This is a genomic window from Pseudomonas putida (assembly GCF_028682475.1).
Lineage (GTDB): Bacteria > Pseudomonadota > Gammaproteobacteria > Pseudomonadales > Pseudomonadaceae > Aquipseudomonas > Aquipseudomonas putida_AG.
In genome coordinates, this window is the sequence record NZ_JANHLE010000008.1 from 57,672 (window position 1) to 115,342 (window position 57,671).

Sequence of the window (57,671 nt, forward strand, 5' to 3'; positions counted from 1 at the left end):
AGCCCTTGGTGTCGCCCGCTGTAGCGTTGGGGCCATCAAAAGGATTACAGGAGGTTTGACAAGAAACATGGCATTGGATGTTGCGTTTAGCATTGAGGCTGGAGACTTTGTCGATCCCGATCGAGCCTATGACCTGTTTTGGGCAGGTGTAATTACCAATAAACGAGCCTTCGTTTGCCCTGGAGCGGACTGTGCAGCCCAGGTGACCTGTGCGAATTTGGACAAGGACGTGCAGAGCATGCGGGTCGTGCCGCACTTCAAGGTTTATGGAGAGCATAGTGAGGCATGCGGGATCATCAACGGGAAGGCGATCGACCTTGAGGTTGAGCCGAGCGGCCCCGACGGGCAGGAGCGCAAAACCGTCGATGAGTCCATTGTTGACGTGTTCAAGCTTGATCGACCCGACTCGTACTATGACGAACCGACTCAGGATCCCAGCGCTGATGTGCATGTGGCGAAACAACGCGCTAGAAACACAAGGCCTTACACGACCAAGCTGGGTGAATCCGGGATCGTAGGCCCCATTTACTCCGTGCGCTCTGTAGTAAGCCGGTATATCCGATATCGATCCGACAGCACCTTGGCGTTTCGCCGGCTCAATATTGCCGGCCAGGACGTGGCCTACGACAGCATTTTTAAATGCATCTGGGAGCAGGATCTGAATGACCTCCCCGACCACCCCGTCATCTACTATGGGTGGGCCTACATCGATCGCACTAGAAAAAATGACGCGTACCGGATCAAGTTCAAGAAATGCTTGATGCGCGGAACCGAAAGCCTGACGACCTCAAGCTTCGTTTCGGACACGCTCGTCGAGCGCTACAAACTCAAAAACCTCATGGCTACCAGGCTTTCAAAGATCTCCCAGCAGCCCAAACCCACTGCGTTTGTGTTTCTGTACGGACAACCCACAGTACGAACGTCACAGGGGACGAGCTACGCCAATTTCGAGCTGAAGAACTTGGACATGGTTGACGTTAACTACGACTGCCCATTGTCTTCCAAGTACGACAAGTAGCTAGTGAAGCCTGAACCACCCCGAAGCATATGCCGATGGTGGTTCGGGCCTGCCATGGATGCTAAGCGAGCGCTAACGGGCTCAGACTATACCGAGAGAATCAGTCCTAGGGCGTCAGGGCTGAGTGGCCTGTCGAATTGGTTTGTATCCACGTTACAGCTCCAGCATCGCCCACCTGCTGGCACAAGAACAGCCCCATGCTTCACGTCAGCACTCCCCTCGCCCATGCTGCTTTTACGAGTAGCTAGAGAAGTCATGTGCGAGGGTCAGGTTACTCCCATGCAGCTCAGCATCAGGCCCTATCTGGCGCTCTACGGTGGTCGCTAAGCTGCTACCTTCAACGCTCAGACTAGAGCCATCCGTCCTCAGATGTCATTGACGAGGGCCTGGTGGTTGCGATGATGACGTCGTCCTCAGTGGTCACCGTTGCCAAGTACCCTTCAGATTTCATCGCGTTGACCAAGCTCCGGTTTGACTCGCTGTTTCTTACCTTGATCTTCTTGACCTTCGCGCTCACAGTTTTGAAGTCCTCATCGTCGAGCAACCCTAGAGCTGCAGCAATGTCCGGCCACTTCATCCCGGGAAGACATTGTGTCAGCATTTCAGAGCGCTGCTCCGGGGTGAGGCTCGCGTTGCGAACCAGATGTCGCAGCACAGGCATCAGCGAATCAGCAAACCTTGCGCCGGCTTGATTGGCCAGCATAGATACACGGCCGAGCTCTGGAACCGCTTCCGGTTTGCTTTCAATCGTCTCCAGGCTAAGCCCTGACCACATCTGAATTTTCTGTGTGAGTGACAGCGCTTTGCTTTTGCTCAGCGTGAGCATCGTGTCGAGCTGGAGCGAGCTGATATCGATCTCTGCCTTTGCTAGATCCCACCGTTCAACTAGGTACTTGCCTTCGAGGTGTGGGCAAGTATTCAGTACGATCTCCCTGACTTCCGAGCTGTATGGCAAAAATGATGAGGCTACCAGCATGCCCCAGCGACCCTCAGGTAGCGCTGCTTTTATCATTGCTAGGTCTTGAAGCACGACGCCATCGAGCAATACCTGGAGCACGTCATTACTGATACTGGTGGAGCTCAGAAGATACTGTTGCAGCGAGCAGTCTGCGCTCGTTGACTGCCACAGCGTGCCCTTGAGAGACGATGCATTCCGAGCGATGAAGCCGGTGAATACCGTTGTGGGTTCCGATCCAATTTCTTCGTCCGAGACGTTGCCGTCTGGCCCAACGACTTTCTCAAAAAAAATCCACACTGCGTCAGCTTTGGCCACCAGGCGATCACTCTCAAGTGCCTTTGCCCAAAGATATCTCGGGGCGTCAGTGAGTGCGTGTAGGACACAGGTCGTGTGATCGAAGAGTCTATTTGTCAGATCGTGATCTGCGTCCACTTCTGCTAGTAAGCTGGCCAAGGAGTCGCTTGATTCATCCAAGACAGCAGACTGATCTAGCAATGCCCTACCGAGCTCATCGGCGTGAGAGAGCAGATAATTACCTAGCCCATTGATGCCCAAAGCCTGCAGCCTACGCAAGGACACGATGCCCACATCTTCAGGTTCGGATTTGGCGTCTTTAGAATCCTGTCCAGCTTCCGACTTCGCGCATATCAGCGATAGCATTGGCAGGTTGATCTTGATGCAGCCCCAGTCGATCAGCCTTTCGAGGTCTGCGAGACTCATCGTATGGCCCAGTGAGGCAAACTGGACTGGGTACGCCCTGAGCCACGCCCAGGCTCCCACATTGCTCTCTAATCCTGGCATCAGTCGTGAAGCATCTTCCAGCCCCTCGATTGTAGGCACCAGATCCGTCGAGGCATCACCGGCCAGGGTCTTGACGTCGGATTCCGGCAGGTTGTCGACGATTGCTTTGACGAGGGACTGACGGACCTCGCTTCCTTCAAAAACTCCACCAGCGTCCCCCGTGTCCCTAGCGTTGAAAAGGCTATTAAACAGTTTGGGTTCGAGGCGGTACACGGCGCGAATAAATCCAGCCGCGTCTGTTCGACTCAAAAGCTCGCGCACTGCGATGGCCATTCGTTCGGCGTGCTCGTCCAGGCCGCTCCTCAGTATATGGCTTAGCTGTGTGTCTGCTGAGCCAGCCGCGAGCGAGGTTGGTCGGGCGCTGAGACAGGCTATCAAATCGACGATGATCCCCCTGCCCTCGTCGAGCTCGTCGCTCTTAAGCTTTTCCAGCACGGTACTCGGGCTGTCGACAGGCGTGGAGACTTCTGGCAGCACGCCACGTCTCAATGAAAGGATCAGATCTTTGTCACCAGGCGTCAGCGATCCCTGATAGAAATAACCTAGGTAGTCGGTGTAATCGGCATCGAGAAAGCCATGCTGCATCAGATAGCTCACGACATCCAAGCCTGGAAGATTGCTCCTTACGACCTCTCCATACCCTTTCTTGACGGCGGTCTTGAACGACATCCTGATGACCTGATCCGATTGTCTCTGCACCGCTGCGATTTCGTCCGCGATTGTACTAAGTCGCCGCCCAAGCAAAGCATGGCGCCGCTCATAGGATGTAGCGGTGAGCAGCTCAGCCTTAGAGATGTTTCGAGGTGAGTTTCTGACCCGTCCATATTGATCCACGACAGCCATTGAGAGGAGCGCGGCTTGATTCATTAATACGTCGAACACCTCGTCGGTCACGAATTGCTGCGGCGCATACTGGGTACCATTGATTAGGGCATGGGTTGCCGTGTCGATTTCGGTCAATCGAAGAAGCGTGAACCAAACGTAGGCCCTCAGCTCAGCGACATTGTTGGCCAGTTCGGAGACTCGCTCATCACGCTCACGCCGCAAGTCATCAAGTCGCTTGGCATTGGCGCTGTTCTGCTGGATTTTCCAGGTATCGAGGCCCTTGATGACCCCATAGATCGCCCCCCGCCGTTTGACCAGGTCGGCGTACGCGCCGGGATGTAGATTGCGAATGGCGACTATCGCAAACAGCTTGTCTGGCTCCAGGCGTAGGCCGCTGGCAAGGATATTTGAAAACATATCGAATTCATTGACGATATTTTTGACCAGCCGGAGGTCATCGATGTAGTAGCAGACCGTCTCCACCAGTCGACGGTCGAGGTGTTCGCCCAAGGGTTTCGATTTGAAGGTTCGAAGGTTCAGAAGCTCCATCATCTTTTCCTGGGAGTTTTCCGAGTTGATGACGGGGATCACTGGGACGATGAGGTCAAAAAACTTGGTTTTCTCGCCGACGACGAACATTTCATCGCGCAGCGCGTAGACGAAATAGACGGGTCGTTTCACTTGAGGTGATTGCTTGATGATGAAATTGATTTCCCGCAATCGGGTGAACACATCATGAATGCCGAATCGGTCGAGATCCTCAATGATCACCACGTCAATGCTGCTTCGCTCAAAGCAGTAAATGATCTCATCGATATTTTTGTGCAGGACGGAGCCGTGGTGGGTGGTCTCCAGCTTGCCACCTTTGAGTGTCAAACCATCAATACTGAACAGCGAACTCAGGCGCAGACACGTGTGTAGCAGGTGTATGCACCCTAACGCGGCGATTCCGACAGCGAGCGGGCTCGGGATCCACAGCAGCCATTCCAGGAGCCAGGCCGGTTCAATCTTGGGCAGCTTCTCTGCCACAGGAACGTACAGCCTCAGCGCCGCCAGAATGAGGAGGCCATAGCAGAGGGTTTTCCACCAGATTTTCAGGCCAGATGCCTGGTCGATCCTCTTAAGGCGAGTCTTGGGGAGTGTCTTTGCAGGAACGGCGTACAGGAGCTGCTGGACGATCGTCTCCTCGATCCGGGCAACGAGATCAGATTCAGCCTTGTTTTCCTCGGATTTAGAATCCTGCCCAGCCTTTGCAGAGGGCTCGGATGAGCGCGGTGATTCCGAGGCCGCGTCGGTATCGGTAACAAGCTCATACGCCCCAGAGATCTCGGTGTCCTTGCCGAATGTGGCTAGCGAAACAAATGCGTAGACTAATTCAGGGTGGCGATGGACGAAGGTTCGAAGCACGCTGCTCTTCCCTGCCCCGTACTCCCCCGTGATCGCGATGTTCCTGACTTGATCGTTCCTCAGCCCATTCAGTAACTCACGCTCATACCGCTGGATCTTCCCAGGCTCGATGAGTACTGGGGTTAGCGGCTGGAACAGATTCTCATGAGAGGGCGCGGCCAAGAACGCACGTGCGGCCTGATAGGCGCTGACGGCCGCACATGGGTACCGCTTCAAAGCGGCTAGCTTGCTGCGAGTCTTATTAGTCCAGGCGTTAGAGGCATCTAATGCCCGGTTATAGAAGGCGCGCAAGCGAATGAACATCCGTGTCTCCAAGCAGGCTAGCGGCTACCAGGCATTCATTTGCCGAAGATTGAATGATCGATCTTGGGTCTGAGCGGGAAGGTGAGCTTCCGGTGAGCCTGATACGAGGGTTGGGATGATAGCTCACGGCCATCTTCGCCTGCGAACCCTTTGTTCACCTGGCAAGAGCTTGGCGCTGGCTTACCTCTGCACGATCCGCATGCATGGGCGACTGAACAATCGCTGGAGATGAGCCTCGCGCTGGTGGAGGCGTTGCTGGATGAAGTGGAGGCTCGTGCTGAGAAGGCAGCGGTGCTCAAACGTACCGTGCAAGCAGGTCAAGCGCCAGTGGAGTGACCTGTGTACCTGGTTAAGGCCGCAGATGCGGCCATTCACGCGGGGCCAGTCGAAGTGTCACGCAGCAACTGCTGCCTACCCCCTACTACTTACTCGCAATCGCTTGATTACCCAACGGACAGCTCTGCGCATTAAGGAAGCGCGATTTTTTCAGCCAGTCTTGCTGCGGGTAATAGGCGAACACATAGCTACCGCGTCGCAGCGTATCGATCAGCTTGCCGGCAATTGCCGGCCGAACGGCAGGACAACCCTGGCTGCGACCCAGTCGACCGAGACCGGCAACAACCTTGGGATCGGCATACGCGGCGGCATGCATGACAATCGCCCGGGACATGCTGTTGTCGTTGAACCCCGGCTCCAGCCCCTGCAGGCGCAGCGAGCGGCCATGCTTGCCGCTGTAGGTCTGACCGGTCTCATACAGGCCGATGGAAGATTGGTAGCTGTTCGGGGTGTTGGAGAACGTCGTCGGTACATCGGCGCCGCTGTTTTTGCCATGGGCAACCCACTCTTCGAATAACAGCTTCCTCGAGCGCAGGTCGAACACCCACAGACGCTTGTCACGCGATGCCTTCGAGTAGTCAATCACGGTGAGCAATTTATCCGCGTCGCGGTGACTGGCGCACTCGTAGGCGGTAAGTGCCAGCGTCAGGGTCGAAAGATTGGCGTTCGGCGCCAATTGCTGCAGATCGGCAGCGCTAGGCAGCGTTTCGGCCTGGGCGGTGTTCCAGGCGCTCAGGAAAAACAGGCCAATACTGGCCACTGAAAGCCGGATGGCTCCCCGCAATGGTTCAAACAGCGACATGGATTATCCTGTTAAAAACCTGTCTGCGCTGGCGAAGCCGTTAACAGGTGTTAAGTCCTAGTGGTCGGTGTTGCCTGGTGTTGTTATGGCTCGCTTTGCGAGCGAAAAAATCAGCTGGATCGAAGTCAAAGCCCACTACTCTGCTTGATTTTTACAGGATTTCCGATCATTTCTTGACCAATGGTTTAAGTTCTTCACTGTCTTCGGTGCTGACCACCGTGAATTTTCCATTGCTGCGGGTATCCCGGGTTGACGCCCAGTCGGTGATCACCAGCGTCGTACCGATGTCCATCGCCGAGCGTAAATGACGACGGAATTCCGGATTCATGTTCAATTGGCCCAATTGTTCATAAGGTGTATCCCCGTACTCTGGGTTGCTCAGACCCACCACTGACCAGCGTAATGGCAGCGCGGCGTCGAGTGCCAAAGCGGATGGCTTTTGCAACAGGGAATACACCGCCATTCCACTGCGATGCTGGCTGCTTTCAATCGACGATGCTGGCGCCGAGCCGATCAACTGGCCACCACGATACACATAGGCACGCAGGTCAGCGCGACTGATCAGGATCGACAACGGCCCCGCCGTCGGGTCTGGATCGCTCCAGAACTGTTGGTTGCTCAATACCAGCGGGCCTTGGGCCTTGCCCTCGTTGACCGTAGGTGCAAGCACACCGGGGTGATAGACCTCCACCGGTGCACTATGGGTGTCGGAAACGATGACGGTGGTCGAGCTGAAACCGGTGATTTCATAGAGATTCTTAGCGAATGCCAGCGGTAGGCGCACGCAACCATGTGAGGCGGGGTAGCCCGGTAGATGGCCAGCGTGCAGGGCAATGCCGTCCCACGTCAGGCGCTCCATGTAGGGCATCGGGGCGCTGTTGTAGAGACTGGATTTATGCTCGACCTTTTTCTGCAGAATGCTGAATACCCCGGTGGGGGTTTCCCGCCCTGCCTTGCCGCTGCTCACGGTACTGACGCCGATGGCGATGCCGTTGCGATAGACGTAGGCACGTTGCTCGGTGAGGCTGACTACCACGGTTACCGGTCCCACCGGCGAGACCTGCGGGTACCAGAGAAACTGGCCAGCCTTGAGACTGTCGAGCCTGGCCCTGAGTTCGGTCGGAGTGGGCACCTGCAGCGGAGCCGCTTCGACCAAGGCAGCGGCAAGTAACAGACCCAGAGCGAGCGGTAGATGCATCATCGAATCCATTCTCGGAGAACCATGTCCCCAGCTTAGCTGGAAGCGCTTGGCGCGACTATGCCCCTAACAAACGGGCATCAATGAACTCCCTGCAGTGCGACATCGACCGCCTCGATAAGCATCTCCGCGTGCTCTTGCGTAAACGCCAATAACGGTCGTATCTTCAGCACGTTTTCCAGCGGACCGGCGGCACTGATCAGCACGCCATGTTCACGCATTGCGTTGACGACCTTGCGCGCCTGCTCGGCTGCCGGTCTCTTCGTCGCACGGTCAGTGACCAGCTCAACCCCCAGGAACATGCCAGCGCCCCTGACGTCACCGATCATTTCATGGCGCTGCGCAAGCTTTGTCAGACCATCCAGCAGATAACCACCAATGTCATGCGATCGCTGCTGCAGATGTTCTTCCTTTATGACGTCCAGGACAGCTTGGCCTGCTGCGCACGAGACAGGGTTGCCTCCAAACGTATTGAAGTAGCGCATGTTCTTTCCGAATTCATCGACTACCTCAGAGCGCCCAACAATACCGGCAATGGGCTGGCCATTACCCATGGGCTTACCGAGCGTGACAATGTCCGGATGCACGTTATGCCGCGAAAAACCCCACATGTTCAGACCGGTACGGGCAAAGCCTGATTGTACCTCGTCTGCGATGTACAGCATTCCTTCTGCCTGGGCCAACGCCACACCATCAGCGAGAAAGCCCGCTGGCCCGGGCAGGACGCCGTCGCTGGAGAAGATGCCATCCAGCAAAATAGCGGCGGGACGGATGCCGTGCGCTTTCAAGTCATCGATCGCGGCACGTACGTCTGCGGCGAAAGTCGACGCCAGGTTCTCGGCCCCCAGACGGTAAGCGTCAGGTGCGCGAACGGTACGGACATGCGCCGGGAGCACCATGGCGCGACCGAGCGACGGCGAAAGCTCGGCGATGTCTCCCGTTACACCGTGGTAGGCAAATTGGGTGATGATCACACCGGTACCGCCGGTGTACTGCTTGGCGATCCGCAGCGCGAGGTCGTTCGCTTCACTGCCGGTACAGGTGAACATGACGCGATTCAGGTCAGCAGAGAATGTGCCCAGCAACTGCTCGGCATAGTCGAGAATGCCCTCCTGCAGGTAGCGGGTGTGCGTGTTCAGCACAAGCGACTGCCGATACATCGCCTCCACCACTCGGGGATGGCAGTGACCGATGGAAGCGACGTTGTTGTAGGCATCCAGGTAACGACGGCCCTGCTCATCGTAGAGCCACACGCCCTCCCCTCGAACAGTATGCAGCGGTCGTTCGTAGAAAAGACGGTACGCCGGGCCCAACAGGCGCTCGCGGCGTTCAATCAAGCGTCGTTCCGTTTCCGAAAGCCGGCTTGCGTCCTCTGAAGTGAAACCGTTGGTCATGCTCATGCTTTGACCTCTCGCAGGCACGCTGAAGAAATTCGATCTTCAATTTCAGATCGAGACACAGACGACATTGCCTTCAAATTCGCCCACGCGCGCTGGGCGTTCCGAAGGATGTACTGACGATTCTCAGGATGCAGGTCGGCGCGCCATGAGTTGATGCACAGGGCTAATGCCAACCGCGTGGCCAGCAGCTCCGGCAGCAGTGCCAACTCGTCTTGGGTAAGCGGATTGTGTTGGTGGTACGCGCCAATGACATCCAGTGCCGGCGCCAGGACATCGCCGTCTTGCCCAAGGTGGTATGAAGCGGCAACCGCTACTTCGTTGACCAAGGGTGCGTACACCATGTCACCGAAATCAAGGATGCTGCGCAGGACATTCGGGCGCTTGTCATCGACGATAATGTTGTGCGGGTTGGTGTCATTGTGAATCACTTGTTTTCGCAGCAGAGGGATCCGCGGCAAGACGACGGCTTCGTACAGGTCAAGACTTTGCTCGACCATGCTTCGCCCCTGACCTGGTTCGATGTGAATCAGCAGCGGTCGAAGGTGCGCGGCATGCTGCATGTCCCAGAGCAGCGCATGCCCGGCGGCAGGATGAGTGAAGCCTTGCAACGCTACGTCAAGCCGGGCAATGGACTGCCCAATGACTCGGCGAAACGCGGTTGTGGTGCGGCTCACGCGGTGAAGGGGCATACCGTCTGCAAAAGACAGGAGCCGGGCCAGCATGTGCTGCCCATCAATCTCGATAAAGGTGGCGTACTGGCCTTCAAGCGACGGATGCACACGTTGAACCGGAAGATCGGGGTCTCGAAGTTCGATCCTGCGCATCGCCTGGTTGTGGAAGTCGACCACATCGGGGTTCTCAAGCGGGTGGGAGAGCTTGAACAAACGAGATGAGCCGTCTTCAAGGAGCACGCGGAAATTCAGGTCTCGCTCTCCACCCAATTTTTCCAGCTTGCCGCTCAAACCAAATTGCTGCTGGAGCACCGCGCCCGCTTGCGCATCGGTGACCAGCGCTGGAGCAGCTTCCAGTAAGCTGTCATCAACCGCTAAATTTTCAAGTGGCATGACTCACGTCCTCATCCGGCTTGCTGATGGCGCCCTCGTTGCCAAGGGCGCCATGCATCACTTATTGACCCAAGCGTTGAATCGTTCCTCCAGGTCCTCACCATGATCGATCCAGAACTCGGCGTCGGTAGCCCGGGCGTTTTGTAGATTTTCCGGTGCAGTCGGGAGTTTTTCGCCTACACGCTTATCAACCAAGCCCATCGCGTTCGTGTTGCTGGGGCCATAGGGAATGGCTTCGACGAAATTCTTCTGTTGAACAGGCTCGCTGGCGAAAGCGATGAAACGCTCTGCCAATTCCTTTTTCGCAGACCCTTTAACGATCGCCCAGTGGTCGAGGTCGTAAAGGCTGCCATTCCATTGCATTGCAAATGACTGGCCCTCCTCCTGGGCTGAGGTGACGCGACCGTTGTAGGCGGAGGTCATGACCACGTCACCGGCCATCAGCCATTGCAGAGGCTGCGCGCCGGAATCCCACCACTGGATGTTGGGCTTGATTTCGTCGAGCTTTTTGAACGCGCGTTGAATACCCGCTTCCGTGCCGAGAAGCGTGTAGACATCCTGCTTGCTCACTCCGTCCGCAAGCAGCGCGAACTCCAGGGTGAATTTCGCTCCGCGACGAAGGCCGCGCTTACCGGGGTATTTCTTCATGTCCCAAAAGTCGGCCCAACCTTGCGGGCTTTCGGCGAGCTTCTTGGGATCATAGGTAAGCACAGTCGACCAGATGAAAATGCCGACGCCACAGTCGCTGACTGCGGCAGGAAGGAAATCTTCCTTCTTGCCTATCCGGCTCCAGTCCAAGGGCTCGAACAACCCTTCACTGCAACCACGGATGAGCTCGGGAGATTCCACCTCCACAACATCCCAACTGGTTTTACCGGTGTCGGCCATCACCTTGATCTTGGCCATTTCGCCATTGTAGTCATCGGCCGTGATGACCGTGGCGCTCTTGGCTGTGAAGGGTTTGTAGAACGCCTTTTCTTGCGCCTGGCGATTGTTCCCGCCGAACGACACCACGGTCAGCTTTTCAGCGGCATTCAGCGGGCCGGCTATTGCTCCAAGCAAAAGTACAGCTGCGATTTTCTTATTCATGCGTCTCTCCAGGTCAGCTACGGGTCATGGGCAGCTTTAAAGGGATGGCAGTTTTCTTGTAGTGGCAGCAAGCGATCGAATGTGAGGCTTCCCCCGGTGGGGACAGCATTCATTAAAACACATTAAAAACATGATGCATCATATTTTAATCTACACTCATCCTTACCAATGAAAGGAATCCCGTTATGACCGATCAACGTACTTTGCTTCTCACCGGTGCGAGCCGGGGCATTGGCCACGCAACCGTGAAACATTTCAGCGCTGCGGGTTGGCGAGTCTTCACAGCGTCGAGGCAGGATCTGGGCGAAGGCTGCCCATGGGCCGAGGGGCTGGCCAACCACATTCACCTCGACCTCGGGAATGTGGAGGATGTACAGCGCAGACTTCCAGACATCCGGGAAAAGCTCGGTGGCCGACTGGATGCTCTGGTCAACAACGCCGGCATGTCACCAAAAGGCCCGGATGGAGAGCGACTAGGGGTGCTGGAGTCCGACTATTCGACTTGGCTGAACGTGTTCAATGTCAACATCTTCTCGACGGCACTGCTGGCTCGGGGGCTTTTCGAGGAGCTCAAGACGGCGAGAGGCTCGGTTATTAACGTCACCTCTATTGCCGGTTCGCGCGTCCACCCGTTTGCAGGTGTCGCTTACGCCTGCTCGAAAGCGGCGCTTTCCGCTCTGACTCGCGAGATGGCGCATGACTTCGGGCCTCACGGTGTTCGCGTAAACGCGATCGCTCCCGGGGAAATCGATACCTCCATCCTGTCCGCCGGCACCGAGCTGATAGTCGAGCGATCGATCCCGATGAAACGCATGGGCAAGCCCGAGGAAGTCGCCGCACTGGTGCATTTCCTCTGCACCCACGGCGCTTCGTATATCAATGGCGCAGAAATCCACGTAAACGGTGGGCAACATGTTTGAGTTACTCGATAATCGCTAGCGGTAGCCTCCCCTCTCCAGCCGGGCATGTGCCGCACACGAGTAAGCGATGAATTACCCTATTGAGAACCTGAAACACTCCTATCTTGGCAGCGGTATCTATGGCCTGCTCCGAGAAGCGTTGATCACAGGCCGCTTCCAGCCCAATGACCGGTTGCGCATACGCGACCTTGCTGAACAATTGGGTACAAGTGTCACGCCTGTACGGGACGCCATTCTGCAATTGGCGAAGGAGCAGGCGCTGGTTCTCAAGACACCGAGAGACATTCGTGTCCCGGTACTGACCTCCAAGCAGTACCTGGAGATCAGAAGCATCCGGCTCTCGCTCGAAGGATTGGCAGCCGAGACTGCCGCATCGTTAGCGACCCCGCAGCAATTGATGCGGCTGGAAACCTGCATAGAAAACAACCTCGCTGCGATTAAAGACAATGACCTGGCGGCAGCATTGACCTTCAATCACGAGTTTCACTTCAGCTTGACGGAAATCGCTGACATGCCGGTCCTTGCCAACCTGCTGGACGGCTTGTGGATGCGCACCGGGCCGCTCATTGCTCGCGCCTATGGAAGCTTCAATGAGCGCATGGCGATTGACCATCACTGGGATGTACTCGACGCGCTGAAGAAACGCGATGGCGCCGGAGCTCGCCAGGCAATCTGTAGTGACATTCTTGATGGCAGTCAGAAAATGCTGGAGTACGTTCAACTTGAGCATGACTGAATACCCTGCGTCCGTTTCTGCTGCACACTTCAGATGCCCCGTGAAGCCGTCCCTGGCTTCGCTGCCTTTTACCACTGATGCGTATAAGTCGCCGTTAACACAGCCCCAGGTGCCGGCAAATGGCTGGTGTTGTTACTGTTGCGCATCAACTGACTGTAAAGCGGGTAATAACTCCGGTTAAACAGGTTCTGAACACCCACGCTAACCTGGTCGTCTTCACTCAGCTGGTACTGACTGATCAGGTCTACGGTGGTGTAGCCATCGACCTTGCGCCGACCGAAGCTGGCAACGCCATTCAGACGATAATCTTCTCCGTCAAAATAGGTGGCTTGCACACGATTGCTCCATACATCAGTGGGTTTGAACTGTACGTAAGCGGTCAGTTTGAGTGGCGGGATGCGATACCCGGTCATGTCCTGCCAGTCTCCACCGTCCGGTTGTTCCCGGCCCTTCATCCAGGTAAAGGTGCCACCGGCGCCCCAGCGCTCATCGTTGGTCAGCCAGTCGGCGCTGCCTTCGACACCGTAGATCCGCTCTTTGGTGCGGGTCAGGATCAGGCCGTTGTTGAAACTCTGCACATCGCCCAGTTTCGAGGTGGTGTAGAACACCGCCAGCGACGCCAGCGTCTGCTCACCTAGCGCGCCACGCCAGCCCAGCTCGTAATTGTTGGTTTTCACCGGTTCCAGGTTCGACGAGTCGATATCGAACCCGCGGCGGGCATTGCGTAGCTGCACGCCAATATCGGGTAGCTGGAAGCCCTGGCTGAACGCCGCATAAATTTCCTGGCCCGCCACCGGTGAGTAGGTCACGCTAAGGTTGGACAACACCGAATCGTAATGCACCTCGCCGCCCTGGACGGTGGCCGGTTGGGCGGCGGTCGACTCCGACAGCGGGATGAAGTCATCGTATTCGGCGGTGGCGTACTCGTAACGCACACCGCCTTCCATCGACCAGTGATCGTTGAACTTGTGCTGAAGCTGGGCAAAGCCACCGACACTGCGCGAGGTCAGGTCGGGCATGTAGGTCAACTTGCCGATCTTGTCGAACACCCTGCCCCCGCTCGCGTCGTAGACCTGCGGATCGAAGATGTCGATCGGCATGTCGCTGCGCTCCTGGTTGAAGTCAGCGCCCCACAGCAGCTCGGTAGTGCCCTCGTTGCCGAGCGGAGTACGCAAGGTGATCCGGCTGCCGTACACCTCGCTGTTTTGCATTACCTGATCGACATTGCGTCCACGGGTAGCCACCGCACGCGCATCAAAAGGCGTGAAACGGGTGAAGTAGTCCCGGTAGTAGAGCTGCGCATTCAGCGTGCCGCCGAGGATGTCGGTGTGCGCGTATTCAAGGTTGAGCAGCGTGTTCTTGATCTGGTTCTGCTCGTCCAGCGACAGGCCGGACAGCGGCCTTGCCGGTACCGTGCCTGGCGGCAGCTTGGCGACAGACGGATCGGAGGTATAGTCGGAGTTCTGCTCGGCGTTGTAGTGGCTGGCCGACAGCTGGATACGCTGGACATCATCGATGCGCAAACCCAGTTTGCCGCCGATGTTGTAGGTGTTGGCGTCAAACAGATCGCCCTGGCTGGGCTCTGGCGCGATGCGCTGTCCTTTGGCGTCATAGGAGGCACCAATGTGTCGCGCGCCGAAGTCCAGGGCGTAATCGACCTGCCCCTGAGATCCGGACAGGTGATGCTGCAATTGGCCGCCAAGACCGTCACTGTCCAGTTGGCTCAGGGGGGATACGGCGGTCAAGGTCGTCTGCGCACGCGGTTCGCCACCGGCCGGGCGCGTGGAGATGGAAATGATGCCACCGGTTGCGCCAGCACCATAGATAGCGCTGCTGCCACGGATCACTTCAATGCGCTCGATCAGCGCCGGGTCGATGTTCGCCAGGTTGCGTGAGGAATCGCGATTGGTATTCAGCGGAACGCCATCGACCAGCACCAGCATTGTGCGCCCGCGCAGGGTCTGGCCGTAGTCGGTGATGGTGCGGCTGGAGTCGGCCATGCCGGGAATGCTTTTGGCCAGCAAGGTAGCCAGCCCATCGGACCCCTGGCGCAACTGCTCCAGTTGCTCGCGCTCGATGACATTGACCTGCCGGGCTTGCGGCACCAGGTCGCTGTTCAGGCGCGACGAGCTGATCTCCAGGCTGGCCAGTTCCACTGCTGCAGATCCGTCCGCGGCAACTTCGGTGGCTTGCGCAGACGTACCCGGTACCACCAGATAAGTGTGTTCGTCACGTTCCTGGGCAGTCAGCCCGCTCTTGCCCAGCAACCGTTCCAGCGCTTCCTGCACGGTATAGCGGCCCCGCAGCGCGGGTGCAGTCTTGTTGGCAGTGATGTCACTGGCGAACAGGATCTGTGCCGACGCTTGGCGCGCGACGGCATTGAGGGACTTCTCCAGCGAGGTGGCTGGAACATCGAAATCGACCGGTGCGGATTGCGCCAACGACCATTGGCTGAGCAGCAGGCTGCTGGTCAGCAAGGACAGGCGCAGGAAGGGCTGACTCACGTTCTTATTCTCCACAAAGTAAGGTTGCATGGAGATAGCCGTCAGCACAGCCGCGTAACCCTACCTCGGTCGACGATTATTTTTTCGTGTTGCGCGATTTGATCAGCACCGTACCATCGGCCGCGGTGGAAACGCTCACCGGCAGGATGCCAGGCAACAGCGCCAGCAGGCGCTCGACATGGTCGCTGTCAAACACACCGGATACCGGCAAGCGGGCAATACTCGGGTCGATGAGCGTGATCGGCTGGCGGTGATAGCGCTGAAGCGTGCCGATGACCTCGCCCAGCGGGGTGCTTTCAAACACCAAGCGGCTGTCTTTCCAGGCGCTGACATCCTCGGCATTGACCCGCGTCACCTGACCCGGGACGCCCTGTCGCACGCGCAGTTGCTGGCCAGCTTCGAGCAGCGCCAACGTGTCGGTGGCGTCCCCGCGGACGGCTACCTTGCCTTCGGCCACGGTGACCTGCACATCCTGCTCATACCGATTGACGTTGAAGCGGGTGCCGACCACGCGCACCCCTGCCCCCCCGGCATCGACGAGGAACGGGCGATAGACCATCGGCGAGACCTGGAACAATGCCTGGCCCCGCTTCAGCTCAACCTGGCGAGTGCGCAGGTGCCAGCTGATAGTCATTTCACTGTCGCTGTCGAGCAGCACTTCACTGCCATCGACCAGCTGCAACGCCTGACGCTGGCCGACCTCGCTGACCAGGTGTTGACTGCGGTAGGCGGGGTCTGACCAGACCACACCAGCAGCGACTGCCAAGAGTAGCGCCCCAAGCGCTTTTCCTGCGCCACGCTTGTTCTTGGCCGGCGTTGAAGGCGGAAGCGGAAAACGCTGCTTGAGGTCCTCGCGAAACCGGGCAATGGCCTCGTCTTCCTGGCTGTAATCCTTGGATCTGTTCGAATTGCGACTCATGGCAGTAGCTCCGTACCCAGGTGTGCGCGGCAAGCGCTCATGCCCAGGCGCAGGTGCTTTTCTACGGTTTTGAGGGAAATTCCCAGGCGTTCGGCCACTTCAGCTTGTGGCAGTTCATGCAGTTTGTGCATGACGAAGACCCTCTGACAGCGTGGCGGCAGATTGGCAATCGCCTCAGTCAGCAGCGCCAAGGTGCGTTCACCGTCGATATGACGCGCCTGGCTCGGAGCGCCACTGACGATGTCTGGCAATGTCGGTACATCGATAACCCAAGCCTGGCGTCGATGCTCACTACGGTAGCGGGTGATCGCGATATCGTGGGCGATCTTGCGCAGCAAGGCTACCGGCGTGCGCACACCTTGCTTTTCATCTTGTTCAAGCAACTGCACACACAAGTCGTGCACGACCTCACGGGCGAAAACCCGCTCGCCGAAGCGTCGGCGAACATGATCCACCAGCTCGTCATAATGCCGAATCAAAGCTGCCAGGAGTGTGGGTTTGGGAGGTTCAGCCTGCACGATGACCTGCGCGTAGGGGCAACGGGTGCCACGGTGGGTGGCGTTGCCGCGCAGTATAAATGCGAATGTTTTACATTTAAAGTAAATACGACAGCCGCTGCTCTGCTGGAAGGACGTTGTAGATTTCAGAAACCACCTGCATCGTGGCCTCTTCGACCGTCCCTTCATTACGGCATAGGACCCAGCGGGGAATACTGCAGCCCCGATCTTGAGCAATGAGCAATTTTTTCCAATAACCGATGATGGCCAGCTGCTTTGATGGGCTCCTTTCCAAGGAGTACCACAATGAACAGGATTTTCTGGCCCCCTCGTCGGCAGCACGTTATTCGCACGGTTGAATTGCCCGTGCCTGGCACCCTGCCCCCCGCCGTGATTGAACAGATCGGCAACATCTTGATGCAGGTAGATGCATTGCGCAGCGTACAAAGCTGCAGCGTTGCCGAACAGCGCCTGGAGAATGAACTGAAAAAGTCCATCGCTAGCCGTTTGGCCTCGGTTTCCGCACACTTGCAAGACGCCGATTCAGCCCAGGCGGTTGGTTTCATTGCCGAAGGGCTGATGGGGGGTGATTCGTTCGCGGCCATGAGCCAGGCACTGGCAGGACTGGATGAACAGCAACTGGTCTGTCATGTGGGACCGCTGTCAACCTGGCTGGGCAAGTCGCGGGCGATGTTTTACTCGGCATTTTTCGGCACGCCGAACAGGTCCCTGCAGCGCGTGTCGGACTGTGTCGACGAGCATTTCAGCGAAGCCTTGGAGCGCCTGGCCAGCACGCTGGGCGCACCTTTGCAGGCACTGCCGCACTGCGCCTACAAAATCGTCGACCTGTTCGGGATTGCCGGTGAAGCGAACTACTTTCCCAAGCATTTCGCCTACTTCATGCCCGAAGACCAAGGGGTCAAGTACTCCCCCGTCAAGCGCACCATCGTGTTCAGTAATACCTACCGCAATCTCTACGACAAGATCGCCGTGGAGCAAGCCCCGCTGTTCAACTGGCAAGCCGCGGATCTGCCCGCGTCCGATGAGGTTGAGCGCTACCTGATCACCTGGTTCCGGGGTCACGATCTTGGCCACTCCGTCGTCTTGGCGCAAACCCGCTTCGGCCAGTTGAGCAAACATGACCGCTGGGGCTCGATGGTGATTCAGGAAGCGCTGGCCGACGTTTTCGGTTTCCTGCTCTGTGTCGATGAGCGTATCGCCAGCAGCCTGGCGCTGGAACCGGCGAAATTGATCCGCATGTACGTGCTGGAGTTGCTCCGTTACCTGCGCCGCGGGCCGCGGCAGTTCCCCGATGCCGGGTCGGCCTACATCCAGTTACGCCTTCTGCAGGACGCCGGGGTGATCGGTGGTACGCCAAACAGCGGTCTGACGGTCGACACTGACGGTTTTGTTGTGGCCATGCGCGCCCTCGCCCAGGACCTGATCAGCGCCGCTTTGACCGATGATCTGGAACAGTTCGAGCGGTTCATCGGGCAGTATTGTCCGCATCGCATCGAAGGCGATCTGCTGTTCGGCCTGAGCGGTTGCGACAGCACGCTCGGCTACACACAACACATTCTCGAAGGATCCTGCAATGCAGTTCACTAGCGGTTTTCTGCTGAGCCTTTCACTGTGCCTGGAGATCGGCCTGGCCAATATGGCGATGATCACCCTGGCGATGCACCGCGGTGTGGCGCAGGGTGTCTGGTTGGGGCTCGGGACCTGCGTCGGGGATCTGATCTATGCCATTCTGGCCATGGCCGGTATGGCCATCCTGCTACAGATCGAGTGGGTACGCTGGGTGCTGTGGATAGGCGGGTCGGCGGTGCTCTGTTATCTCACGCTGAAGATGCTGCTCAGTGCCCTCAAAGCCAGAGCGAGCGATGCTGACGCCGCCGGTAAACAATGGGGAGACAGCAATCTTGCGCTGTTTTCCCGCGGCATCATGCTGGCGATGTCCTCCCCCACGGCCATCCTCTGGTTCGCGGCGGTGGGCGGCGCGATCATTGCCCGGCAAGGTTCGGACATCGCCAGCGCCGGGCTATTTCTCAGCGGTTTTTTCGCCGCCGGGGTGTTCTGGGCTTTTGTCCTGTGCCTGCTGGCCTCCCAGGGCGGAAGGCTGTTGGGGCAGAATCTGATCAGGTACACCTACATCGCTTCGGCGTTGATCTTCGCTTACTTCGCGGTCTATGTGGTGGTGACCGGCTATGCCGAGTTTGTCGGCAATCCGACTGCGCCAAGCATTGAGCTGTAGCTTGACGGCGAGGCGCCCATCACTTTGCGAAACGCATTGCTCAGGTGGGCCTGGTCAAAGAACCCCAGGTCGACGGCGATACGTGCCGGCGCGTCGCCAAGGCGCAGACGCCGGCGCGCTTCGATCAGGCGCAACTGCTTGAAATATTGCATCGGGGGAAGGTTTTTCAGGGTCTTGAAGCTTCGCACCAGATGGAACCTGGACAGATTGGCTTCGACGCACAAGTCTTCAAGCTCGATCGTTTCGTACAGATTGGCCTTCATGAAACGGATCAAGTGTGCCACCCGCAATGGCTCGTCGGCAGTGTCTGGCGTGGTGCGAAAACGCGCCAGCTCACTGAACAGCACCAGCAACGCCTCGTCACGGCCGCTGGCGTCCAGCTGCTCATGCAGGTCGAGGATAGAACCGAACAGCGCACTGTCATGGATCACGCCCTCTTGAAACGTGGGCAATCCATTGGCGCTGGTGGTCTGGTCGAGAATGCTGCGCACCTGCTGTCCATCCAGATGCACGCTGATGAATTGCGCGCCCTCGCCGCAGAACTCCGATGCTTGCACGGTCATCGGGTTATACAGCGTCACTTGGCCCGCTGACACAGCTTGCTGCCTGCCGTTGAACCAGATCCGCTCCATCCCGCTGAGGTTCGCGCTGATCACATATTCTTCATGGGTATGCTTAGGGTAGCGGGCACCACTGGCATTGACCCTCGAGCATTCAATACGCTCAAAACGGGTCAGATTTTCCATTACCAACGTCATCGGCCTGCCTCCTTGCAGGAAAAAGGATGTGCCTGTCACATCCTCGAACAGCGGTCGATGTAGAGTGAAATGACATCGAACAGGTGGACCGTGAGGCAGGATGCATGCCAAGGAGGCTGTTCAGCTGCGTGGCAGATGCTCTAGAAGAACGCGGGACCCTGTTCCTGCGCGATGTGATGATGAGTGGCGGCGTTGATATGCCAGCTGCGATCTCGAGGTAGGCCTCGCATTGGACGGGCGACAATTGTGCAGTGGTCGGCGCGGGCGCCCCAAAGCGGGGCAAAATGCCTTGATGTGGCACTGTAGTCCCTCAACCGTTTGCAACGCCAATTCGCGCCTGTATATGCAAAAGAAAATTCTCGGGGAGCAAAACATTGCTCAGTGTATATCGCTGGCCCTGTTCTTTCAGGTCAATTATAAGCGTTTGAAAAAAAGGATTTCGGCGAACGCGGACCGAACGTATCCAGTCAAACTGGATCAGCTCTTGGCGATTATAATCATCGGCCTCATCACGAAACATCAACCCTTCTGGGATAATTGAGATGCTGACCTTATGATCGCGCTTCGCGAAAGAGTAAGTGACAAAAAGTATCACAGTTACCAATACCGACAGCCCTATCGGCCACAGGCCAAGATAATCCTGAAACTGAAGAGCCGGAAATAAAAGAAGAATCAACGTCACGACGGAGCTTCCACATGCCCAACTCATGACCCCCAAGGCAGTTTTCAAATTAAATGTGGCTTGCATGTCTTTTCCTTTTTAACGCCGGGATACCTTGGAGGCTACCGCCTTATAAAAACATTTCGGCGAGGTGCCATAAACCGAATAAGCACAGCCACCACTAAAAACGGACAACTTAGCAAAAATAATAATATGGGGAGAAAGATGCTATCCCAAATGCTATCGAGCATGGCGTGCCGAGGATTAACCGGGTCGTAGCGCACAGGTACCCGGTCACCAAGGTCATAGCCACTACTACAGACCGAGGCGCTGACCGTATATGACTGCTGATCCGCGGCCTGAAATTCGATTAACGCACAGAGAGACGTGCTGTTTCGTCCACTACCGCCATGGCCCGCGACAATCACCGTGCCTGTCGTTATTTCTGTCATCCGCGCCTGTCTCGCCAGCTGATCCTGTAGCACCCAGAAACTTACACCGCATAAAACCAAGGCGATGCCGCCGAGCGAGAGGGTTAAATACCATCTGTCCATGAAGGTCTCGTTAAACCCAGTTCTAGCTCTAGGCGTATGAGTGCAACACGCAAAAACCCACATCATCACCCCGAACCCACACGACAACACAACGTAAAACCATTCTTCAGCAGTAACAACCAGAAGCGCTTGCTCAGGATGCTCCGGCAAATAAAAAACTGTGACAGGATCACCTACCTTGTACCTCGATGAGGTGGTACATTGGCGCCCCTCCACGGTTACCGGGACTTGAGCAAGGGTATGAAAACGAACTCGCGGACACATACCGGCCTTTTTAAAACCCTCGCCCCTGTCCTTTTTAGAGAACGAGATTAAAGTCCCAACAGTTTCCTGCATTCCTTGTTTTTCTATTTCTCGTTGAACATGCAGTATGATGCCCAAGAAAATTAGCAGAGCCCCGAAAACCGCTAAAAACACTGTCAGTCGCGAATACCGAGGCTGGGGAAGTGATCTAGGTAACATAATCGCCTTTAAAGCTTCGCCCATGCTTTGCGCGAGGACGGCCGATGCCTGCCGGTACAACCCAAGAGGCCATAAGTTACATGGCCTGAAAGAAGATACCTATCAGACCAATCCGAAAGACTGCCAGGAAACATCTGAGGGCGTGTCTGACAGACTCTGCTCCTCTGCCCCTTCCCAGTATCTCAGCTGCCCGCCGGCAAAGCTTTTCGTGGGCGCCGTGTGCTCTTGGTCGGTGCCGCGCTACTGCCTGAGGCTAGCTGCTGACTTAGTGTGTCCGCCCGCGCCTGTGCTGCGGCTGCGTGCTCACGAGCCTTGACCAGTTCAGCCTGAGTGGTATGCAGCTGCTGCTGTAGGTCGTGCGTGTGCTGGCGTTTCTCGGCGTCAGCTTCACGCAACTGTTCTAACTGCATCACTAGTGCCTGAGCCTGCAGTTGCGCAGTTGCTTGCTGCTCATGTGCCTGCGCTAGGGCTGCTTGACTGGCCTGCGCGGCCTGCTGCATCGCGTAGAAGCGTCCGTTCGCTTCCTTGAGCTGCAAAGCCAGACTTTTACTTTCTTCTCGCGCGCGATCAATTTCGCGGAACCCCCGGTCTTCCACATCACGGGTATAACGCTCCTGAGCGAGACGCGCCTGCTCTGCTCCCGCCTGAGTCTCAGCCAGTTGCTGAGTTAAATCGATTGATTGCTGGCGCGCCTCGTCGCGTTGCTGCATCAGTTCCTCACGTTGCACACGTAGATCATCAATCTGCGCCAGGCGCTGGATCAACAGCTGCTCCAGGTCGGTCAGCCGGGTTTGCGCCGTCTGCCGCGCGGTATTGGCCTCAGCAGTCTGCTGGCGGGCACGCGCCACGTCTTGGCGCATCTGCTCTTGCGCTGTCGCCAGCTGTTCGCGCTCGTCGGCAAGCACCTGGCGTTGAGCCGCCAGCGATTGCTCCACTACACCTTGGGCCAAGGTGGTCGCCTGCTGCCACACCGCGACAAAGGCTTGCGCCACTTCTGCCGGCAGTCCCGGCAAGCGGGTCTCACCGCGCAAGCGCCCGGCCAATTGTTCCCACCACTGATCGAGCAACGCACCGACCCGCGCCGGACTGCCTCGGCCCAGCTCCAGGCGCACCCGTTCCACGGTAGGCCGTTCGCCACGGGCCAGCACCGCGTCCGCCGCGGCAAACACCTCATTTTCCGGTACGCCTACCGCCATGCCCTGCCCTCCGCTATATTAGGTCTGATAAATAAATGTTATCCGACCTTATAAATTCAAATATCGAAATATCATACGTTGAACGTAATAATTAATACACTTCCGCTAAACTGGTCCCCGAATGCTCCGCTGGCGTTGCACGGCCTGGCCGACAGCACCCGCGCTGCCGCGGAGGCCTTTATCGCTGCCGGCACTGCGGCCAACACCGTGCGCAGCTACCGCAGCGCCCTCGCCTACTGGGCCGGCTGGCTGCAGCTGCGCTACGGCCGGGCGCTCGGTGAAGGTGCCCTGCCCCCGGAAGTCGCGGTGCAGTTCGTCGTCGACCACCTGGCGCGCCCGGACGGGATTGGCGGCTGGAGCCAGTTATTGCCGACCGAGCTGGATGCCGCACTGGTCGGCGCCGGGGTCAAGGGCAAACCTGGGCCATTGGCGTTCAACACCGTCAGTCATCGCCTGGCGGTGCTGGCCAAGTGGCACCGCCTCAACGAGTGGGAGAATCCGTGCGAGGCCTCAGCGGTGAAAACCCTCTTGCGCGAGGCGCGCAAAGTGCAAACCCGCCAGGGCGTCACGCTACGCAAGAGAACCGCGGTCGTGCTGGAGCCGCTGCAGGCCATGCTCGCCACCTGCACTGACGGCATGCGCGGGATACGCGATCGCGCCCTGCTCCTGCTGGCCTGGAGTGGCGGTGGCCGGCGGCGCTCGGAAGTGATTGGCCTGCAGGTCGAAGACTTGCGTCGCCTGGATACCGATACCTGGCTGTATGCCCTCGGTGCGACCAAGACCGACACCGGCGGCGTACGCCGTGAGAAACCATTGCGCGGGCCTGCGGCGCAGGCACTAAACGCATGGCTGGCGGCGGCCCCGGCGAGCAGCGGCCCGCTGTTCCGTCGCTTGTACAAGGGCGGCCGGGTGGGCACGGTGGGCCTCTCCGGCGACCAGGTCGCGCGTATCGTCAAACGCCGTGCCCAACTGGCCGGGCTCGAGGGCGACTGGGCCGCGCACAGCCTGCGCTCAGGTTTTGTCACCGAAGCCGGGCGTCAGGGCGTGCCGCTGGGCGAGGTAATGGCAATGACTGAGCATCGCAGCGTGACCACGGTGATGGGCTATTTCCAGGCTGGGGCCTTGTTGGAGAGCCGCGCCAGTCAGCTGTTGGGGGAGTCGCCTTCTGCTGAAACGGTGCCTGAGGCCAGTTCCCAACCCGCGGAGTGAGCGGGCAGGCCTTTGCTACCTGACCCGCTGGGTGACGTCCTCGGGGTAGTAAGCGATATTCAGCACCCGCCGCTGCCCCATTAACTGTCCTTCTCCGTACCAGGTGATGTTGTCCTGACGTAGCACCATGCCGTCGGTGCTGTATTGGTATTCGGCACCATTGGCGGAGCTGAAGGCGAACCGTTGTTTATCCAGGCGTTTGAGCTCGAAATGGGTACCCGGCAGCGGCATTTGCTGCTTCACGCGTTTCAGAAAGGCTGGCGCCAGTTCGGCGAACAAGGCGCGGGTGCGCGCATGGTATTGCGCGTCGGTCAGCCCCGGGGACTGCTGCAGTTTTTGCGCGATCAGGGTGAAGTACTCGGCGTCGGTACGGGCCAGGGCCAAGCGCACCGCCATGACTTCGCTCAGGCGCGCCGTGTCAACCTGCAGCTTGCCATCGGCATCTTTTTTTCCAGTCATGAACTCACTGCCATCGAGCTGGATGAGCGGCGCAGTCGCCAGGTACGCGGCGCAGGCGATCTCCCGTCCCTTCTGGTTGTCATTGACCAGCAAGGCTGTAACGCCGCCTTTTCTGCTCAGATTTTCGATGGTTTCCCCGCTGTCGGTGACGAAGCGTTCAACTTCGGCGCGATCCACCTCGTTACGTGCCAGCCCGCAGATCTGCTGCATGACTGCGGGGTTGCGCTTGCCGTCGACCAGGGGTGTCATGCTGAATACCGCATTGCGAATGACTGGGAGTGCCGGGTAGTCGAGGTTGCCGAGGCTTTGCGCTTTCGGCGTGGCGCCCGCCTGTGCGGGCAGGTGGTCGACGCCATTGCAGCCGGCCAGCAGGCAGATCGGCAAAAGCAGGGTGGCCAGCCAGTTACGCTGGGTAATCATGGTGCGTTCCTCTCTGTAATCGGATGTCGCCACGTCGGCGGGTCGGGTATTGATCGGGTTCAGCATTCTCATTTTGAGCACCTCGCAACGGCCCGGCCGAAGCCGGGCCGGGGCAGCGACATTCACCACTGGTAACCGATGCCGACGGCCACGCCGGTATCGCCTTGGCTGGTGGTGCTGCCTTGCAGCTTGGTCACCCACTTGCCGTTGTCGGAAATCTTCGACACGCCGATCGCCAACGCACTTTGCCCGCGGTAGTTGCCAAGCCCTGCGGCAGCCATGCTGGCCCCCGCCGAGTAAGGCTGTGGCAGGGTGGCCATGGCCATGGCGCCGGCAATGCCCGAACTGAGGATGTCGTCCTGTTTCTTCAGGTCGTGGCGCAATGCGTTGTAGCGGGCGTCGGTGTAGTCATAGAACTGGTTGGAGATGTCGCCCATGCTCTGCTGCAGCTGCCTGACGTTCACGGCATCGGTCGGCGCCGTGCCGGCGGCCACATGGGTGATCTGCCGCTCGTTACCGGCGCTGCCGACGGAAACACTGTTGGCGCGCTCGGCCACCGAGTTGGCGCCCAGCGCGACCGAGTTGTCGGCCTGGGCCTGGGCATCGCTACCTACCGCCGTGGCATTGCGGCCACTGGCCCGCGTACGGGTGCCGATTGCCGCGCTGTTGGCGCCGGACGCCTGCGCCCCTGCTCCGCCGGCAACCGCGTCAGCACCTGTGGCGCGCGGCTTGGGTTGCTTGCTGGTGTTGTTCACCTGGAACATGCCGTCGGTGCCGTTCTGCACATTGCTCACATCGCCCTCGACCTGGACCACCCGGTTGTCCAGGTTGCTGACATTGGTGGTGACGTTGGCGATTTCGCTATTGACGTTGTGGATGGAATCGTCGGTGTACTGCTTGGATTCGGTTACCGCGCCGTCGAGCTGGCGCAGGTTGACCGCATCGGTGGCTTCCTTGCCATCGGCGACGTTGCTCAAGGTGCGTGTTTCACCGGTCGCGGCATTGCCCACCGAGACCGTCCCGACGCTGGCGTTGGCCGCGTTGGAGTACTTGCCGGTGTAGTTCTGCGCACCACGGCCGTTGTCGCTGGCGCCCTGCCCAAGGGCCACGCTGCCATCAGCCGTGGCACTGGCGCCCTCGCCCATGGCGATCGAACCGCTGCCGCTGGCCTGAGCGTTCGGACCGACGGCAACCGCGTCAACACCGCTGGCGACAGCATCGGGCCTGGTCGAGTTGGCGTGGAAGTACTTGATCCCGCCACCGTTGTTGATGGTGGTGATCGTACCGTCAATAGCGGTAACGCGGCCGTCGATGTTGGTGACCCGGGTGTTGGTCTCGTTGAGCTGAGACAGGTTCACCGCATCACTGTCGTCCTCGCCGCGAGCGACGTTGGTAATTTTGCTGCCGCCGCTTTTGCTCACGCTGTTATAGGTCGTACCGCCCAGCGTGATCCGGTTATGGGTGCTGTTGTCGTACATCACCGCATCCGCTACTGCACCGCTGGTGATGGCCTTGAGCTGGGCGACGTTGACCCCGTCGGTGTCGTCCGAGCCAGCCGACAGCCCGGTAAGGCGACGGTTGCCGATGTTGACTTCGCCGGTGGCCGTGCCGCCTACCAGGTAGGCCTGGTGACCCAGCGTGCTGCCATCGGCAACGGCGCCGGCACCCAGGGCGATGCTGCCATCATGGCTGGCGGTTGCGCCCGTGCCGATGGCGACAGCGTCCACGCCGCTGGCGGAAGAATCGGTGCCGGTGGAGTTGGCGTGGAAGTACTTGGTGCCCTGGTTGTAGATATTCTCGACATGATCGCCCAGATCGGTGACATCGCCCTGCAGGGTGGTGACGCTGCCTTCTACGTTGGTCACACGGCCGTCGAGCTGGGTGACGTTGGTAACCGTGGCGTCCAGCTGCTGGTTGGTGGCGTGCAGTTGCGATCCATTGATCGCGTCAGTGGAGATATCACTGATTTCACCGGCAGCGACATTAGTGATCTTCTGCGCATCACCCGTGCTGTGGCTGGCATCGTAAGCGCCCAGCATACCGTTCCACTGCAGCGCATCCTGCTGCAGGGCGAAGATGTTGGTGGTGTTCTGCACCACACGGCCATCAAGGTTGGTGATGGCATCGCCGACATTATTCACCGTCATGCCGTCAAGGCTGTAGCTTGGCGCCGAGATCGAACCGTCCGGGTTGACCGCTGAACCGCCGCCCATCACGTTGGCGGTGGAGTTGGCCAGGGTAAACAGCTGCGAACCGTTTATCGCATCGGTGGAGGTCTGGTTGACCGCTCCGCTGGCCACGTTATTGAGTACCTGCGCAGCACCCGGCGAGTACGCGTCGCCACCCGCTGCAATCAACGACAGTTGATCCGTGCCGGTGCGCTGCACCGGACCGATAGTGCCGTTGCTGATGTTGTTGGTGACGTTGTTGATCTGGGTGCTGTTCTGGTCCACTTGCTGGTTGGTCGCAGCCAGTTGCGAACCATTCACCGCGTCAAGGGAGCCTGGATTGATATCGCCTGCGGCGACATTGATGATCTTCTGGTTGCCCGCATCAATGCCACTGGTGGTCACGCTCGGGCCGCCGGCGATGGTCAGGCCGTTGCTGGCGATCCAGGTATCGCCGGTGGTCACCGAGTCGAGCACCAGGTTGTCGGCCATCTGCAACTGCAGTCTGCCACCGCCGTCCACTTCGGTCCTCAGGTTGTTGCCCGAGTAGCTCCCCGCTGTGAGCGCGGCACCTTCGATAGCGAAGGCATCGCCCAATTTCTTGTCCACCGAACCGGTGTTGCCAAGGAACGTAATCGGCGTGTTGCCCACGCTGCTCAGCTGCGCCACGTTCACCGCGTCGCTGTCCTGGCTGCCGGCAGCCAGGCCGGTGATCTGCCGGAACTGACCGCTGGCGGCATCACCGACGGCGATGGCACCCAGGGTGCTCTGGGTGGCGTTAATGGCATTGGCCTGCTGCGCAGTGGCGCCGCCGGGGACAAAACCGCCAGCGCCTGCGGCGGTAGCCGCCACCGAGCCTGCGCCCAAGGCCACGCTGTCCGGGGCCACGGCCTGCGCGCGGGTGCCCAGGGCCAGAGCATTCTGCTCGCTGGCCAGCGCATCGTTGCCAATCGCTACCGAATCCTGGCCAAGGGCCCGGGTGCCCATTTGAGTGCCTTGCGCATCAGTCGCAACATTACCGATGGCCAGTGAGTTGCTGCCATCGATCCGGTTGTTCAAGCCGATACGGCCGCCGTTGACGTACAGCTCGTTGCCCAGGGTCAGCGAATCGCTGCCTTGCGCCTGCGCGCCGCTGCCATAGAAAAGCGCGCGTCCGGTCTGGCCCGCCTTGTCACTGGCGTCGCAATTGCTGTTGTTGCCATCGTACTTCCAGCCCATGTCGCCGCTGACATCGGTGTCGTGGACGAAAACGCACGCCGAGTCGTTGCTGTCGTTGACGTACAAGCCTGCATTTCCTGAAACGGCGCGCTCCGTATCGGAACCCGCTGCGGCCTGCGCATCCATCCCGCTGAGCCCACTCAAGGCGCAGAGGCCAAGCACGGCCAGTGTGCGGCCGCGCTTGCCGGCGCTGCGGGCGTATTCAGAGGCTACACACCAGCACTGCTGGGTTCTGGACCACACAACACGATAAATCCTGTTCATGAGGGGCTCCCGCCAGGGCTGAACCCTGGGCTGAGTAGTAAAAAATAGGGGGTATGAATCAGCGTGCAGACAGCTGCAGGGCGCGGCTGGTCTGGATCAGCAGCGGGCGTTCGATTGCGGTGGGCCGCGACTGCTGGAGGGCGCGCTGGTAGGTGCGCAGCGCTCCACTGTGGTCTTGGCGGACGTAGTCGAGGTAACCACCGGCAAAGAGTCCGGCTTCGGTGCGCAGATCACGCTTCACTGCGTCGGGCGCTTGCAGTTCGTCAATGTCGGCAAACACAGCGGAGATGTCGGACTTGCCTTGATACAGCGCCAGCAACGCGCGCTGTGGCGCGGTGGCCGGCTGGATGGCCCGGGCTTGCTTCTGCAACCGGGCCCGGATGACCTCGGGCTTGACCCCGGCGTCGCTGGCAGTACGTGCCGCCAGCCACAGGCTCCAGAGGCCTGCGTAGCCTTTCACCTGGGCATTGGCAGCCTGCTGACGCAGCTGCTCGAAGGCTTTGCGCGACGCGTCGAAACGACCGAGTTCGGCCAGGTTCACCGCCGCCGGAACAGCGATCACCTGCGCCTGATCGCTACCTTTGAGGGCGTCATAGAACTGCCGAGCGCGCATGTGACGACCGTTGGCGTCTTCGATGAAAGCCTGTTCGGCTAGCGCACGGTTACCGCCCTGCCCTTGAGCACCCGCCTGCTGAAGCAGCGTCTGAGCGCCGATCAGATCACCTGCCAGCAGTCGCGCATGGGCCTGCAGCACCAGCGGCTGGGCCGCCACGCTGGAAGGCTGCGATGGTTGCACTGCACTGGAGGGACCGGCCAGGGTCACGTCAGCACTGAGGAGCAGGGCCAGGGCCAGCGCGCAAAGAGCGCCGGGGTGGCAGCGGGAGGAGCGGTGCGAGCAGCGGATCATGGTGGCAACTCCTGAAAGGATACGAGTTGCTCACATGCTATTGGGGCCCCTGCGCGAATGAACTCAGAGTCCTCCTGAAGCCGCCATCAGAGTTATTCCTCAATCGCTGACGGCGAACCTGCCTGGGGCAGGTTCAGTTCCAGCTCGATTGCCAGGCGTTGCTCATGGCTGCCGTGGACAAACTTTCCCTGCAGGTACTGCGCTACACGCTGGCAGTGGTTCAGGTCAATGATGCTCTGCGGCCCGGCCTGCCCAGACAGTTCCAGCCTCGCCTGCACCTGCCCCTGCCCGCGCACGCACATTTGCAGATTGATCCAGACCGGGTTGTCGGAGTCGACCTGAAACAGGCCGATGGCTGTCGTCATCCAGTCGCTGAAAGCCTCGGTGCCCAGCCATACCCACCGGGTATCGATGCGATGGATGCCGAACAGCGACTGCGGGTGGCCGATGAGGCAGCGACCAATGAAAGCGGGCAGGTCGCAGACCTGTACAGGCGGCGCGCCCGAGCCTTCCTGCAATAGGTACAGGCGCTGCAGCCGCTTCAGGCGATTGCTCAGGCTGGACAGTCCAGGGGTGGCGGGATGCAACGCCAGTGCAGTGACACACCCGGCCAGTTCGTTCAATGATGCTTCGTAGAAGTCTGCCTGTTGCTGTGCCTGAGCCTGGGCCGCGAGCCATCGATCGCGCAAGTTCACCAGCTGCCCTTCACTGTCGGTAATGTCCTGCAACCCGCCCAGCACACCACACGCATGCCCTTGGCTATCACGGTAGGGCACCATCCAGAAATGCATGACCCTTGCTTCGCCAAAAATTTCCACCCGAGTGGTGACTGCCATCGGGACGCCTTCAAGTGCAATGCGGGCAAAGCCTTCGGGAAGCATTTTGCGCACGGCCGGGGAAAACCAGCGGGCTTCGGCAAAACCCGAACCCAGGGCTTCCTCGGCCGTGATGCGGTAGTAATCGAGGAATTTCTGATTGCAAAACAGCAGGCGCCCTTCTGTCGTGCGCACGAACATGGGGTTGGGTGCGGCATCCACCAGATTGCGCAGCAGGCCCAGCTCCGCCGGAATCGCATCGGCGGTCAGCGCCCCCGCTGCAGGTTCCTGGCCCGCCACCAGGCCGTTGCGGCGAGCAATGTCGGCCAATTCCACGTTCGAGCTGACATGCAGCTTTTCCAGCAAGTGCGCCTTGTAGGTACTGACGGTTTTGAAACTGATGCTCAGCTCATCGGCAATGCGCAGGTTCGAGCGCCCTTCGGCGATCAATTGCAGCACGGCCGCCTCGCGTGGCGTCAGGTTATCCAGTTCGCTGCCACCGCCCGGTTGCATGTACTCACGGGCGAAATGCCCACGCCCCGCCAGTACATCAGCGATCGCCTTGCGCAGGCTGGTCATGTCCTCGAGTTTGCCGACAAAGCCACTGGCGCCCGCCTGGAAGCACAGCGGGGCAAAGTGCGCGGGGTTCTGGTGGCTATAGACCAGCACTTTCTGGCTGCCATCGCGGGCGCGCAGGCGGCGCAACAGGTCCAGCCCACCCGGCCCGGGCAAGGCCAGCTCCAGGATCACCAGTTGCGGATTGCTCTGGCGGGTCAAGGTCAGCGCTGTGGGTACGTCCGCCGCCTCCTCGACATCCGGGTGTCCCATGTCCGCCAACAGGTTGCGCAGCGCGCTACGCACGATCGGCATGGCGTCGGCAATGAGCACTGTAGCCATCAGATGTATTCCTGGCTCGTCCATTCAGTGCTCAAAGCATAGGTGATAGTCCTCCTGACATCCCCCGCCGATGCTAAGCGTGAATTTCGTCAGCCGAACCTTGAAGAACGCTATAGATCTCAGCAACCACCTGCATCGTAGCCTCTTCGACCGTTCCTTCATTACGGCATAGCACCCAGCCCTGATCCGCAACCGCTCGCTCGAACGCCTTGGTACTCGCGACATGTTCTTCAAGCCTATGCATCACCGTACTGCTCAACCCGCGCGTACGTGTCGCTGCCCTCGCCCATGAAATTTCAGGGTCGGTGACAACCCCGACATGCAGATCTGGCACTTGCACGTTTCGATCAATGTTCAGCTGAAGGATTTCCGCAAACGGGACCATTCGGCGAAACGCGGCGTCAGACGGATACCAGCGATCGATCAGAATGATGCAGTCAGATGGCTGTTTGGCCAGCACGTGTCGGGAAATCCAGGTACGGCTATCGGCAAAGCGCTCACAAACCCCCAACTCCAGATCCCGGTCGGGCGTTCTGGCGAGTTTGTTCACCAGGGCCATTGTTTCACCCCGGTAGGGATCGCTTTTTCTCTCGCAAAGCCGGATCACCTTTTTGTTGTCGGCCCTCAGTGCTTTGGTAACGGCCTCCAGCAGTGTGGTTTTGCCGGTGCCCTTGGGCCCATCCAGAGAAACAAACAGCGGACGATTCATTCTTCAAATGACGATTGATATGACATGGATGAGCACTCTAACCTAGTTTCTGGCTGACGGCTCTCAAAGTAACCCGACTGCGCCAGGCATCGAGTTGTAGCTCGACGGCGACGCGTGCTGGCGCGTCGCCAAGGCGCAGACAAGGTATGCAACCTTCCCGGCATTGCCCCTATCGCAAGTGCTTACCTTTGGTTTCCGGAGCCCAGAGAAGAGTCACCAGCAAGCCCAGTAGCGGGAACCCGGCCATCATGATCAAGGTCGTTGAGAAGCCGAACGCCTGCAATAGATGGGGAAGCAGGTACGTCACCCCCGCTGCCGATATCCGCGAGAACGCCGCAGAGAAGCCGATACCGGTTGCGCGGATATGCGTATCGAAAATCTCCGGCGGATAAACGAACTGGATGTTGTTGATGGCCGGCCCGATGAACATGTAGGTCGCAAACAGGCTGACCACAAACCAGGTCGGCGCGTGTGGAAACAGGCCCAGCAGCAGAAAGATCACCAGCACGGCTACAAACGTCCAGCTGACGAACCCGCGACGGGTCATACGGTGCACCATGAACACACCGAAGATAACGCCGACGATCTGAATGGCATTGAGCGACAGGTCAACCCGGTGGTCGCCATGCAGCCCCAGGGTTTCCAGCACCGGCACCATGAAAGTGAAGATGGCAAAGAACGGACCAACCTGACAGAACCAGAACAGGCCCGAGTAGAGACTTTGCCGCCAGGTGTCGCGCTTGAAGAGTTCGCACAGTGAAGCGCTTTTGGCACTGACATCGACATCCGGAATCGCGTATTGCGTGCCGAAATGTTTATCGACGATGGCTTGTGCCTCAGCGTCGCGGCCTTTGGCTTTCAGCCACATCGGCGTCTCTGGAAGAAACTGTCGAAAGAGGTAGACGATGATTGCCGGGATAACGCTTGATCCCAGCAACAGCCGCCAATTATCACCCTCGTAGAACGCGCCAATAATGAACGCTGCGGTGAAACCTATTTGCCAGGCAATGGTAAAACCGCCCAACAAGGCGCCACGGTTTTTTCGCCGCGAGAACTCCGCCAGGACAGTCGACCCGACCGCGTACTCGACCCCAATGGCCAGGCCCAGCAGCAGGCGGATGACCACGAGCTGCCAGATGTCCTGTACAAAAAACTGACAAACCGACAGAACGATGAACGCTGCCAGGTTCCAGGAGAACACGGGCCGGCGTCCGTAACGGTCGGCAAAGTTGCCAAATACCAGACCACCGATGAACACCCCGATCAATGCGCTGCAGGCAATCAGGCCCTGGCTCGTCGCCGTGAGCAGCAACTCCTGTTTAGCGAGCGCCAACGCTGGCCCGATGATGCCAAGGATATAACCATCCAGCGCCGCGCCGCCCAGACAGGCAATCGCCGCGATGATATGAATGGGCATCAGACGCGCCTCATCCAGCAAAACTCTACCGGAGGTATCCGTCGTTGCACGCGCGCCAGAAGCTATCGGCATTCCCATAAAAGCCTCCCAACCATCTCATAAATTTGCGCACCAAGAGCTCTCACAGTGCGCGTTGTTATTTTTGTAGGCGCAGGAACGTCCACGGTCGTGGCTGGCGACCCTGCATAATTTACGATTAGTCCATCAGGAACAGGGCTGTACGGTACCGACGAAGGTTTATTCGTCGGTCAAACGTATTAAGCCTGAGGCATTGCGATAACCGCTTCGATCTCTACTTTGGCGCCTTTTGGCAGCGCCTTGACCTCACAACAAGCACGTGCCGGATAAGGGGCCGAAAAGAACCCGGCATACACTTCGTTTACACGGGCGAAGTCATTGAGGTCGGTTAATAGAACTGTCGTCTTGACTGCATTGGACAATGCCGTACCGGCCCGATGAGCGATTGCCGCAATGTTCTCAAGGCATTGCCGTGCTTGCTCGGCCGCATCATCGCAGCAGAACTGGCCGGTTGCAGGAACAATGGGCAGTTGGCCTGAAACAAACAGCAGATTATCTACCTTGATCGCCTGGGAGTAAGGCCCGACAGCGCTGGGTGCATGGGGGGAGGAAACTTCAGAAATCATGTCAAAGTCCGTCGTGAGGGTTTTTATTGTATTAATCAGTGTTTGGACAAAAGGCGCTGGCCTGGTACTGCTAGGCCAGAGATAACTGGTCAGTTTCGCCATCCAGAAACGCTTCAATACGCTGGTACCACGGGGCGATGTCGAGGTTGTTGCGCTCCAGCCACTGCGCGTTGTAATAAGTATCGGCATAGCGATCACCGCTATCGCAGATCAATGTCACCAGCGAGCCTGGTTCGCCGCGGCGAATCATTTCGCTGGCAATACACAACAACCCAAAGAAGTTGGTGCCTGTCGATCCGCCTACGCGCCGGAACAAACGCTCCGACAGCACATGCGCAGCCGCAATCGAGGCCGCATCCGGGACCTTGAACATGCGATCGATCACGCCAGGAATGAATGAAGGCTCCACCCGCGGGCGGCCGATGCCCTCAACCCTGGAAGGATCAGCACAGGTGGTCGACATGTCACCGGTTTCCCAGGCCTTGCAGAACGCGGAGTTCTCCACATCGACAACGCACAGGCGGGTGTCAAAGCCGCGGTAGCGGATATAGCGGCCAATGGTGGCCGAGGTTCCGCCGGTACCTGCGCTCATCACCACCCATGTCGGCTGGGGGTGCTGCTCACATTCCATCTGGTTGAAAATACTTTGGGCAATATTGTTGTTGCCGCGCCAGTCGGTTGCACGTTCCGCGTAGGTGAACTGGTCCAGGTAGTAGCCGCCCGTCTGCTCCGCAATCTGCGCGGCGACGCGATAGACTTCGCCAGGGTGTTCGACGAACTCGCAGACGCCACCGAAACGGCGAATGGCGGCGATCTTCGCTTCACTGGTGCTCTTGGGCATCACGGCAATGAACGGCAAGCCCAGCAACCTGGCGAAATAGGCTTCCGACACCGCCGTAGAACCGGATGAAGCCTCCACCAGCGTCGTGCCTTTGCTGATACGCCCATTACAAATGCCATAGAGAAACAGCGAGCGCGCCAGCCTGTGTTTCAGGCTGCCGGTCGGATGGGTGCTTTCGTCCTTCAGATACACCGAGATATTTGCCAGGCCCGGAAACGTCGGCTTGATCAGGTGCGTGTCAGCCGAGCGGTGGCCATCGCCCTCCAGCAAGCGAACGGCACTGCGGGCCCAATCGAGATCGACCGAGACCGGGTGTAGAGGTTGCGTTATTGTTGTAATGCCCATATCAAAGATTCCAGGTACGCCGAAGTAAGTGGGTGCGCCCACGACGATGCGCGGGATGGCCAAAAGGCATGGCCATTCCCGTACGCCGGTGCTGCATTTTTTGTTGCCGCGGATACCGCTTCAGCCGCTGCGCTTGTCCGCCAGCAGCAGGTTGTCCAGATCCAGTACCGCCCCAAGCAGTACCGTAGCGCCTTGCGCGCATTGCTCCGGTGAGGAGTATTCGCGGACGTTGTGCGAGAGCCCCTGGTACGAGGGAATGAAGATCATCGCGCTGGGTGCGACCCCGGCAACATGGGCTGCATCATGGCCGGCTCCGGACACCATGCGTCGCGCCGAATAACCCAACGCCTCGGTGCGGGCGGCGATGGCATCGACGATGCGCGCATCGAAGGTAACCGGTGGTTTGCGCCACACCCGGCGGACTTCTGCAGCTGGTGAAATTCGTTTGATTTCAGCGATCACCTCGTTCTCCAGCGCGCTCAGCTCAGCATCGACGGGATGACGCAGATCCACTTCCAGCGCGACCGTGCCTGGAATGACATTGCGCGAGTTTGGCCCGGCACTGATATAGCCGACGGTGCCGACGCCAGGCGAATGAGCGCCAGCCACGGCTTCAACCGCCAAGATGATCTTAGAGGCCGCAACCAGGGCGTCATCGCGCATGTTCATGGGACGCCCCCCGGCATGGGCGCCGACCCCCGGTACTTTAATGTCGAGCCAGCAGACACCCTGTACCGCGTCGACGACACCGATCTCCAGGTGTTCAGCTTCCAGCACCGGGCCCTGCTCGATATGCAGTTCCAGATAGGCAGAGAATTGCATGAAGCCGGGCTTGTGCTCGCCGGCGTAACCAATGGCGTCTAGCGCCTGGGCTACCGAGACACCGGACTTGTCGCAGGTCGCGGCAACGGTTGCCCATTCATGTGCGCCGCAGAACACTCCCGAGCCCATCATCGCCGGGGCGAAGCGCGAACCCTCCTCGTTGGTCCAGGCGATAACGGTGATCGGGTGCGCGGGACGCACCGAGGCGTCATGCAGCGCGCGCAGCACTTCAATGCCTGCCAGCACGCCAAGGATGCCATCGAAGCGGCCGCCGGCAGGTTGCGTGTCGAGGTGACTGCCCATGGCGATCGGGGCGAGACTGGCATCAAGGCCCGGATAGGTCGCAAAGATATTGCCGATCTGGTCGATCTGGATCGTGCAACCCAGTGCACGGCATTGCGCCACAAACCAGTCCCGGACCTGCCGGTCTTCGTTGCTGAGCGCCAGTCGGCACATCCCCGTTTCACCCAGGGCACCGAACTTCGCGGTCGACATCAGATCGCCCCACAGGCGTTCCGGCTGGATGAGCGGCTTGCGGTTCATGCTGTTGTCTCCACTCATTGCTGACCATCCTGTGGTTTTGCGTAGCGATATTTGAAATCACAGCAAGACGCGCCTTCCATCAGGGTCTGGGTGCGTTCAAGTTCGATATTCGCGTCGTAGCCTTTGGGGAACATGTAGTCGCGGTTGCAGGACAGCAGATGGCCGATCTCACCGAGGCCCATTTCGCGATACATCTCGGCATAACGGCAGCGATGGACGGTGTAGTGGAATTCCTCATCGGTGGCCTTGCCGACCGAGATGATCAGGGCGTCGTCCTGGGTCCACAGCTGCTGCAGATCCTGGAAGGTCCGCAGGCTGGTGCCGCCAGGCGTCTTGGCGGCGAACGATTGCCCCGCCTCCACCGCCGCCTTGCTGATAGCGGTGTCGAGGATCGACCGGGCTACTTCCTCACCCAGCCGGGCACGCATTTCCTCGTAAATCGGCGCGATGACACCGGCTTCGATACGGCGCCTGGCAAGAATGCCGATCTCGCCTTCGATGGCCGATGCCGGGCTGTGAACTGGCTTATCACTCATGCTGCTCCTCCTTCTATTGGAGTCTTTTATGGTTATCGCATCGGCAATATACCCAGCAGCACTTATTGAACAGAAACGGTTTTATCTGATAGGTTGATCGCAAAACGCGATAAATGCATGTGCCAGTCATCTGTACACTGCCAGCCGCACTGCATTGTTCAGTCCCTTTAAAGGAAAGGCTCCGATGGATACCGTCCTGCTGCGCAGCTTCTACAAAGTGGCCTCGGTTGGAAGCTTCAGTGAGGCGGCCCGGCTGCTGAACGCCAGTCAATCTACGGTCAGCGGACACATCGCCAAACTGGAAGACTATCTTCAGGCCCAGCTCTTTCGGCGCACTACCCGCAGTTGTCAGCTAACGACCGCGGGCGATCTGCTGCTGACCCACGTCACCACGCTGTTGCAGGTGATCGATCGGATTGAAGAGGAGTTCTGCCCCGCGCGTATGGGCGGGACGATCAAGCTGGGGTTGCCCGATGAATATCATCTGTTCTCGCGCCTTGCCCCGGTGCTGCAAACATTCATGGCGATGCGCCCGAAAGTGACCATCAAAGTCACCTCGGGATTGTCCTTTGAACACAGTCGGGCCTTGGCGGATGGCTTTCTGGATGCGGCCCTGCTGCGAGAGCCGTTGAAAGCCGGGCAAACCCCGGACCTGTGCCCTTCCCAGTTGGTCTGGATCGGCCTGGCGGATTTTGATCTGGACAAGACCGAGGTGTTGCCGTTAGCGCATATCTCCGGTCACTGCCTGTATTTTCGCCAAGCATTCACGGCCCTGGACCAGGCTGGCGTGCCTTGGCGGTCGGTGTATGACTGCAACACACTTGAAGGCATCCGTACTGCTGTTCGCAGCGGCCTGGCGATTGCGGCCATTCCCGAGGAAGACTGCCCCGATGATCTCTTCAAGCTCGAGCATCCGCGGTTGCCGCAACTGCCCATGGTGCACGGCCGATTCGAAACGGCCCACAGTGAACCGCCGGTGATCGTCCGCCAGCTGCTCACGACACTGCGCGATGCGTTGCAACTCGACGTGACGTGAGCAGTGCTCCTGCCCTGGCGCTAGGCCAAGAGTTTTCCCAGGCCCGGCAGGGGCGCATTCCCGCCGATCAGCTGCAGCGCGTGCCAGAAAGCGGCCTGGTTCGAGGTAATCACCGGGAGGCCCGTGTGCGCCTCAAGCGGTGCAATCAGGTCCAGTGTTGCCGCAGTGGTACAGGATAAGAAGATCGCATCCGCTGTCGCCGTATCCGCTTCAGCGATGGCGCGAAGATAGTGCTCCAGTCCCGGCGTCGCGATCTCCACATCGCTTTGCAGGCCAAAGCACAGACGATCCGAAAAACCGATACCCGCATCGCTGAAAACCCGGCTGGTGATTTCAGCGACATCCTCGGTGTAGGGGGCAAAAAACGCGATGTTGTCGCAGCCCAAATGCCTTAGCGCCTTGACCGCCGCGGTTGCCGGATTGGTGACCGACACACCGGGACGAATCGCAGAAATATGCTCGGCGATCTTCGCCGGACCAATGATCGCCGAACCGGACGTACAGGCAAAGACAATTGCATCCAGCCTGGCTTCCGGTAGCAGCAGTCGAACGGCGTCGGAGATTCCATCCTCAAGCTTGGCGAGCGTTTGCGGTGTCAGCGGCATGGACTGAGCAATTCTGGTGGTGACGATATCGACACCTGCCGCCAGCCCCATACGCCAGAAATCACGTTCGACCAATACATCCGACGCCAAGGCAATCAAGCCGATACAGGGGCGCGGTTGCTGCGCATTGGCAATGTCGATGCCCGTCTGGTGATGCTTCATGACCCGCTCTCCCGGTGATACCTGCAGTTGACCTCGCGGTTGGCATCATAGCGGATGACAAAAGCTCGACTCATGGTGAATTCCGGCAGACTTATTGCGGTTTGCGATTAATTGTTCAATATGGTCGATGTGTGTTCAGGAGTTCACCTCCAGCTCAGCCTCGATGCTGTGGCCGCCAGTACACCGATCAACTGAGAGCTAGGCTGGGTTTCGAATGGGAGCTTATCCATATACCACACCCTGTTCGCGCAGGTTCTCCAGCAAAGCCAGGCCTTGCGGCAGGATCGCCCCCACGTCGACGCCAATGGCTTCAGCCAAGGCTTGCAGATGCTCGCGCCCGCTGCAGTTGTGCGCCTGCAATGAAGCAAGCAGCGCATGGGCCAGCGGCGCCAGGCGCGAGAAATGCACCTGCAGGTCAGGACCGCGCCGCGCCAGTAACAAGGTCGGCTGGTCCGGGACCTGCTGTGGCAGATAGTCCGGGCCGATTTCGCTGACCGGCCACTGGTAGGCCAACGGCCAGGCCAGTGGCGACAGCAGCGGTACGCCATCGAGCAGGTCACCCAGCGCGTCATGCGCGGGCGCGCACGTGTCGCTCAGGAGCAGCGCGACCTCCACCCATTCGTAATGCGCCAGCTCCGCTACCCAGAGCGGCAGGTCCAGGGCGGCGCCACCACCCTCTTCGAGGAAGCTGAGAAACTCTGCGGATATTTCCGTGAACAAAGGCGTCTGGCAGCGGTAGTCGGCGTAAAAGGATTCGATCAGCGCCTGCCATTGCGTTGCCCCGAGGCTGGCGCGCATCACCGGGAAGCCACCGGCCAACAGCGACTCCACGTTGCCAAAGAACAACTGCCGGTACACCGCCAGGCGCCGCGCCTCGATACCCGGTGGCGGCGCGTTGTGCTGCGGGTCGCGCACATGGCGCGCCATACACTGCAATTGCTCCTGCAGGACCTCATGCATGGCGCACCTCCGGCCAGGCAATGGCAGCGTGCTGACGCAGGCGAATCTGTTCGACCTCGGACAGCAATTGCGTCAGCGGCGGGAAATTGAAATCGCGTTCCAGCAGGGTCGGCAGCGTGCCGAAGCGCTGGTAAGCCTGCTCCAGCAAGCGCCATACGTCGTTCTTTACCGCCGCGCCGTGGGTGTCGATCTTCAGGTCCGGCGCTTCGTCGTAGTGGCCGGCCACATGCATATAGACGACCCGCTCGGCAGGCAGCGCCGCCAGGTACTCCCCGGCGTCGTAACAGTGGTTGATCGAATTGACGAACAGGTTGTTGACGTCCAGCAGCAGGTCGCAGTCGGCCTCCTGCAGTACCGCGCAGAGGAAGTCGATCTCCGCCAGCGCCTGATAAGGCGCGGCGTAGTAGGAAATGTTCTCCACCGCGATACGCCGTTCCAGCACGTCCTGTGCCTGGCGAATCCGCGCAGCAACATGGCGGACGGCTTCGTCGGTGAATGGCAGTGGCAGCAGGTCGTACAGCTGGCCATCGTCCGAGCAGTAGCTCAGGTGCTCGCTGAAGAACGCCACATGGTGCCGGTCAAGAAATTCGCGGGTACGCCGCAGCAGCTCAAGATCCAATGGCGCCGGACCGCCAAGCGACAGCGACAAACCGTGGCAGGTCAGCGCGAAGCGCTCGGCGAGACGCGCCAGACCGTCGCCATGGCGGCCACCGACATTGATCCAGTTGTCCGGCGTGCATTCGAGGAAATCCACGGCATGGGTCGGCATCGCCAGCAGTTCAGGCAGCAAAGCGCGGCGCAAGCCGAGGCCGGCACCCTGTGGGAGATAAGGTGTGGTCATGGATATTCTCCAGAGCGGTCACCCTCCCCGGCGGGGAGTACAGGGAGGGTGCAAAACAGGACGCGAATCAGTTCTTGGCCTGGCTCAGCTTGGTGAACAGCTCGGTCGGTACTGGCTTGCCGTTGGAGAGGTATTGATTGCTGCGGAAGGTGTAGACCTCGCCCTCGGACAGAAAACCGTCCTTGTTGCTGTCCATCGCGGTAAATTCCGCGCCGCCTTGCGGTGCCACCGTCAGCAATTCCTTGAGCGAGACCCGGCCGTCGTCGTCGCTGTCAGTACGGGCGAAGGAGGCGTCGCCGCATTTACCTTCACCGCATTTACCTTCGGCGGCCTTGGTGTTGCTGGCTTGTGCCGCGCCACACTTGCCTTCGCCACATTTGCCTTCAGCGGCCTTGTCGGCGGCGGCCAGCTGATAGCCCTGGGGCAGCGCCTCCACGGCGAACGCGGCGGACGATACCAGGTTCAAGCCGCCGGCCAGGGCGACAGCGATCAGGCCAATACGGGTTTTGCCAGAGAGCTGGGTACGGGACATGGTGATTCTCCGGATACTGAATGCGGCCAAGCCGCGCAGGTCATGCCACAAGGGCGTTGTCACCCGGGTACGAGGCGCCGGGGCTGACCTCGTTCGGGTGTGGCCATTTCGCCACGGCGATGTATCCGTGACGTATCCGCAGGCAGGTACATTTGTAAGCGAATCAGCGGGCGGCGGTGGGCGGATACAGTGTGATACGTCAAACACGCCAGTACCTGGTAATTCTGTCAGGTGAAAAAAGTTCAGATTCATGTGAGCGTAGAGCGAACCCGAACGGCCTATACACAGCGCACACCCGGGCTGATCGGTGATCTTCAACGCAGGGACTGACATGAACGATCAATCACCACTGAGCGTCAATCCACCTGCGTTGCCCAAAGCTGGCGGTGCTATTCAAAGCATCGGCAAGGGCTTTGGCGGCGTGGGTACCACAGGTGCCGCTTCGCTGGAGCTGCCGTTGCCCATTTCCCCCGGACGCGGCTTTGCCCCGGCGCTAGGGTTAGGCTACAGCAGCGATATCGGCAACAGCCCGTTCGGGATCGGCTGGCGAATGACAACCGATGCCATCACCCTTCGCACAACCAAAGTCGTTCCGACTTACGACGGCAATGACCAGGTGGTTGGCCCCAGCGGCGTTGTGTGGATGCCGGAGCGCAATGAAAGCGATGGCAGGCCGATCTCCAGACAGGTGAGCAGCTACAACGGCGTGCAACTGGATGGCAAACACACCGTGGTACGTTACCGGCCCACCGACGAGAGTGGTTTCAATCTGATTGAGCATTGGTCGAGCACGCCCGATCCTGCGGGGTTCTGGCTGATCCACGGTGCCGATGGCAGCTTGCATCTTTATGGCAAAAACAAAAACGCGCGCCGCGCCGACCCGATTGACGAAACGCATGTCGGCGTCTGGATGATCGAAGAAAGCCTGAACACCCGTGGCGAACATATCGTCTACGAATACAAGCCTGAAGAAGACCTCCCAGCCCCGCCACAGCACCGCGACTACCGTGCTCAGCGTTATCTCAAGCGTGTGTGCTACGGCAATGAAAAAGCCGATCCGCACCTGTATGCCTGGAGTACCGACAGCTGGAAAAACCAGCTCTGGCACTTTCACCTGGTGTTCGACTATGGCGAACGCAACGCCGACCTTGAGCAGGTACCCAGCTTCGAGGAGCAGCAGCCATGGTTTGAGCGTAGCGACCCGTTCTGGAACTACGCCTACGGTTTTGCGCTGGCCACCCGGCGCCTGTGCCGGCAAGTGCTGATGTTCCATCACTTTCCGAAAGAAGAACAGCTGGGGAAAGAGCCCGTGCTGGTCCAGCGCCTGTTGCTGGAGCATCGTCCAAGCCCGTTGGGCTACAACTATTTGACCGCAGCTCACGTCCAGGCTCACGACAGCCTCGGCCAGGTCGAGAGCCGACCGCCACTGGAGTTCAGTTACAACGCGTTCACCCTTGATCCGCAGCATCAGGGCTGGACGCCGTTCCCTGAGATGCCCGGTTTGAATGACGGGGAACGTTACCAGCTGGTGGACCTGTACGGTGAAGGCATGCCGGGGATATTGTGCCGCTATGACAAGGGCTGGTACTACCGCGAGCCGTTGCGTAGCGAAACCGGCGGTAATGAGGTGAGCTACGGTGACCGGCAACTGCTACCGCGTGTTCCGCTGGCCGACAGCCGCAAATCCGCTCGGCAGTCGCTCACGGACCAGACCGGCGACGGTAAACTGGACTGGCTGGTGGCCCAGCCTGGCATGTGCGGCTTTTTTACCCTCCAGCCTGATCGAAGCTGGTCGAATTTCGTGCCGTTCGAGGCCTTTCCCTGCGAGTTTTTCCACCCCCGTTCACAAGTCACCGACCTGCAGGGTGGCGGCCTGAGCGACATGGCCTTGATCGGCCCCCGCAGCGTGCGCCTGTACGGTAACTGTCGCGAGGCCGGGTTCGCCAATGGCATTGATGTGCCTCATCGGCAGGACGACGATGACCTGCCGCTGCTGAGCAATTCGGCAACCGAGCTGGTGGCCTTCGCCGATATCATTGGCAGCGGGCAGCCGCATTTACTGCGTATCCGTCACGATGAGGTCAAATGCTGGCCAAACCTGGGCCATGGCCGCTTCGGCAAGGGCTTCGTGCTGTGTGCCCTACCGTTCAGGTACGACGAGTTCAATGCTGCACAGGTGCTACTGGCCGATCTCGACGGCTCGGGCGCAGCCGATCTGATCTACCTGCACGCCGATTGCATACAGGTGTTCATGAACCGGTCCGGTAACGGCTACGACCTGACCCCCAGCGAGCTGCCCTGGCCCGACGGCGTGCGCTACGACCGACTCTGCCAGGTCAGCACCGCCGACCTGCAAGGGCTGGGGTGCTCCAGCCTGATCTTGACCGTACCGCACATGGAACCACGGCACTGGCGCTATGATTTCGTCAAGGCCAAACCCTATCTGGTCAACACCACCTGTAACAACATGGGCGCCACCAGTCAGGTGAGCTATCGCAGCTCGGCCCAGGAATGGCTGGATGAAAAGCAGGAGCAGATGGCTGCCGGCGTTGAACATCCCGTTTCAGCATTACCCTTTGCCATGCACCTGGTGAGCCGGCAAACCCAGATCGACGAGATCACCGGCAATCGTCTGACCCAGGGCTTCAGGTACCGTGGCGGTTACTACGATCGCTTCGAACGCGAGTTCCGTGGCTTTGCTTTGCTCCTGCAGACCGATACCGAAGCCACGCCGACTGAACGTTCGACAGCCGGTTTTACCGCGCCGATCCTGAGCAAGACCTGGTTTCACACGGGCAAATCCATCGATGTGTCACGGGACGGTTACTACACCCGCGATCCATTGGCCGTCCCCCTGAAGCCCACCCTGGCGCAGAACTATCACTTCAATGACCGCGCAGCCCAACCACTGACGGCCCCCGGCGACGCCCTCGCCCGCGAAATTGCCCGAACCCTGAGCGGCAGGATCATGCGCACGGAGGTGTTCGCCGCAGACGACGATCCGGCTACTGCCGTGCCCTACACGGTGAACGAGAACAGATACCTGGTAAGGGTCCTGCGCACCCGAGGCGAACATCAGCCTTATGCAGTGCTGCAACCTCTGGATCTGGAATCGATCAGCTACCAGTACGAACCGCACATCAGTGATGACCCGCTCTGCCAGCACAGCCTGAACCTTGAGTGGGACGAATATGGCAACCTCACGCATGCCATGACCGTGCATTACGCCCGGCGCAAAACCCAAGACGATGCACCGCCCTTCAGCGACGTGCATCATCAGACCTGGTGGAAGGACGCCCATGACGAAGCTCAACAGGCCTGGTACCTCACACAGAGCAAGGCATTGTCCATTCATTTACCGGAGCAAGAGGCCTGGCGCCTGGGCCTGCCTTACCAACAGCGCAGCAATGCCCTGATGCTGGATAAGGCCGCACTGAACCCAGCCACGATCAACCATGAGTACGTCCTTGAACAGAGCAAGGACGAAGGCGCGTGGGCAGCACAAGCCGTGCTGACCGGCCTGTCAATGCAGCGCTATATCGACCCCGTCAGCGGCCTGACACTGGCGCCGGGTACCGCGACCTTCGAAGGCTTACCCGCGTATGTGGAAACGGCGGAGCTGGACGAAGTGGCACTCAGCGCTTACGACAGGGTCAAGGACCAGCTGACCGACAAGGATGGCAATCCGTGCAGTCTGAAAGAAAAGCTTGAATCGCCAGAGGTCGGCTATCACATCATGGAGCTGTTCTTGCCCGAGGCTGAAAAGCCCGAGGCAGTGACGGATTACGTGTGGTCAGCCGTGGAGTGGTGGTTTCTCGGGACTGAAAAGGTGGAAGACGCCAAAGACTACTTGTGGTCCGTGCACCGGGGCTTTCCTGTTTACCATGGCCTGGACGGTTTCTATAACGTCAAGGAGTTTCGCGAAACGCAACACCATGGCATCACCAAAGTCGCCTACGACCCCTACTGGTGCCTGAGCACTGCCGTCACCTTGCCGGACGGCTGTACCACCCGTAGCCGCGACATTGACTATCGGACATTCCTGCCGGCGCAGATCGAAGATGCCAATCTCAATATTCAGGAAGGCCGATACAACGCATTTGGTGAGCCGCTGGTGACCAGTTTCTACGGTACAGAGGCAGGCAAGCCCGTAGGCTTTGATGGTTTGCAGAACTATGTTGCACCGAAAGACCGCGACCCTGCGATTGCCATTGGCGACCCGAAAGCAGCCATCGGCCGCTTCGCCAGTGCCGGTTTCTGGGACACCTTCAGCTGGATGGGACGCGTCTCCCGGATCTCGCCACCGTCTGCCGAGTGGCTGAGTTGGGCCCGGGCCGAAGGTTTCGTCCTGCCCAGCGGGCACCTGTGCAACAGAGCCCGACAACACCTCGAAGACCGCGACGCGCTTGATGCCAACGAACAAACCCTCAAACAACTGATCGACAGCGCCCAGCGTGAGCCGGTGTACGCCGTCGGCATGCTGGCTGACCGCTACCCGGGCGATGAAGAGATGCAAGTGCGGGTGAGCATTACCTGCCTGGACGGATTCGGTCGCACCCTGCAGAGCAAACAGGAAGTCGAACCCGGTAAGGCCTGGCTGGTCGATGAAAACGGCGAGTTGCTGCTCGAAGACGACGGTACACCGAAGGACGCTGAGGTGCCACGGCGCTGGCGGGTCAGTGAACCGGTCGAGTACAACAACAAAGGCGAAAAGGTCCGGGTTTACCGACCGTACTTCGCCGACCAGCCGCGTTACATCAATGACCGCTCGATGCGCCAACACGCCTATCACGACCAGCAGTTTTATGATGCGGCGGGCCGCCCGACCGAGACCGTGCTGGCGAAAAAAATGCTCCAGGGCAATCCGCCTGAGCTAAAGCCGTTACGCCGGGAGATGTGGTATTGGGTGTGGAGCACGGTCGCTTTTGATGAGAATGATCTGTTTGACTCGCCTCCGGCGGAAAAACCGAAATCGCCGTGGGGGACAAGTACGACCCGGCATTGACTCGAAGCGAATGCAGGTAACTGCACAAGGGGGCTGAGAAGGGATCAGCTGGATGTTATGTTCGGCTATTTACTCTTTCGCCTTGGCATGATGAAACCATTAGCGTGAATCAGTAGGGGAAACCCAGGTTGCCTATTGATTGGGTTTACCATCGCAGCAGGCACAACATAGTACCTGCTGCGACTTAAGCCCAGGCAAAAAAGCTACAACTTTTCAATAATGCCTGATGAATAGTGATGTCCCGAAGACCCATGCCCCTTGTAATATGCTAAAAAAACTGAATTATCACCCAGCACTCCTTCAAACACCACCATATCAGGATTGAAATACCTGGCAACCGCACCTTTGTTATTGATTTTGAACCTGCTAGTTTCATCAAAAGCAATGGCACCACCTGAGCAGTAAAACCTTCCTATGATGAACTTTTCCGATTGCAAGAAGAAAGCCTTAAAGGCTCCGATATCACAATAATGGCTTGAACCATGCAGACTTCCCATCACCCAGACCCATGCATTATTATTCACGCTAACGGTTTTGCCGGAAACACCAATTCCATTACCCTCAGCCAGGTCAACTTTTAACTCACCGTTATCGGGGATAATGCCGCCATTACTTTTAAGTCGCGCACTCACGGTTTTACCGGAGACGGCAATACCGTCACCTGCAGTCAAGTCAACCTTTAATTCGCCACTGTCAGTGGTGATGCCGCCATTGTTTTTGAGACTCACACTCACGGTTTTGCCGGAGACAGCAATACCGGCTCCAGCCACCGGATTGGTCACGGTGGTATCAACAATCAGTTGCTTGCCACTCAAGGTGATCCCGCCGTCGGTTTTAAAGTCCACACTGACGGTCCTTCCGTCGACGCTGATGCCGTTGCCCGCCGTCGGATTGGTCACTGCGCTATCAACGATCAGCGCATCGCCCTCCAATTTGAGACCGCCCTTATCTTTGAATTTTGCACTGACGGTTGTGCCCGAGACACTGATACCGTTACCCGGCGTCGGGTTGGTCACCGCAGTGTCAACGATCAGCGCATCGCCCTCCAATTTGAGGCCGCCCTTGTCTTTGAATTTTGCACTGACGGTTGTGCCCGAGACACTGATACCGTTACCCGGCGTCGGGTTGGTCACCGCAGTGTCAACGATCAGCGCATCGCCCTCCAATTTGAGGCCGCCCTTGTCTTTGAATTTTGCACTGACGGTTGTGCCCGAGACACTGATACCGTTACCCGGCGTCGGGTTGGTCACCGCAGTGTCAACGATCAGCGCATCGCCCTCCAATTTGAGGCCGCCCTTATCTTTGAATTTTGCACTAATGGTCCTGCCCGAGACACTTATACCCGGGCCTGCAAGCGGATTGGTCACCGTCGTGTCAACGCACAATATTCCGTTAGCTAGTTTCAATCCCTCACCCGGTCCTGGGCCAGGTGTACCATTATCTACTAGCTCCCCTAGTCGCACTTGGGAAAGCACTGCAAGGTCAATAAATTCACCAAAGTCTTTTTCAGTCGGAACAGATCCCGTCTTGAACCGATCCTTTATGGGATGCGTTGAGTTCAAGGCGTTGGAATCATCTTTAACATCTTCTGATTTGTTCATGGAAAAATCCTTTTGATCGGTGGTTGGTTATTTCAATACAACGCTCGATCTACTGTGTCCTCTGGCTTTTCAGGATCGCTGATATAAAGCAACTTGTTCTCAAAAATCTTGTCAGCGTCTTCGAGTGCTTCCTGGCTTTCTTCTGGGCTGGCAATTTTCATATTGCCGATCCCGAGCAACATCATCGCAAACTCCAGAGGGACCTTGAATTGATCACAACTCACTCTGATTGCAATACGATATTTATAGTAGGTGTGACACTCGATAACCCATGTGAACCCCTCTGCGGTGAGTCTGGCGCGCTCTCCTCCTAACGGCGGCGTCGCCTTTACTTCTTCGGGGTCGCCGCCGCCGTCTATGGCCCACTCCAGGCCAACCAACTGGTCTATGAGTACGCACTCGGCGCTGGGTTTGAGCTGCAGTTGAAAGACCTTACCCAACGTTATCGGCAAAAAGTCTTTGTCCATATCCATTGGTTTACCATCGAACAACAGCACAAATTGCCCCCACGGTTGAGTCGGTATCATTCGAACATTGAATGCGTGCTGTTCGGCTGTTTTGTTGTAGGGCGCGTCGAAGTTGGCGGTGACCGTATGATCTTCGCCCTTGATCGGCTGGTACTGATAGCGGGCCCATCCCTGCTGATCGGTCAACACATCTTCAGAACTGCCATCAGGCTTGGCCCAGCTCACCACAACGCCCTCAGCCGGGCCAGTCGTCACTGCGTTATGCAGGCAAACCGCCAGGTCGATGGTTTCGTCTTTTGGGAAAACCGGCCAATACTCCGGCTGCTGGTGCTCAACCTGTTCAAGTTTGAAATGCCCCACGGTGCACGGGAGGGTAAATGGGTCGGCGTTATAAATACTCTGAAAGGTTATGTCCAGGTTACCGCTACCCAAGTTACCGCTAATCACGTTGTATGCTTTACCCATCTGTTGGGTGCCATCTTCCTTTGGATCGGTCATCGACAGTTCAACCTCGAGTGTCGATGCCGCGTCTTTGTCTGCCCACTCGGCATAAACAAGTGTACCTGGGTAGCCCTGCTCTGGCGCCCAACCACACTCGGTATCAACCACAGGTGCAAGCAGATGTGTTGCGCCCCGGCAGATCGGCACTTTGCCATTGGGCAGGAATCGGGCATCCTGGTTACCCAGTTTGATCGGGGTATCGCTCAGCTTCAGCGGTTGCAAATGCAGCTTGACCTCAACGGCCGTGAAATGCAGCGCACCAGGGCGCCACGGCCATTCGCCTTTGGGCGACTCTTCTTCCGGCGGCGAACCTGGATCGGGCGATGTCTCTGGGTTGAGACCAGATGCAACCCGTAACTCAAATTTATTGTCACCCTCCTTAAACGGACTAAAGTCCACCTGGTCTTCCAACCAGGGCATAGTCTTAGTCGATTCGCGCGAAGGACCAACCAATGGTTTTGGTTTAAACCGCGCAGTAGGAAATGCCCACAATTCGAGGTATGGTTGAACCACCGGTTCCGATGAATTTTGTGACGGCTGATACTCGAGATGTAGCCTGTACGTACTTTTATAAGGATCGACCGGCAAGCTAAAATGTTGTTTTACAATGCCGTAGTAGAGGTAGACGTAGTTACGTTCTTCGTCATTCTCCTGTGAATATCTGCTGCCATCGCCATGGAGCTCCCAGTATTTCATCCCAGGCTCAACAAAGTTTCCGTTAAGAATAAGACTGCGTTCGATGTCCATCGATGAAAGCTCCAGGTGAGTGGCATCTAAGTACCAAGATAACTGAGCACACAATAAAAACCGCTACCCGCCCACTGTTGAGTCACGCGCCATCACTCTCCCCCAACAGCTTTTCGACCTCACCGCTGAAGGTCTGGCCGCCGTCAACGGCGGTGTAATGGAAGTGCACAATAATATCGGTTATGTTCCCCAGCAGTTTTTTCTGCGTGTCAGATTGAAAACGCGGAAACTCCAATAGCCATTCAGAATCCGCACCGGTACCCTCAAACGGCAAGTAGCGACCGTCGTCAAAGTTCATCTGCAGCACACCGTTATCATCGAGCCCGTTCGAAATCGCAATCTGTCCGGAGGGCCGCAGATTGAACTTGATATCGCCAGGGTTAGCCTGCTCATTGTTGGCATCATGGCAATAGCGCACAGCGGCGATTTCTGGCTTGATCACTGTTTTGCTGGAAACCTGCAGTAACCTCGCTTTAATGTCCTGATAGGGGCCGAGCACTGCAGGAAGGGTGACGGCAACCCGCAACAGTTGCCGCAGGTACAGGCCCGGATAGTCCTCGTCGAGCATCTTCGCGGTCACCGAAAACGGCAACGAGCCTTTGCTTTTCAAGGTTTCCAGTGCGCCCGCTGGTCCTGCCCACGCCGGTTCACCGAACAACTGGCGTAATGACACGGTCTTGACGATCTCCAGGCGCCGCTCGTTACGATGGATGAATGCCGACTCCATGTTCAACAGCGCCAGCTTCAATGCGTCGCCCGCCGTGAGGCCGTGGTAGTTGTCGAACCAGACATTGGGTTGGATGAAGGATGTTTCGTAATCGCCGATCTCGTATTGCCAACTGGCTTGAACCGAACTGCATAAGGCGACGACTGCATCGTATGTTTGAAAATGCAGGGTCGACATCTGGCCCAGCAACCAACGGAAAAGCGAAACCTTGGTGCCGCGCGTCTTGGTCAAAAAGGTGTTGAGCTCGCCAGCGTGCCCCTGGGCGCGGACTTGCTGCGCCAGCGCCGTCTTCGCGGCCGTTATCTGGATGTCCTGGACCTCGATCTGTGCGGTGAGCGCTTCAGCTTCCTTGCTGGCAAGGTCACGTAAATGCCCCCACTCCTGACTACGGCGAGAATAACGCTCAGACGCATCAAGGTTCCCTGAACGGGATTGCTTTGTAATACCGGTAATCGAGGACGCCGTTCCGGTTGCATAGGCGGGACCAGCCGCACGGTATCCACCATTGGCAAGCCCGAAGACATTAGGAAGCGTGTCCAGAGCGCCCCCCAATGTTGAGAAAACAGCACTCGCTTGCTGGGGTGGCAAGGCTTGAACCATCAAGCCCATCGCCTCCCCTTCGTTCTTCGATGTGCGCTCGTCAGCCAAACTACGGTAGTACTCGAAACGCAACTGAACCGCCGCTAAATTGGCTTCAAGGGACGCTTTGGTTGCTTCAACCTGGGCAATGCTCTCTTCCTGCAACTGAACCGCGAAACCGGCCATCTCGACCAGTTGACTCTGGACCATTTCTTCTTGTTGAGCGCGATCGCCTTGCTCCATGAATTGACGGACTTGTTCGCCAAAGCGGATTAACGTCTCCACCGCACTCTGGGCGCGCCCAAGAATTGACAGGAAGCGATACGGAGGGACGACAAAATGGCCACCCGGATTACGCTGACCGAAGCCTGCGCTGCCTGCCTGGGCCCGCAGCAAATCTTGAGGATTGGCCATAGCCTCGTAAAGCTGCAAACTCATGGGCTTGCCATCGAGGGTCAGATTCCGGCGCATAGTGCTCAGGCGTGACGCTAAGGTTGCCCAGATTTCCAGCAAGCTCTCGTTCACCGGCGGTTGAAAGGCAGGCGAATCCAGGACACCCCACCACACAGGCCCACCCGGACGCTGGGCAATGTTCGCCATCAGCGCCGGATCAATTGACGCTTCCAGCGCCGCTAGACGCACGGTATCAGACGACGCAAGACTTTCCAGGGGCGCGGGATGCCAACGACTGACACCGCGATAGTCCGGGGGATTGCCCATCAAGCTAAGCGCACGTACATAGAGCAGCTTCGCTTCGCTCAAACTATCCCGGGTCTGGCGTCGGTATAGGCCGTCAGCCCAGTCGATCAGATTGCGCACATAGTCGATGAAAATGGTTTTGCGGTAGTGCTCGGGGGTGGAATAGGCAATCGCATCCGGGTCGGTTGGCCCTTCAATTTCATAGTTCATATCGCCCTCTTCAAGCAGAGGGCGAGACTGCCAGTAGCTCTGGGCTTCGCGGGCAGCAGGAATAACCCGTGCCGCCGGATTGAAAACATAGTGCAGCCAGTTCTGCGCCTGCGCATGGTTGAGTTCCAGCTTCAAGCGCTGTGCAATCAGGTGCGGGACATGGAAGAACAACTCCCAGAGAAACCGGCCATTGGCGCCATTGAAGTCCAGCGGGACCGGCACACCCGGGGTCTCGGGCGTACCAGGTTCAGGTAAGTGCTGGGTATCCCAATGCAGCAGCTGGTCGACCGAGACTGCCAGGCGTTGAATCAGGTGCTGGCTGAACAGCGAGTTCAGACGAACACTGGGCACCTGGAAACCACTATCGTTGAACGTGAGGAACTGCCCGCCGTTCCCTTTACCGCCTACTTGAGCTTCTACGATCGACGGTGCCGATGCCGAGGTGGCCTTTAACCTGACATCGAACCAGCTGTAGCCCGTAGAGGGGTTATCTGTTTGAGTCGCACCGAAGATAAAAGCCTGGCGCTCCGGAGTTTGACTGTTTAGCGAGCCCGCATAAGTGACTGCCGCTGTCTTGATGTCGCCACTTAATACCGCTGTCCCATTCCAGACTTCACCTTGCTGTTCGTAGTCATCTCCGAAGCGCTTCCAGATGCGTAGCTTTGTTGCCTTGAACCGATCAAATTTAGTATGCAGAAAATTTCGCTCGCTGGCGAAACCAATGGATTTGCCGTTGATCGTAATTGTAAAGTTTATTCCAGAAGTTACTTCTTCAGGCGATGCGTTATTGATAGCCTCTACGATCTCATGCGAGACCATGAATCGTTTACTAAACAGCCCCTTGTGCGGCCCGGTTTTTAACAGTGAGGTCTGCTTGTACCAGACCTCTACGCTGGCTGGACTGAGCATGAGTTCAGGGTGAAAAATCAGCGTTGCCCGGCTGCCCTCACTCTGTAGATCGCCCTCTTGTATTTCAATTTTTACAATGGGCTGGCCCGGTGCCAACGCCGTGCTAAGAAACAGCCTGTCAATGCGCTTGGTGTAACGAAGCGCTGTACACTTGCCGCGAATGTTAAATTTGACATCACTGGTGCTCGACGTTACAAACTCAACCTCCAGCTCCAGGTGCTGGTTAACTCCATCTATCGGTTCAAACGGAACCCAGCCTTCAATCGGGGCGCGATTCTGAGTGATGCTGGCCAGTTCATATTCCAGTTTGCTGTAGGCATCTTCGATATCAACGAAACGCTGCTGCACAACGGCTGCATCGGTATAACGCACCAGGGCCAGACCCGCTAATTTGCCTGCGTCCACCTGTACCGGCTCGAAAGCCGAATTCCATGCGTTGACGAGTACTGGTTCATCTCCTGCTACATCGGCCTGTTTACTTGCAGCCTTTTGGGGAAGCGGTACCAGTGCTACCACCAAGGTCGCGCCAACTTGGGAAAAACTGGTAAACGATACGGCCATCAGGGTGTATTGAAGTTTCTCGTCAGCCGTAGTCAGATGCCCCACATTCATCGGCGCAACCCACATGCCGTTCACGTCAAGATAAGACAGTTTTACTTCATGGCGCCATTCTGCCGTGGCCGCAGTGTCACCTTGAGGTTGGCGTTCATGCCTGATGCGCTCGACCCACACCAGATAAAGGCGCTTTGCCGAGTAAACCGGGCGTATATGCGTGACATCCCTACCAAAGCTAAGGCTGATCTCCGTCCATTCCTCCCAAGCCGTCGGGTTCATGCGGGTATTGCTCGGCTGTAACGAGACCTTGGCTTTGCGGAAAAAATAGCGCAGGGGGGTGAATTTTTCGCTACCGATAAAATAGTAATCAGACTGGCGCCGGTCACAGCCATCCATGTAGCCGGCGCGAACCTGCAGGTTGCTGACCTGGTCGAAAGTGCTCAGGTAGTTCATTAGCGCTTCACGGACCCGCGTATCGTTGATGCGCGCCTGGTTGATGTCCATCTCGAGTGTTTTGAACAGTTCGGTTTTCTTCAGCCGTAGCGACGGGTCAATATAGTTTTCCGGGTAATACTGGAGCATTTCATTAGCCGACCAGATGGCATACTGCGATTCCCAATCACGCCAGAACGCTACCTCCTCTTGACTGAAGACACGGTCGTGGCCGGGCTCCATACCGTTGTAAATACCATGAATGTACTGCTGCAGGCTGGCGATGGCCTCCGCAACCCAGGAGGTCTTGACCTTGTCACTGACCTGGTTGTCGATCAGTTGGTACTGGTACAGATCTTCGGCGGTTTTCAGTTGACCGCTGGCGGTGCCTTCAGCGGGGGCGACCTGACCAAGGAAGTACTTGACCATCGCCTCGCGGCGGTCCTCGTTGAGCTTGGCAAGCAAAGGCAGTTGGCTGTTCATCTCAAGTGCGCCCCGCAAAGTTGTTGAGTCGTGCCTGACGTCCTGCTCCCAGCAAGTTCACTTTCAACCAGGTGACATGTTCCAGCTCATCCAGCCGGATCCCCAATGCAAACTGCGCAGGGTCGTGGCCATTACAATCAATTTCCCAGGTCAGGCCCTCTTCGCTCATCCGTTCAACTTGCCCGAACATCGGCTTGGACCGGATACCCAAACCGATCACATTCGGCCCTTGCCAGGTCAGCAGTACCTGCTGGCCGGGTAACAAGTCCTGCCCCGGCGCCGGTTGTACATGCAAGCGGTAGCTCGAACCTTGACGGAATGTCAGGTCCTCGGAAGGCGTGACAGGGTTGTCATCGAGCTGGATCGTCCACTGTGGTGCAGGAATGATCTGGATCTGGAACGATAGCTGTTGCTCGCCCAGCCTGGCCGTGAGGGTAAATTCACCGGCCTTGTCGAGCGGAAATAGCCACGCACTCACGCCCGTCACATCAGAGAGTTGTGCCTGCTCTGGTGGTTCTGGCTGGTCAGTTCTGGACCAGAGCACCGGGTAGCGCGCGACGGGCTTCTTGCCTTCGCTTGGCGGCTCGTGATCCTGCTCGGAATCAACACGTACGCCGACCGGCAGCACATTCCCGGGAGCAGCAACAGCGGTTACACACGGGCGCGAAGCGGGCACCATGGTCGGTCCGGAGAGTATTTCAAACACGTGCTCCAGCAGGTCTGGCTCTTCTTGCGCGCCAGACCCTTGAGCATAGATAGCGCGGATACTCACGTGACCTGCCTGGGCAGGTGTGAAGGTTATCTTCGCAATACCTTGATCATCTGTCTGTGAGAGCAACGCTTCCGGGTCCAGCCCTGCACCTTCGATGACCCACTTGATTTCGCTGCCTACCGACGGATCACCCCAGAGCCCGATCAGCCTGCAACAAACAGTGACTGCTTCGCCGGCAACGTTGCTGGATTCCAGGCGCAGCTTATGATCTCTATCGATAGAGGGCCGGTCGACAAAGGTGATCGCCGGTAGACGAACGGTTCTTCCGTTGAACTCGGCTTTAACGTTGCAGACCCCGGCATAACGGCTGACCAAGCGCACGCGGGCGATACCCTGGCGGTCGGTATGCACATCGGCTGAGAGCAATCGGCCCAAGTCGGTTTCCCAATGAACAAGCCGATCGATCCCTTGATTCTCGAGGTAGTCCAAAAGCTGGACATACAATTCGACCTGCTGCTTTTCCCCAGCCAGTGGATTGCGCTTGGGCAAATCGTCGTCGCCGGAGAGCTTCTCGACCCTCAGACTCGGTTCGTGGCAGTCGATAAAGACCGGAGGTGCATACACATCCTGATCCAGGCCAATTCTGGCCAGGACCCGGGCGATGCCCATAATGACACCTGGATTGAGGACAACGGTTGTCACCCCATCTTCGTTGGTAAAGGTCTGTCTCTGGTGCAGGCTGCCAGCATCGCTGACTTCCCAGCGCACCGAAATACCCTGCAGCGCTTTACCACGCAGATCCTTGATCGTCAGCGTGACCGTCGCGACATTGTCATGCGCGACATCGCCAGCCACCAGGCGTACAGCGGAAACCGTACATGCCGTGGTGACACTTTGCCCAACTTCCGCGACAGGACCTCGCTCAGTTGCCAACGATTGCGCAGTCAGGCAACTGAGTGCGTTCTGTGCGGCTGCCCGATATTGCTCATCAGTCGATTGCAACTTGAGAGCACCCAGTTCAAGTACTGAGCGCGCACTCAGGCCGGTCTTCTGACACAGCGTATGACAGCGCAGCAATTTATCGAATTCAACCAGGGAAAACACGATGCCGTAACTGTTCACGGTCATCGCCACTTCCAACACTTCGCTTGCGCCCCACCCCATGAACTGCGCGACTTTGACCGCCGCCGCATCGCGTACCAGGCGTAATTGATCCTCGCTCGGAGGCACATCAGTAGCAAAAAGCTCCGGATCGTTGACCAGCCACAAGTAGTGCAGCAGCTTTTCCGCGGGTTGCTGCGCCATGCCGGTGAGCCGCTGGTAGAGGCTAAGGTAATAGAGTGTCGGCAGGCTGACGTCGCCAGCCGGAAAGCCAAACCAGCCCTCTCCCCAGCTACGTGCATGGTTTTGCAGCATGCCGGCGTCCAGCTGAAACTGCTCAGCGATGCGCGCCAGCCTGCTCAGCTGTGCGAGCTCCGCCAGCAAACGCTTGTACGTATCGGCGTGCTCCCCATCATCCGAGTGCACGGCCATGCGCAGCAAGCCAGGACGACTCAGGGTTGACAGGTCGCCGGACAGCGACAGTGCTCTGGCTGTGGCCAGCAAGTTGAAGACGCTGTATCTGGACCAGAACACCAGGGGTAAAACCAGCTCCGCAGGCATCGGCAGATAGTCCGCCAGACTTTCCTGCACAACCGCTCGTTGAGCGGCGCGGGCGCGTAGAACAATTGCGAGAAGGGTTTCCAGTATTTGTTGCTTTTCCTGGACGACCGGCACAATCGAATTGCTGCGCACACGTTTATGCGTTTGTTGGTCTTCGCGCGGCTCTTCGCATTCGGGATCTTCCTGGCCATTGAAGAGGCTATTGAGTAGCGCTTCGATGATGCTCCTGGCGCTGTCCGCATAATCCTCTTCAGCGACCGCTACGCCGTCTTTGACAATGCCGTCGAGGTCGACCAGATCACGCAAGCGACATAGCCAGTGAGGGGTCATGAGTTCACGTACGCCATTGCCCTCTGCAGAGGGCACTTCGATTGTGCTTGGCACTCCCGCTTCCAGCAAGGTCGTACGGGTGATCCTTACAGGTTCCAGACGACTGTTCAACTCACGTAACAGCCTGCTTTCCGCATCGGTGGAGACGGCCTGCGGCACACGCAGGTGCTGGATGAGCCAGACCACATCAATCTCATTATCGCGGCACCACTGCACACAAGAGTTCACCGCCACCAGCGTGCCGAGCACATCGGTGTAACCGAACACCTGAAATGTAACATTGAGCGGAATCCCGGCTATCTGCCGGACAAGAGACTCTCCGCCCTCATCAAGCACTTCAATCAATGCCATAAGGACGATGGGGTGAAGTTTCAGACAGGACGCCAGGCTGGTTATCCGGTAAAAGGACGACAAGACGGGCAGCGTTCGCTCCAGAACCTTCTTTTCCATGGCCGTCGCGATGATACGACCCAGGTACTGGAAGGTTTCCTGACTCAATCCCAGGGCTACACAAATCTGCTGAACCGTTTGCTGCCCGCGCTCATCCTCAGGCTGAATATCAAACGCGCTGCCATCGAGAACCAGCGGGGTGGGGAACAGTGAGTGGAGGTTGAAAATCCGGTCAAACTGAGCCGGCTTCTCTCCTGCCCCGTAGGCTGATACCTGACCCAGCCAGGCGGCAAAGTCCTCGGCGGTCACGGCATAACGCTGGTGAAAATCCTGAAATACACCCAGCGCGCGCAATGTGTTGACGGTCATCCTGGGAGCACCAACGCCTCTTGCTTCGGCGCTAATGGCCGCCATGACCAGGCGATCGGCCTGGTCGAAGGACAAGTTCATCCAGCGGCTAAGGCGAATCATGCGATTCAGGCGATCGGCCCGATCTTCGGTGAGGTTGATCAGCTGATGCGGCGGAACAGGTACTTCTTCATCTTCTGAGGTACTAATGGCGATTGGCGGTTGCACACCGGCGTTGATAAAAACGGCACCAAACCTGGAGGGGTCTGCGCTATCGCCCAGAATCGGCACGTTAGGCGAGA

At 58.3% G+C, this 57,671-nt stretch carries 40 protein-coding genes and 1 pseudogene (1 of these 41 only partly in view); 9 read left to right on the top strand and 32 right to left on the bottom strand.

Annotation, left to right across the window (positions count from 1 at the left end; translation table 11 throughout):
• Window positions 1-67 precede the first annotated feature (67 nt).
• Entirely contained in the window at window positions 68-1,018 is a 951-nt protein-coding gene (locus tag NPS47_RS09250) for a hypothetical protein (RefSeq protein ID WP_274294686.1), read from the top strand.
• 349 nt (window positions 1,019-1,367) lie between these two features.
• Here NPS47_RS09250 and NPS47_RS09255 read toward each other — a convergent pair whose 3' ends face one another.
• Window positions 1,368-5,312 (bottom strand): hypothetical protein, encoded by a 3,945-nt coding sequence (locus NPS47_RS09255; RefSeq protein WP_274294687.1) that lies wholly within the window; start codon window positions 5,310-5,312, stop codon window positions 1,368-1,370.
• Between the two features lie 150 nt (window positions 5,313-5,462).
• On the opposite strand from NPS47_RS09255, the gene NPS47_RS09260 reads away from it, so the two are divergent.
• Window positions 5,463-5,648 (top strand): hypothetical protein, encoded by a 186-nt coding sequence (locus NPS47_RS09260; protein ID WP_274294688.1) that lies wholly within the window; start codon window positions 5,463-5,465, stop codon window positions 5,646-5,648.
• Between the two features lie 85 nt (window positions 5,649-5,733).
• On the opposite strand, the gene NPS47_RS09265 is transcribed toward NPS47_RS09260, so the two are convergent.
• From NPS47_RS09265 to NPS47_RS09285, 5 genes are all read right to left on the bottom strand, one after another.
• Window positions 5,734-6,450, bottom strand: coding sequence for a murein L,D-transpeptidase catalytic domain family protein (locus NPS47_RS09265; RefSeq protein ID WP_274294689.1), 717 nt, complete (start codon window positions 6,448-6,450; stop codon window positions 5,734-5,736).
• Window positions 6,451-6,616: 166 nt separating this feature from the next.
• Window positions 6,617-7,651 carry a L,D-transpeptidase gene (locus NPS47_RS09270; RefSeq protein ID WP_274294690.1) on the bottom strand — a complete coding sequence of 345 codons (1,035 nt, stop codon included), beginning with the start codon at window positions 7,649-7,651 and terminating at the stop codon, window positions 6,617-6,619.
• Window positions 7,652-7,728: 77 nt separating this feature from the next.
• Window positions 7,729-9,048, bottom strand: a complete 1,320-nt coding sequence (locus tag NPS47_RS09275) for an aspartate aminotransferase family protein (protein ID WP_274294691.1) — start codon at window positions 9,046-9,048, stop codon at window positions 7,729-7,731.
• Entirely contained in the window at window positions 9,045-10,112 is a 1,068-nt protein-coding gene (locus tag NPS47_RS09280) for a phosphotransferase (RefSeq protein ID WP_274294692.1), read from the bottom strand. The genes NPS47_RS09275 and NPS47_RS09280 overlap by 4 nt, the downstream gene beginning before the upstream one ends.
• 57 nt (window positions 10,113-10,169) lie before the next feature.
• Complete coding sequence (locus tag NPS47_RS09285; protein ID WP_274294693.1) at window positions 10,170-11,201, bottom strand: ABC transporter substrate-binding protein; 1,032 nt, start codon at window positions 11,199-11,201, stop codon at window positions 10,170-10,172.
• Between the two features lie 185 nt (window positions 11,202-11,386).
• Between NPS47_RS09285 and NPS47_RS09290 the strand changes: the two genes are divergently transcribed.
• Together NPS47_RS09290 and NPS47_RS09295 are read left to right on the top strand one after the other, a co-directional pair.
• The gene (locus NPS47_RS09290) at window positions 11,387-12,121 is read left to right on the top strand and encodes an SDR family NAD(P)-dependent oxidoreductase (RefSeq protein WP_274294694.1); all 735 of its coding nucleotides are present in this window, start codon (window positions 11,387-11,389) and stop codon (window positions 12,119-12,121) included.
• A 67-nt stretch (window positions 12,122-12,188) separates the two neighbouring features.
• On the top strand, window positions 12,189-12,857 hold the full coding sequence (locus tag NPS47_RS09295) for a GntR family transcriptional regulator (RefSeq protein ID WP_274294695.1): 669 nt from the start codon (window positions 12,189-12,191) through the stop codon (window positions 12,855-12,857).
• A gap of 68 nt (window positions 12,858-12,925) precedes the next feature.
• On the opposite strand, the gene NPS47_RS09300 is transcribed toward NPS47_RS09295, so the two are convergent.
• From NPS47_RS09300 to NPS47_RS09310, 3 genes are all read right to left on the bottom strand, one after another.
• Window positions 12,926-15,361 (bottom strand): TonB-dependent siderophore receptor, encoded by a 2,436-nt coding sequence (locus NPS47_RS09300; RefSeq protein ID WP_425313488.1) that lies wholly within the window; start codon window positions 15,359-15,361, stop codon window positions 12,926-12,928.
• A gap of 76 nt (window positions 15,362-15,437) precedes the next feature.
• Window positions 15,438-16,280 (bottom strand): FecR family protein, encoded by an 843-nt coding sequence (locus NPS47_RS09305; RefSeq protein WP_274294697.1) that lies wholly within the window; start codon window positions 16,278-16,280, stop codon window positions 15,438-15,440.
• Window positions 16,277-16,798 carry an RNA polymerase sigma factor gene (locus NPS47_RS09310; RefSeq protein WP_274294698.1) on the bottom strand — a complete coding sequence of 174 codons (522 nt, stop codon included), beginning with the start codon at window positions 16,796-16,798 and terminating at the stop codon, window positions 16,277-16,279. The genes NPS47_RS09305 and NPS47_RS09310 overlap by 4 nt, the downstream gene beginning before the upstream one ends.
• Before the next feature lie 285 nt (window positions 16,799-17,083).
• On the opposite strand from NPS47_RS09310, the gene NPS47_RS09315 reads away from it, so the two are divergent.
• Together NPS47_RS09315 and NPS47_RS09320 are read left to right on the top strand one after the other, a co-directional pair.
• Window positions 17,084-18,385: a hypothetical protein gene (locus NPS47_RS09315; protein WP_274294699.1), complete on the top strand. Its 1,302-nt coding sequence runs from the start codon at window positions 17,084-17,086 to the stop codon at window positions 18,383-18,385.
• The gene (locus tag NPS47_RS09320) at window positions 18,372-19,031 is read left to right on the top strand and encodes a LysE family translocator (RefSeq protein WP_274294700.1); all 660 of its coding nucleotides are present in this window, start codon (window positions 18,372-18,374) and stop codon (window positions 19,029-19,031) included. Before NPS47_RS09315 ends, NPS47_RS09320 begins: the two co-directional genes overlap by 14 nt.
• Here NPS47_RS09320 and NPS47_RS09325 read toward each other — a convergent pair.
• The 5 genes and pseudogenes from NPS47_RS09325 to NPS47_RS09340 all read right to left on the bottom strand — a co-directional run bounded on the left by NPS47_RS09325 (window position 18,983) and on the right by NPS47_RS09340 (window position 22,662).
• On the bottom strand, window positions 18,983-19,789 hold the full coding sequence (locus tag NPS47_RS09325) for an AraC family transcriptional regulator (RefSeq protein WP_274294701.1): 807 nt from the start codon (window positions 19,787-19,789) through the stop codon (window positions 18,983-18,985). The two genes, NPS47_RS09320 and NPS47_RS09325, sit on opposite strands and share 49 nt — an antisense overlap.
• Window positions 19,790-20,099: 310 nt before the next feature.
• Window positions 20,100-20,537, bottom strand: coding sequence for a hypothetical protein (locus NPS47_RS09330; protein ID WP_274294702.1), 438 nt, complete (start codon window positions 20,535-20,537; stop codon window positions 20,100-20,102).
• A 35-nt stretch (window positions 20,538-20,572) separates the two neighbouring features.
• On the bottom strand, window positions 20,573-21,004 hold the full coding sequence (locus NPS47_RS09335; protein WP_274294703.1) for a DUF3592 domain-containing protein: 432 nt from the start codon (window positions 21,002-21,004) through the stop codon (window positions 20,573-20,575).
• 129 nt (window positions 21,005-21,133) lie between these two features.
• Window positions 21,134-21,490 (bottom strand): annotated as a pseudogene (locus NPS47_RS25680) (DUF3592 domain-containing protein); the annotation flags it as partial.
• A gap of 158 nt (window positions 21,491-21,648) precedes the next feature.
• Window positions 21,649-22,662: a DNA-binding protein gene (locus NPS47_RS09340; RefSeq protein WP_274294704.1), complete on the bottom strand. Its 1,014-nt coding sequence runs from the start codon at window positions 22,660-22,662 to the stop codon at window positions 21,649-21,651.
• An 87-nt stretch (window positions 22,663-22,749) separates the two neighbouring features.
• Between NPS47_RS09340 and NPS47_RS09345 the strand changes: the two genes are divergently transcribed.
• Window positions 22,750-23,871, top strand: coding sequence for a site-specific integrase (locus NPS47_RS09345; RefSeq protein ID WP_274294804.1), 1,122 nt, complete (start codon window positions 22,750-22,752; stop codon window positions 23,869-23,871).
• Window positions 23,872-23,886: 15 nt separating this feature from the next.
• Here NPS47_RS09345 and NPS47_RS09350 read toward each other — a convergent pair whose 3' ends face one another.
• From NPS47_RS09350 to NPS47_RS09395, 10 genes are all read right to left on the bottom strand, one after another.
• The gene (locus NPS47_RS09350) at window positions 23,887-24,822 is read right to left on the bottom strand and encodes a hypothetical protein (protein WP_274294705.1); all 936 of its coding nucleotides are present in this window, start codon (window positions 24,820-24,822) and stop codon (window positions 23,887-23,889) included.
• A gap of 50 nt (window positions 24,823-24,872) precedes the next feature.
• Window positions 24,873-28,400, bottom strand: a complete 3,528-nt coding sequence (locus tag NPS47_RS09355; protein ID WP_274294706.1) for a YadA-like family protein — start codon at window positions 28,398-28,400, stop codon at window positions 24,873-24,875.
• Between the two features lie 58 nt (window positions 28,401-28,458).
• The gene (locus tag NPS47_RS09360) at window positions 28,459-29,307 is read right to left on the bottom strand and encodes a hypothetical protein (protein WP_274294707.1); all 849 of its coding nucleotides are present in this window, start codon (window positions 29,305-29,307) and stop codon (window positions 28,459-28,461) included.
• A 92-nt stretch (window positions 29,308-29,399) separates the two neighbouring features.
• Window positions 29,400-31,019 (bottom strand): response regulator, encoded by a 1,620-nt coding sequence (locus NPS47_RS09365; RefSeq protein WP_274294708.1) that lies wholly within the window; start codon window positions 31,017-31,019, stop codon window positions 29,400-29,402.
• Window positions 31,020-31,092: 73 nt separating this feature from the next.
• Window positions 31,093-31,728 carry a dTMP kinase gene (locus tag NPS47_RS09370; RefSeq protein WP_274294709.1) on the bottom strand — a complete coding sequence of 212 codons (636 nt, stop codon included), beginning with the start codon at window positions 31,726-31,728 and terminating at the stop codon, window positions 31,093-31,095.
• A gap of 169 nt (window positions 31,729-31,897) precedes the next feature.
• Complete coding sequence (locus NPS47_RS09375; protein ID WP_274294710.1) at window positions 31,898-33,145, bottom strand: MFS transporter; 1,248 nt, start codon at window positions 33,143-33,145, stop codon at window positions 31,898-31,900.
• Window positions 33,146-33,402: 257 nt separating this feature from the next.
• Entirely contained in the window at window positions 33,403-33,789 is a 387-nt protein-coding gene (locus tag NPS47_RS09380) for a RidA family protein (RefSeq protein WP_274294711.1), read from the bottom strand.
• Window positions 33,790-33,859: 70 nt separating this feature from the next.
• A complete protein-coding gene (locus NPS47_RS09385; RefSeq protein ID WP_425313490.1) occupies window positions 33,860-34,975 on the bottom strand; it encodes a PLP-dependent cysteine synthase family protein in 1,116 nt (371 codons plus the stop codon).
• A gap of 120 nt (window positions 34,976-35,095) precedes the next feature.
• Window positions 35,096-36,358: a hydantoinase/carbamoylase family amidase gene (locus NPS47_RS09390; protein WP_274294713.1), complete on the bottom strand. Its 1,263-nt coding sequence runs from the start codon at window positions 36,356-36,358 to the stop codon at window positions 35,096-35,098.
• The gene (locus tag NPS47_RS09395) at window positions 36,355-36,876 is read right to left on the bottom strand and encodes an L-2-amino-thiazoline-4-carboxylic acid hydrolase (protein WP_274294714.1); all 522 of its coding nucleotides are present in this window, start codon (window positions 36,874-36,876) and stop codon (window positions 36,355-36,357) included. The genes NPS47_RS09390 and NPS47_RS09395 overlap by 4 nt, the downstream gene beginning before the upstream one ends.
• A gap of 184 nt (window positions 36,877-37,060) precedes the next feature.
• On the opposite strand from NPS47_RS09395, the gene NPS47_RS09400 reads away from it, so the two are divergent.
• Window positions 37,061-37,912 carry a LysR family transcriptional regulator gene (locus tag NPS47_RS09400; protein WP_274294715.1) on the top strand — a complete coding sequence of 284 codons (852 nt, stop codon included), beginning with the start codon at window positions 37,061-37,063 and terminating at the stop codon, window positions 37,910-37,912.
• Window positions 37,913-37,932: 20 nt separating this feature from the next.
• On the opposite strand, the gene NPS47_RS09405 is transcribed toward NPS47_RS09400, so the two are convergent.
• The 4 genes from NPS47_RS09405 to NPS47_RS09420 form a co-directional block, all read right to left on the bottom strand.
• The gene (locus NPS47_RS09405) at window positions 37,933-38,679 is read right to left on the bottom strand and encodes a maleate cis-trans isomerase family protein (protein ID WP_274294716.1); all 747 of its coding nucleotides are present in this window, start codon (window positions 38,677-38,679) and stop codon (window positions 37,933-37,935) included.
• Window positions 38,680-38,901: 222 nt separating this feature from the next.
• The gene (locus NPS47_RS09410) at window positions 38,902-39,639 is read right to left on the bottom strand and encodes a DNA-binding domain-containing protein (RefSeq protein ID WP_274294717.1); all 738 of its coding nucleotides are present in this window, start codon (window positions 39,637-39,639) and stop codon (window positions 38,902-38,904) included.
• Window positions 39,632-40,480, bottom strand: a complete 849-nt coding sequence (locus NPS47_RS09415) for a DUF692 domain-containing protein (RefSeq protein ID WP_274294718.1) — start codon at window positions 40,478-40,480, stop codon at window positions 39,632-39,634. The genes NPS47_RS09410 and NPS47_RS09415 overlap by 8 nt, the downstream gene beginning before the upstream one ends.
• Window positions 40,481-40,547: 67 nt before the next feature.
• Window positions 40,548-41,012, bottom strand: a complete 465-nt coding sequence (locus NPS47_RS09420; protein WP_274294719.1) for a hypothetical protein — start codon at window positions 41,010-41,012, stop codon at window positions 40,548-40,550.
• A gap of 331 nt (window positions 41,013-41,343) precedes the next feature.
• Between NPS47_RS09420 and NPS47_RS09425 the strand changes: the two genes are divergently transcribed.
• Window positions 41,344-46,017 carry a SpvB/TcaC N-terminal domain-containing protein gene (locus NPS47_RS09425; RefSeq protein ID WP_274294720.1) on the top strand — a complete coding sequence of 1,558 codons (4,674 nt, stop codon included), beginning with the start codon at window positions 41,344-41,346 and terminating at the stop codon, window positions 46,015-46,017.
• A 203-nt stretch (window positions 46,018-46,220) separates the two neighbouring features.
• Here the strand turns inward: NPS47_RS09425 and NPS47_RS09430 are convergent, their stop codons facing one another.
• The 4 genes from NPS47_RS09430 to NPS47_RS09445 all read right to left on the bottom strand — a co-directional run.
• A complete protein-coding gene (locus NPS47_RS09430; protein ID WP_274294721.1) occupies window positions 46,221-47,618 on the bottom strand; it encodes a hypothetical protein in 1,398 nt (465 codons plus the stop codon).
• Window positions 47,619-47,650: 32 nt separating this feature from the next.
• Window positions 47,651-49,333 carry a hypothetical protein gene (locus NPS47_RS09435; RefSeq protein WP_274294722.1) on the bottom strand — a complete coding sequence of 561 codons (1,683 nt, stop codon included), beginning with the start codon at window positions 49,331-49,333 and terminating at the stop codon, window positions 47,651-47,653.
• 82 nt (window positions 49,334-49,415) lie between these two features.
• Entirely contained in the window at window positions 49,416-53,927 is a 4,512-nt protein-coding gene (locus tag NPS47_RS09440; protein WP_274294723.1) for a neuraminidase-like domain-containing protein, read from the bottom strand.
• A gap of 1 nt (window position 53,928) precedes the next feature.
• Window positions 53,929-57,671: the 3' portion of a Tc toxin subunit A gene (locus tag NPS47_RS09445; RefSeq protein ID WP_274294724.1), read on the bottom strand. Its footprint extends 1,066 nt past the window's final position; only the last 3,743 of its 4,809 coding nucleotides appear in the window; the start codon falls outside the window, past its right edge — the gene reads right to left on this strand; the stop codon is at window positions 53,929-53,931.

Bases quoted from the DNA above. Each gene is read 5' to 3' on its own strand.
- NPS47_RS09335 (WP_274294703.1), bottom strand. From the start codon at position 21,004: ATGGACAGATGGTATTTAACCCTCTCGCTCGGCGGCATCGCCTTGGTT.
- NPS47_RS09325 (WP_274294701.1), bottom strand. From the start codon at position 19,789: ATGACGTTGGTAATGGAAAATCTGACCCGTTTTGAGCGTATTGAATGC.
- NPS47_RS09320 (WP_274294700.1), top strand. From the start codon at position 18,372: ATGCAGTTCACTAGCGGTTTTCTGCTGAGCCTTTCACTGTGCCTGGAG.
- NPS47_RS09410 (WP_274294717.1), bottom strand. From the start codon at position 39,639: ATGCATGAGGTCCTGCAGGAGCAATTGCAGTGTATGGCGCGCCATGTG.
- NPS47_RS09440 (WP_274294723.1), bottom strand. From the start codon at position 53,927: ATGAACAGCCAACTGCCTTTGCTTGCCAAGCTCAACGAGGACCGCCGC.
- NPS47_RS09340 (WP_274294704.1), bottom strand. From the start codon at position 22,662: ATGGCGGTAGGCGTACCGGAAAATGAGGTGTTTGCCGCGGCGGACGCG.
- NPS47_RS09415 (WP_274294718.1), bottom strand. From the start codon at position 40,480: ATGACCACACCTTATCTCCCACAGGGTGCCGGCCTCGGCTTGCGCCGC.
- NPS47_RS09420 (WP_274294719.1), bottom strand. From the start codon at position 41,012: ATGTCCCGTACCCAGCTCTCTGGCAAAACCCGTATTGGCCTGATCGCT.
- NPS47_RS09280 (WP_274294692.1), bottom strand. From the start codon at position 10,112: ATGCCACTTGAAAATTTAGCGGTTGATGACAGCTTACTGGAAGCTGCT.
- NPS47_RS09315 (WP_274294699.1), top strand. From the start codon at position 17,084: ATGAACAGGATTTTCTGGCCCCCTCGTCGGCAGCACGTTATTCGCACG.
- NPS47_RS09390 (WP_274294713.1), bottom strand. From the start codon at position 36,358: ATGAGTGGAGACAACAGCATGAACCGCAAGCCGCTCATCCAGCCGGAA.
- NPS47_RS09375 (WP_274294710.1), bottom strand. From the start codon at position 33,145: ATGCCCATTCATATCATCGCGGCGATTGCCTGTCTGGGCGGCGCGGCG.
- NPS47_RS09265 (WP_274294689.1), bottom strand. From the start codon at position 6,450: ATGTCGCTGTTTGAACCATTGCGGGGAGCCATCCGGCTTTCAGTGGCC.
- NPS47_RS09355 (WP_274294706.1), bottom strand. From the start codon at position 28,400: ATGAACAGGATTTATCGTGTTGTGTGGTCCAGAACCCAGCAGTGCTGG.
- NPS47_RS09360 (WP_274294707.1), bottom strand. From the start codon at position 29,307: ATGATCCGCTGCTCGCACCGCTCCTCCCGCTGCCACCCCGGCGCTCTT.
- NPS47_RS09255 (WP_274294687.1), bottom strand. From the start codon at position 5,312: ATGTTCATTCGCTTGCGCGCCTTCTATAACCGGGCATTAGATGCCTCT.
- NPS47_RS09305 (WP_274294697.1), bottom strand. From the start codon at position 16,280: ATGAGTCGCAATTCGAACAGATCCAAGGATTACAGCCAGGAAGACGAG.
- NPS47_RS09405 (WP_274294716.1), bottom strand. From the start codon at position 38,679: ATGAAGCATCACCAGACGGGCATCGACATTGCCAATGCGCAGCAACCG.
- NPS47_RS09425 (WP_274294720.1), top strand. From the start codon at position 41,344: ATGAACGATCAATCACCACTGAGCGTCAATCCACCTGCGTTGCCCAAA.
- NPS47_RS09365 (WP_274294708.1), bottom strand. From the start codon at position 31,019: ATGGCTACAGTGCTCATTGCCGACGCCATGCCGATCGTGCGTAGCGCG.
- NPS47_RS09295 (WP_274294695.1), top strand. From the start codon at position 12,189: ATGAATTACCCTATTGAGAACCTGAAACACTCCTATCTTGGCAGCGGT.
- NPS47_RS09435 (WP_274294722.1), bottom strand. From the start codon at position 49,333: ATGGACATCGAACGCAGTCTTATTCTTAACGGAAACTTTGTTGAGCCT.
- NPS47_RS09395 (WP_274294714.1), bottom strand. From the start codon at position 36,876: ATGAGTGATAAGCCAGTTCACAGCCCGGCATCGGCCATCGAAGGCGAG.
- NPS47_RS09290 (WP_274294694.1), top strand. From the start codon at position 11,387: ATGACCGATCAACGTACTTTGCTTCTCACCGGTGCGAGCCGGGGCATT.
- NPS47_RS09380 (WP_274294711.1), bottom strand. From the start codon at position 33,789: ATGATTTCTGAAGTTTCCTCCCCCCATGCACCCAGCGCTGTCGGGCCT.
- NPS47_RS09270 (WP_274294690.1), bottom strand. From the start codon at position 7,651: ATGATGCATCTACCGCTCGCTCTGGGTCTGTTACTTGCCGCTGCCTTG.
- NPS47_RS09285 (WP_274294693.1), bottom strand. From the start codon at position 11,201: ATGAATAAGAAAATCGCAGCTGTACTTTTGCTTGGAGCAATAGCCGGC.
- NPS47_RS09350 (WP_274294705.1), bottom strand. From the start codon at position 24,822: ATGAGAATGCTGAACCCGATCAATACCCGACCCGCCGACGTGGCGACA.
- NPS47_RS09330 (WP_274294702.1), bottom strand. From the start codon at position 20,537: ATGCAAGCCACATTTAATTTGAAAACTGCCTTGGGGGTCATGAGTTGG.
- NPS47_RS09275 (WP_274294691.1), bottom strand. From the start codon at position 9,048: ATGAGCATGACCAACGGTTTCACTTCAGAGGACGCAAGCCGGCTTTCG.
- NPS47_RS09385 (WP_425313490.1), bottom strand. From the start codon at position 34,975: ATGGGCATTACAACAATAACGCAACCTCTACACCCGGTCTCGGTCGAT.
- NPS47_RS09430 (WP_274294721.1), bottom strand. From the start codon at position 47,618: ATGAACAAATCAGAAGATGTTAAAGATGATTCCAACGCCTTGAACTCA.
- NPS47_RS09400 (WP_274294715.1), top strand. From the start codon at position 37,061: ATGGATACCGTCCTGCTGCGCAGCTTCTACAAAGTGGCCTCGGTTGGA.
- NPS47_RS09250 (WP_274294686.1), top strand. From the start codon at position 68: ATGGCATTGGATGTTGCGTTTAGCATTGAGGCTGGAGACTTTGTCGAT.
- NPS47_RS09370 (WP_274294709.1), bottom strand. From the start codon at position 31,728: ATGAATCGTCCGCTGTTTGTTTCTCTGGATGGGCCCAAGGGCACCGGC.